Here is a 57671-nt window from a genome sequence, read left to right as displayed (position 1 = left end):
AAGCTTTCCTTGACTTTGTACTTAGCGAAGAAGGACAGTCAGTTGTGGAGGATAACGGATTTATTTCTGTTAACTAATTTGTGAATTAATGCTTCATATAGAACAGGGTAGATAAACTGCCCTGTTCTTTACCTGTTTCCACATAAGTTGATAAATCAAGTGCATATAATAAAAAGTAGCCAATATATATGCTAGCGAGACTTGGAGAAAAGCTTTAAATTATAAGAATTGTCAACACTGTGGATAACATTATGATTAATGTTCAATTGATACATCCCCTTAAAAATGTATTGGTACGTGTTATCAATGCGATATAAATTTACGATCTGTCATGGAGTGATATAAATTGAAGTTTCAAAAGGAGAGAAATAACAAAAACAATATAGAGGAAGCTATAGTTAAAGTAATATTATTTATCATGGCATTATCTTCTATTATATCTTTGGGTCTCATTACGTTCTTTGTTTTTAATGAAGGACTTCCTTTTATGATCGGTTACGGGATAACTGATTTCATTTTTGGGACAACATGGAACCCGACTGAACAAGTATATGGAATCTTTCCTATGATTGTTGGATCAGTAATAGTTACTATCTTTGCTATTCTGGTTGGAGCGCCAATTGGGATAGCTGTTGCCGTTTATTTGGTGGAAATAGCTCCCCCTCGAGTTACTAAAATAGTTAAGCCGGCAATTCTATTATTAGAAGGAATTCCATCTGTTGTTATTGGACTTTTTGGTATGGTTGTAATTATTGATGTTATACGTCGATTAGCGCGTGGACCTTTAGCTGATTATTTACCAGCAGGATATCAAACTGGATATTCCATTTTGGCTGGTGTACTTATTTTGGCAATTATGATTTTACCTACAATCATTTCCATATCAGCAGATTCCATTCGAGCAGTACCAAAGGAATATAAAGAAGCTTCACTAGCGATGGGATCTACGAAATGGCAGACCCTCTTTAAGGTGGTTGTGCCTGCAGCTAAATCAGGTATCCTCGCTGCAGTGATTCTTGGTGTCGGACGAGCTATCGGTGAAACGATGGCTATTATCATGGTAATTGGAAACAGTGTACAACTTCCGATTCCAGGTTGGGAAGCCGTTTTTGCACCTGTACGGACATTGACCGGAAATATTGCTCTAGAGATGGGGTATGCAGGTCCTGAACATCGTCAAGCTTTATTTGCGACAGGTATTATTCTGTTTCTATTTATCATCATCATCAATTCTATAACTTTACTACTACGGAGAAGGGGGACTTAAACCATGGTTGAATTTAAACCAAATCATTTAGTTAGAGTGAAGCGTGAGCAAATGTTTGCCTTTACGATGTTGAGTCTAGCTGCCGCATTAACAGTCCTCATTCTCTTAGCTATTGTCTTTTATGTTATGGCTCAAGGACTATCAGTGATCAGTATGGAATTCCTGCTGGAAGAGCCCCGTAAAATGGGGACAGAAGGTGGTATTTTTCCAGCTATAGTAGGAACAGTATATTTAGTTGGACTCATTATCCTTATTGCAGCTCCCATTGGAGTTGGAACTTCTATTTATTTAAATGAATATATGCCTGATGGCCGTTTTAAAAGCGTACTTCGATTTGCGACGGAATTATTAGCAGCTATCCCATCGATTATCCACGGGATGTTCGGATTCTTATTCTTTGTTATTGCCCTTGGAGATTATACTGGAGGCTGGTCCATTTTATCAGGTGCTCTAACAGGGGTTGTCATGATATTACCTATTATCATTCGTGCCTCGGAAGAAGCGTTGCGAAGTGTGCCAAGCAACTTAAAAGAAGGAAGTTTGGCACTTGGTACAACGAGATGGTACACGATTAAGAAAGTAGTGTTACCACTAGCATTGCCAGGTATTACAACGAGTGTCATCTTAGCAATCGGACGTGTTATCGGAGAAACGGCAGCTTTCCTTTTAACAATCGGAGGAAGCTTGCTGATGGCTGCATCTGTATTTGATGGTGCTAGAACACTTGCATTACATTTATACTTGGTAGCAATGGAAACAGGAAACGTACAAATGGCATTTGGTACGGGAGCAGTTTTAATTGTACTTATCTTAATTATCAACTTTGCTGCTGCAGCGTTATTTAAATTATTAGTAAAACGATTTTCTGCTTAATGGTTTTGCATAGGAGGGAGAAACGGATGATTGCTCCAAAAGAACAAGATGTAAAAATTGCGGTGGAAGGCTTGGACTTTTTCTATGGTCAAAAACAGGCTTTGCATAATATTACAATGGACATAAGAGAAAATGAGGTTTTTGCATTCATCGGCCCGTCTGGTTGTGGAAAAACTACATTTTTACGTGTTTTAAATAGAATGAATGATTTAATTCCCTATACAAGTGTGAAAGGGAGCGTACGCATCGACGGTCAAGATATATATGACCCTAACGTTGATGTCGTTCAATTACGAAAAGCAGTGGGTACGGTTTTCCAAAAACCAAATCCATTTCCAATAAGTATTTTTGATAATGTAGCTTATGGTCCTAAAGCGAATGGACTAAAAAACAAACAACAATTAATGGAAATTGTTGAAGATAGTCTACGACAAGCAGCTCTATGGGACGAAGTAAAGGATAGACTGAACGAAAGTGCATTAGGTCTATCTGGTGGACAGCAGCAACGACTTTGTATTGCGCGCGTAATGGCAGTAAAGCCTGAGATTATTTTAATGGACGAGCCGACATCTGCATTGGATCCGGTGGCAACATTTAAAGTGGAAGAGTTAATTACCGAGTTGAAGAAAAATTATACGGTAGTAATTGTCACGCATAACATGGAGCAAGCAGCACGTGTATCGGACAAAACAGCCTTCTTCTTAGATGGTGTCGTTATTGAAGCAGATGAAACGAATAATATATTTACGAATCCGAAACAAAAAGAAACAGAAGATTATATCTCTGGGAAGTTTGGTTAATACTCACAGGCAAAAGTTACTTGTGAATAGATGTATTCAAATGCCGAGACCCTATCAGGTGTTTTTCGGCATTTGACATGACAAACTGGAAGATTGCTACATTAAGATTTCTTTAGCATCCTTCGTCTGATACGATCTTTGCTCGCAACAACTTCCAGCATAACCTTTAATCAAAGCTGGAGAAATTCAGTAGTAAGGAGAGAGAATAGAATGAGTCCGCAATCAGATAAACAATCAATCAATGTGAAGATAAATGGAAACTCGGTCTCACAAAAGGATAATGGAAAACGTTCTGTATTCGAAACGAACGACCTTAACCTTTGGTATAGCGACACACACGCATTAAAAGGTATTGATTTGTCTTTTAATGAGAATGAAGTAACAGCTATTATCGGCCCTTCTGGATGTGGAAAATCAACATACATTAAAACCTTAAATAGAATGGTGGAACTCGTTCCAGGTGTGCGGACAACCGGTGAGATTAAATTTAAGGGGAAAAATATCCTTGATAAAGACTTTCAAGTTGAAGCTCTTCGAACACAGGTCGGTATGGTGTTCCAGAAGGCAAATCCATTCCCTAAATCAATTTATGATAATGTTGCTTATGGACCAAGAATCCATGGAATTCGTAACAAAAAGGTTTTGGATGAAATTGTGGAAAAAAGTCTTCAAGGAGCATCCTTGTGGGATGAAGTGAAAGATCGTCTAAAAGATAACGCTTTTGGTTTATCTGGAGGTCAGCAGCAGCGTCTTTGTATTGCCCGCTGTCTTGCCATTGAGCCGGATGTTATTTTGATGGATGAACCGACTTCCGCACTCGATCCGAAGTCTACATTAAGAATTGAGGAACTGGTCCAAGAATTACAGAAGGATTATTCCATCATCATGGTAACGCATAATATGCAGCAAGCTGCCCGAATCTCCAATAAAACTGCCTTCTTCTTAAATGGGGAAGTTGTTGAGTTTGAGGAAACGGACAAGCTTTTCACCAATCCTAGTGATAGCCGTACAGAAGATTACATCTCTGGTCGATTCGGCTAAGAGTGTTTATAATTATAAATAAGACTAGCCGGTGGGCTAGTCTTATTTTGCTTGTAGCGCTATACTGGTAATGTTGTTTTTTTACTGTGGAAAAGAAGGTGGCTTTTATTTGGTAAGACTATTTAGGATCATCACACATATTTTCTTTTTATATGTATTGCTTCTTGTCGGGAATTTTCTGCAGGAGGCTTTTCAGCTTTTTATACCAGGAAGTGTAATCGGTATGCTCCTTTTATTTGCTTTATTGAAGCTTGGAATTGTAAAGCTTCGGTGGATTGAAGAGGGCACCTCATTATTATTAAAACATCTCACTTTATTTTTCATTCCCGTAACCGTCGGATTTATAGAATATTTTGATGCTGTATTTAGTGTCAGAGGTGTTTTATTGCTATCCATAACAATTATCAGTACAGCACTTGTAATGGGGGGCAGCGGTGCTGTTAGTGAATATTTAGCACGGAGGAAGGAAGTGCAGCATGACTGAGATTATTTTTGGCATAATCGCTATTATCATCACCGTCGGGGTATATGCTGCAATGGTTCCGATTCATAAAAAAATAAATACTCCATTTACTCAGCCGATTATTGCTGTTTCAGTAATCATCATTATTTTACTGCTCGTTTTCAATATACCTTATGAAACGTATCAACTTGGCGGAGCGTGGATTGATTTCCTTATGGGACCAGCTGTTGTGGCACTGGCACTCCCGCTGTACAATCACTTTGAACGTCTGAAAAAACTTGCTGTACCCATTCTTTCGGGTGTTACTGCCGGCTCTTTTATCGGAGTATCAACAGGCCTCCTGTTTACAAAACTATTTGGATTTGAACGGGAACTGATTCTTTCGATTGTACCGAAATCAGTGACAACACCTGTAGCAGTCTCTATTGCTGAATCACTGGAAGGATCGATGTCACTCGCAGCAGTTTTTGTTGTTATTGCTGGTGTAAGTGGTGTTCTCATGAGTCCTTTGATATTTAAGTTGTTTAAGTTGTCGTCTCCTATCGGCCGGGGAATTGGCTTAGGTAGTGCTTCCCACGCAATGGGGACGGCTAATAGTATGGGTAGAAGTGAACTTGAAGGTTCCATCAGCACGATTGCGATGGTAATCAGTGCTGTTATCGTTTCTGTGATTGCTCCTATACTCGTTATAATCATGCTTTAAATGTTGTTATTTGGATAAGCGGTATTAGTAATTTTTTTATTTATATCGATTCTTTTATTATGTATAAACTAGCCAAAAATAGAAAAGCTAAGGTTGTAAATACCTTAGGAGGTGTCTTTATGGAGACATTACGAAGAATTGCACTTACATTAGTTATTATCGGTGCTATTAACTGGGGTCTTATTGCTTTATTCCAATTTGACCTTGTCGCAAGTATTTTTGGTGGACAGGATGCCGCATTATCCAGACTCATTTACGGGCTCGTCGGCCTTTCAGGTTTAATTTGTCTTAGCTTTTTCTTTGAACCCGATGTCGCAACAAGCTCTGATAGGGTGCGTGCCACAAACCAAACGTCCTTTGGAACGGAGTTTGCTGATGACTTTGATCCAGAATATCGTTTGGACCGTGACAAACAGGATAATAATCGAGATCAAAATCCATAAGATAATGCCCCTTCCTTTTATCAGGTTGGGGCATTTATTTTTCTTCGTTGACTAATGCATTTGTTCATGTTACGATATACATATACTGAATTAAAGATATATTAATTAATGATATATGAATTAATGGAGGGTGAGACATGAATCATTTAAAAGGAATCCACCACGTTACTGCAATTACTAGCAGTGCAGAGGAAAACTATAAATTTTTTACTTACGTATTAGGAATGCGTCTCGTGAAGAAAACGGTAAACCAAGACGATATCCAAACCTATCATTTATTTTTCGCAGATGATGAAGGGAACGCCGGAACAGACATGACGTTCTTTGACTTCCCGGGCATTCCTAAAGGTGTACATGGTACGAATGAAATTTACAAGACTTCTTTCCGTGTACCGAGTGACGAGGCCATCGAATACTGGGAAAAACGTTTTGACCGTCTCGAAGTGAAACACACTGGGATTAAAGAGCAATTCGGTAAGAAAACTCTTTCTTTCGTTGACTTCGATGATCAAAATTATCAGCTTATTTCTGATGAGAATAACAAAGGTATTGCTTCAGGGGTTCCTTGGAAAAATGGTCCGATTCCATTAGAGTATGCGATTACTGGCCTAGGACCGATTTTTATTCGGATTGCAGAATTCGATTATTTTAAAGAGATGATGGAAAAAGTTCTTCAGTTTAAAGAAATAGCTACAGAAAATGGAGCTCATTTATTTGAAGTCGGCGAAGGTGGAAATGGCGCTCAAGTTATTGTTGAGAAAAACGTAGTATTGCCACCGCATAGACAAGGATTTGGTACAGTACACCATGCAGCGTTTCGTGTGGAAGACCGTTCTGTACTTGATGAGTGGACGAATCGCATGCACAGCTTCGGCTTCCAAACATCAGGATTTGTTGACCGCTTCTTCTTCGGTTCTTTATATGCACGTGTAGCTCCGCAAATTTTATTCGAATTTGCGACAGATGGACCTGGATTTATGGGAGATGAACCTTATGAAACACTTGGAGAAAAACTATCCCTCCCACCGTTCCTAGAACCAAAACGTGAACAAATTGAAAAACTGGTCCGCCCGATTGATACGGTAAGAAGTACGGTGAATTTTGAAAAAGAATATAATTAATTAGTTTTTCATCCCCGCACTCTTTATGAGAGTGGGGGTTTTTATTGTATTTGATGAGAATAGCGTTTTCATGTCAGTTTACTCTCTGTATTGAAAGATAATCTGACAAGAGGAGGGCTCTCATGTCAGTTTACTCTCTGTATTGAAGGATAATGTGACAAGAGGAGGGCTCTCATGTCAGTTTACTCTCTGTATTGAAAGATAATCTGACAAGAGGAGGGCTCTCATGTAAGTTTACTCTCTGTATTGAAGGATAATCTGACAAGAGGAGGGCTCTCATGTAAGTTTACTCTCTGTATTGAAGGATAATCTGACAAGAGGAGAGCTCTCATGTAAGTTTATTCTCTACATTAAAGCAGTACCTTTCAATAGAAGAACTCTCTCCAACAAAAAACTCGAATAAGCATTTAAGCTCATTCGAGTTTATATCTTTTACAGGCTGTTGAGTGCCTCTTCGATCGACTGATCTCCAGTTAATAAATCGAAGGATCGACGGTGAGTATTTTCATTTTTAAGGCTGGCAATTACGGTTCTTGCTACATCTTCTCTAGGGATGGAACCATACTCTTTCAACTCTCCAGCCAAGACTTTTCCTGTGCCAGACTCGTTCAGTAAACCACCTGGGCGCAGAATCGTATAGTTTAATTTACTATTTAAAAGAAAACGATCGGCGTAATGCTTTGCTGCCATGTAATGCTTGATTTTACTATCAGCCCAGACTTCACGATTGTTAGCTTGGAATGCACTAATCATGATGAAGCGGTCCACGTTTGCTGCTTCAGCCGCTTCGATCGCTTTAACAGCACCGTCCAGGTCAACGAGAATCGTTTTATCTGCGCCGGTATGTCCACCAGAACCAGCAGTAAAGACGACTGCATCCATACCTTCCATCACGTTGCGCAAGTTTTCCACTGAACCTTCTAGGTCAGCAAGCACTGCATTTGTTCCTTGTGCTTTATTTTCTTCCAATTGTTCTTGTTTACGTACCATTGCTGTTAGGGAAAATTCCTCATCTTCTTTTGCCAATCGAATAATATGCTGTCCGATTTGGCCATTCGCACCTATTAGTAATACCTTCATGAATTAATCTCCCTTCCCAATCATTTTCTATCATTGTTTCAAATTGGATGGAAGAATTCAAGCAATTGATACAGGAGCAGTATTTACATATTCTTAACGTAAAGGATTCTGTAAATAATGATATAGTACGTGTATAATTAAAATTAATATGAATCATTGAGGAGAATAATATGAAACTAATTGCTTCTGATTTAGATGGAACATTATTAAATGAAATAGGTCAAGTAAGCGAAAATAATGCTGCAGCGATAAAAAAAGCAGTGGATCAAGGAATCCGTTTTGTAGTAGCGACTGGCAGGTCATGGGACTCTGCTTCCAAACCATTGCAGGCGGCAGGGATCACTTCTCCGGTTATTAGCTTGAATGGTGCGACGATCTATGATGAAGACGGAGAATTATTGCATGAAGTAAAGATGAATCGTGATGTCGCTAAAGAAGTTTTATCCGTATGCAGGGAAGCGGAGATGTATCTTGAGTTCTTCACGAATAAAGGAATTTACTCCGCGAGCAGGGAATATTTTGTTGAAGTATTGGTTGATATTATGAAATCGGCAAATCCGAATCTTACCGAAGAAGAAATTCGTGCCAATGCACACCTCCGTTTTCAGAATGAACCGGTTGAATTCATTGATGATTATGATTTGATTTTTGAAATGGATGATGTGGTTATCTATAAAATACTAGGTTTCAGTTTAAAGCCTGAGAAACTTGCAGGGGTACGTGCTTCGCTTGGTAAAGAGAAGGAGCTTGTCATCACATCCTCAGGAGACATTAACCTGGAATTCAACCACCCTCAAGCACAAAAAGGAGTAGCGCTAAAAAACTTGGCTGATCGTTTAAACATTCCCATGGAAGATATTGTAGCTGTAGGGGATAACTGGAATGATGTCAGTATGCTTCAGGCGGCTGGTAAAGGAATCGCAATGGGAAATGCTTCCGATGAAATCAAACAATTAGCCGATGGAGTCACGAAATCAAACATAGAAGACGGCGTGGCAGCATTAATAGAAAGTATATTAATAGAAAAAAATTAGAAAAACCAAAGAAATGCAGCAATCAAACTAACAGTAAGTTTAAAGGTAAAACGCATGTCTCCACCTCCACTACATTCTCTTACTTTCATTATAGAAGGGGAGTGTTAATGGAGGGTGAATGTAGTATAAGGTTTATGTAAAGTTTACACGTACATAAAAAATCCCGCATGATTATCGGCTGATACCGGTATCATGTGGGATTTTTGGTGTTTTTGCTTTTGTTACGGCTAGCTTCTGCGGCCAGGGACTGCCCGAACTTCATGTACTTCCGGTCGATAAGTCATCATCGGCTCCTTGCGTCGCTGTGTTTCCTTTATCTTCCTGAAATAGGGGAAGTTCGACTAAGAACGCCCCATCCTGGGGCAACATCGAACCACCCCACGTCCTGTGGGGCGCAGTTCGGCCGTCCCTAAACGGCCGCTTCAGCCTTAGTTGAATTAATGCCTCTTATTCAACCAAAGTACTCCTGATTTTGCTAAACGGGGGAGTAGGCCGGTGAAAGGCATGGTCATCATGTTGCCGAATCCATCGGATTTTCCTAAGGATCCAAGGGTTCCACGTAGTTTTATTGGACGTGGCTTTCTTGGTTCTTTGCCGCGGAAGATGGCAAGTAATATTTCAGCGATTTGCTCACCTTGCATTCCCGCCAATTGTGCACTTGGGGAATGCTCAGAAGATGCGCAATCACCAAGAACATATATGTTTTGCTTTTCGGGTACTTGGAAAAATTCATTTACTATTACTTTTTCATGCTGGTCCTTTTTGAAAGGCAATTCTCGGACTAAATAGACCGGACGTACACCAGCTGTCCAAATCGTTACATCATTTAAATAGCAAACTCCATTATTACAAACGCCATCCTTTTCGACGTATTCCACATTGGAGTGATGGATCACATCCACATCGTTAGCAATAAACCACTGCTCGACATGGTTTTGGATCTTTTCATCAAATGCTTTTAAAACAGTTGGACCACGGTCAAGTAAACGGATATTCAGATCTGGACGGCTTTCACGGATTTCAGATGCGACTTCAATTCCGCTCAGACCTGCGCCTACAACAGTTACTCTGCCATAGGCATTCAAGTTGCCGACTGCAACTCCAGTATGTCTTGCCTTTGCAAAGGTTTGTACACTTTCCGTGAATTCCTCAGCGCCTTTAACTCCATGAAAATTATCTTCACAACCAAGTCCGATGACTAAATAATCAAAGGAAATGGTGTCTTCCGGCTCTTCAAATACGATTTGGTTATTTTCTGTATCAATTTTCGTTACTTCTCTAAAAACATACTTCACTCTATTATCTTCAGGAAAATCCACCCGAACCTCAGAATCGGCAACTGTACCAGCTGCAATAGTATAAAATTCCGTTTTCAACGAACGAAATGGATTTCTGTCAATCACTGTAATTTCTAGATCATCTGGAAGATGATTTTCTAGCAATCCGGAGAGCACTTTTATGCCACCATAGCCCCCACCTAAAATCACTAGCCTTTTCATGCAATAACCCCCTAGTAGTATGATCGCATCACTTTTTACACCCATAGTATAGATTACCAAAGTTAGATTGAACTGTCATCAAATGTCATAGAATAAGAAAATCCATAATTTTGCATCTATAACAAGGGAGTGAGATTATACTTTAATGCAATTTCTGACAAGCAAAAAGCTGTTTTTACCTAACATGTTCAAAGTTAGACATCGTGTTCAAAATAAAGAAAGTTCGTACATGAACCTAACTTGTCATAAAGGTAATGAAGCAGCATGTGTGCTATACTGAAGATAAATTTCCTATATGAAAATATTGGAACAAAGGGGCGATTTAATGGAGAAAGAACCAGTAGCAATTCAGGATGAATATGCAGATGAATTTGCTTGGTGCTATGGTTGTGGCAGATTGAATGATTCTGGCCACCACTTTCGTACAAAATGGGATGGGGAAAAAACGGTTACGGAATATACACCAAAAAGTGAACATAAAGCAATTCCTGGTTTTGTTTATGGGGGTTTAATGGCGTCACTAGTTGATTGCCACGGGACAGGATCTGCATCATTGGCCCTGCATCGGAAAAATGGGCATGAACCCGGCGAAGGAGTGGAGCCGCCACGATTTGTAACGGCATCCTTACATGTTGATTTTATGAAGCCTACTCCACAGGATGTACCATTGAAGGCAATTGGTACTGTCGAGGAGATCCATCCGAAAAAGTTTAAGGTTCACACGGAAGTATATGCTGGCGAAGACTGTGTTGTAAAAGGTGAAGTAGTTGCAGTCGTCATGCCAAAGACTTTTCAAGTATAAAAAGTGGAATCTCCCTTATAGGCTAGGAAACCGAGCGTCTTTGGCTAATCATGGTATAGATGCAAAGGTGAGGAATGAATAGATTCCATTCCTGTGCGAAAAGTAAACTTATTGTTGATCAAACACGAGGTGATGCATTGATATGTTAACACTGAAATCTTTACTAGACGTGATGGGTGAACTATTTTCCGACGAAATCTCCATCGCTGTCACAGATAAAACGGAATATATCTATTATCGAAAAAGTAAACGAATTGATTTGAAAATCAATCCAGGAGATCCAATTAAAGAAGGAACAATTGCATATAAAGCAATCAACACACAACAAAAAACCTCTGAATTTATTGACCGGACGATATTTGGTGTACCTTATCACGGAATGGCTGTCCCTTATTATGAAGATGAAGAAGTCGCCGGATGTGTGATGGCGATTCATCCTGCATTTACGGAAGGAAAATCGGTTGTTACAGTGAAGACGGAAGATGGCTGGAGGCCGATTCCTTTTGATGACGTGAAGTATTTGGAAGCGAAAGATAGGAAAACCCACGTAATCTCAGACAAGCAAAACGGTACACATAAAAATACCCTTCAAGAATTTGAGTACCTTCTTCCAAGGGATACGTTTGTGCGGTGCCACCGATCTTATATTGTAAATGTGCACCATATAGAAGAAATCTTCCCTGATACACATTCTACTTTATTATTGTCTATGACAGGTGGAGATAAAATTCCTGTAAGTCAATCCTATTCAAGTTATTTTAGAAAGTTGTTAGGGTTTTAATGTAAAAAAATTCATGTTTTGTTCACAAATCAGCTTGTTTCGAGCAAATAAAACTTGAATCTATCGTAAAAATCTAAATTCTCCCTTAATACACGGTAAAATTATTATAAAGAACGCTTGAGAAGGGAGAATTTTTCATGACGGAAAAATTAAAGCGCATACATTTATCGGAACTCCATGATCGTGTAACATCGGCGGAAGAAGCGGCATCATGGATTGAAGATGGAATGTCACTAGGCTTAAGTGGTTTTACGCGGGCAGGCGATGCGAAAGCAGTACCAACAGCTTTAGTGAATAGGGCGAAAAATGGTGAAGAATTTAAAGTGAATGTATATACAGGTGCTTCCCTTGGTGCTGACATTGATAAAATCCTTGCTGAATCAGGAATTGTAGATAAAAGACTGCCATTCCAGGCAGACCCGGTCATGCGGAAAGCGATTAATACAGGGGAGCATTTGTTTATTGACCAGCACCTTTCCCATACAGCTGAACTTCTGCGTGCAGGTGTATTAGAAATTGATTACGCTATCATTGAAGGGGTTAAAATTACAGAAGAAGGACTTTTGATTCCGAGCACTTCCATCGGAAATAACTTGGCATTTGTTGAAGCGGCGGAAAACATAATCATTGAAATTAATATGGCACAGCCAGAGCAATTGGAAGGTATCCATGATTTATACAGTCCAAAACCACAAGGGGAACGGGAGCCAATTCCATTGACTAGTGTGGAGGATCGCATTGGTGAAATTGGTATTCCACTAGATTTAGATAAAGTAAAAGGAATTGTGTTTACGAACCAGTTAGACTCTCCTTCTACAATTTTATCTCCAGATGAGGAAACACAGCAAATCGCCGATCATCTACTCGACTTTTTACGTGAAGAGATCCAGGCTGGCCGTTTAACAGAAAGCTTAAGACCAATTCAAGTCGGAATTGGAACGGTAGCTAACGCTGTCCTTCACGGAATGATTGACTCCGAATTTGAAGATCTCGTTGTTTATTCGGAGGTATTGCAAGATGCGGTGTTTGACCTGATGGACGCAGGAAAGGTTAGCTTTGCATCTGCTTGCTCGATGACTTTATCTGAAGAAAAGATGAAAGAAGTCTTCGGTAACTTTGAGAAGTATCATGATAAGCTTGTGATTCGTCCACTGGAAATTTCAAACCAGCCGGAACTCATCCGCCGTCTCGGTACGCTTTCCATTAACACCGCTTTAGAGACGGATATTTATGGAAACGTTAACTCAACACATGTTACTGGAACGAAGATGATGAATGGTATTGGAGGATCGGGGGACTTTGCGCGTAATGCAAGACTTGCGATTTTCGTTACAAAATCTGTTGCGAAAGGCGGAGACATCTCCAGTATTGTTCCATTTGTCTCTCATGTAGACCACACAGAGCATGATGTAGATGTCTTGGTGACGGAACAAGGATTCGTTGATCTTCGAGGGCTTGCACCAAGAGAGCGAGTACCACTCATTATTGAAAACTGTGCTCACCCGGATTACCGGGAACAGCTTTGGGCCTATTACCAGGAAGCATTAGAGCGTGGTGGACAAACTCCCCATGTTCTTGAAAAAGCCTTCTCTTGGCATGATAACTTCATGAAGACAGGAACAATGAAACAAAAAGTGAAGCTAGAGGTAGAAAGCTAAAATCAAACTAGGGGTTCATATATAGAAAGACATATATGCTTCGGGCAGGAAGCGTATATGTCTTTTTCGTTGTGTTGGGACTTTCAGTGTTGATTACTGCTCTAATTTTTCCGAGTGCAGAGCTGCCTTCCTTATTCGGTCGTTCATCGCTGTCTTCATTGCCTGAATGTAGAGTCGCCTTCCGTATTCGGTCGCTCATCGCCGCTCTCATTGCCCGAATGCAGAGTCGCCTTCCGTATTCGGTCGCTCATCGCCGCTCTCATTGCCCGAATGCAGAGTCGCTTTCTGTATTCGGTCGCTCATCGCCGTACTCATTGCCCGAATGCAGAGTCGCTTTCTGTATTCGGTCGCTCATCGCCGTACTCATTGCCCGAATGCAGAGTCGCTTTCTGTATTCGGTCGCTCATCCCCGTTCTCACCGCCCGAATGCTGAGTCTACTTCCGTATTCGGTCGTTCATCGCCGTTCTCACCGCCCGAATGCTGAGTCTACTTCTGTATTCGGTCGTTCATCGCTATCTTCATAGCCCGAATGCTGAGTCTACTTCCTTATTCGGTCGTTCATCGCCGTTCTCACCGCCCGAGCACAGAGTCGCCTTCTGTACTCGGTCGCTCATCCCCGTTCTCACCGTTCTAATCGCCCAAACGGAGAATCAAATTTGCAATTCAAGAGTTAAAAAAGCGCTCAGGCTTGAAAAGACAGTCAGTTAAAGCCGCCTCAACCCTGCGCACAAAAAAAGAGGAAGCAAATGCTCCTCATTGTTTAATAAGCTGCAGGAAATGGGTCAATATTTTGGCTGTTAATCCCCAGATGACTTTCCCATCGTATTGATAGAACAATTCATCGATATGTCCTGCGTTCCATTTATAATTTTCTCCCCCCACTATCCGGTCGAAAGGGAAGTCTTCTTCTGGCTGCACTTGGAAGTGTACTTTATAAATCTCTGGCTCGGTTTTTAGGAGGTAGTTAAGTGGTACGGTGAATACTTCCGCCACCTCTGCCTCGTTTGGAACTATTTTTTCGGGGTGTAGCAAGGTTCCAGCAAAGGGATAAATAATTCTGCGATTGTCGTTCACAATATAATCTAGTGGGACGATATTTTCAATTGCGTTTTCATTTACTCCCAACTCTTCGGTTGTTTCACGGATTGCTGTATGTTTTGGGCTAGGATCCTCTGGGTCGATTCTTCCTCCTGGGAAGCAGATATCACCAGGTTGACTCCTCATGCTCATGGATCTCACTTCAAATAAAATATGAGTTTCATCTTGGATGGATATAAGTGGAAGAAGTACGGCAGATTGTTTATAAGAGAGCTGACCCATAATCGAGGGGGTTCTATTTTCCAATTTTGCAAGGATATTGGATGCGTTCAAGCTGTCACCTCCAAAACTTTCTATCTACTTACTATTATACATGATTTGAATTATTTATCCTTTCTTCGATTCACGCTTCATTTCCAAGCTTAGTTTTATTATGGTAAAATTAAAAAAACAACCAAGAAATAGAGGGATGTTATGAAAAAGCGATATGAAGGTAAAACGAAGGACGTTTATGAACTGGAAGATGGCAACTTTTTATTGAAATTTAAAGATGATGTGACCGGTGAAGATGGTGTATTTGATCCTGGCGCGAATACGGTCGGACTGACTATCGAAGGTGCAGGTCGAGCGGGGCTTAAAGTGACGACGCTATTTTTTGAAAAGTTGAAGGAGAGAAATATTCCGACGCATTATATCGCAAGTGACTTGGAGAACACGACAATGACCGTTGTTCCGGCGACGGTTTTTGGGGAAGGGCTTGAGGTTATTTGTCGCTACCGGGCAGTTGGTAGTTTCCTCCGTCGTTATGGTAAATACGCCGAAGAAGGACAAGCTCTCGATTCATTTGTGGAAGTTACATTAAAAGATGATGAGCGCGGAGATCCGCCAATCAGCAAGGATGCTTTAGAAATGCTTGGGATTCTCACAAGTGAGGAATATGAGACGTTGAAAAAACTGACGATTGATATTTCAGAGGTTGTCAAAGAAGAGCTTGCAAGGAAAGACATCGAACTCTATGATATTAAGCTTGAATTTGGTCGGGATAAAGCAGGGGACATCCTGCTCATCGATGAGATTTCTGGTGGAAATATGCGTGCTTATCGAAAAGGCGAGTATATTGAGCCGCTTGAACTTGAAAAAATACTTACAGCTGAATGAGGCGAGTATACCTCTTAGGCTGATTTAGCGTGCTGAATAATGGAAATCACAAATACTCAGTACAAAAATGAGATAAAAAAGTAAGCCTGGCAGCATATATATGTTACCAGGCTTTTTTTATTTAATGTTTTTCAAGTTTAACGTTTGGTTCTTCTTTAATCTCTCCAACCACAAGATCGTCGGTGATATGAACTTGGCGAGTTTTTCCATGTTTGCTGACAAACTTAAAAATGCCGTTATTAAAGTCTGTGCCAATCTCTTTATAGAAGATTCCTTCATAGAGATTATCTCTTGCTCTTGTAAAGGTGATACGGTAGGTATCTTCATCTTTCCTCAAAAATGCACGTACCCCTTTTTCAAAGTCCATATCTAAACTATCACTTTTTAACGTGCGGTCGACTGATACAATGTGGATATCGACAAAGGTTATTTCTTTAAGTATTGAATTTACTAAAGAGCCTTTCGTAATTTCTTCCCAGCGGCTTTGTGGTGTTTGGCCAATAATAATCTGGGTAATGTTACGAGTGTGGGCAACCTCTGCGATTGCTTTTGAGACTGGACGTCTTTCATTATCACGAAGGATGAATTCATCGACATTCAATTCATCGCAAAGCTCTCTCCAACGATCCACATAATTCGATCTCTCTGCATCGAAGTCATCATATGGGAGAGGATCTACAGTCATAACATACAGAGGACAATTCATGATTTGAGATAGCTTATGTCCTCTTTTGATTAAACGCTCACCATTCGGGCCATAGTATACACAGACTAATATTCTTTCATCCATACGACCTTTAACGTTTTTCATGGCGGAAAAATTCACCTCTTGTTTACTCTGCAATTTTATATTCTATATGTTGAAACTGTATCATTTTAACATGTATTCACTAGAAGGTGAAGCCCTTATTGGGAAAAACTGTATTATCTTGGTGAAGACTGTGTGAATACAGAAAAGTTGACGGATATTTTATGTTATAAGTATGTGGAAAAAGGGAATTTGGTATTAGGTCTTAAAATCATCGGGGCTTCTTAGATGCATGCCGAAATATTTTAATGTATACTAAATTAATGTAAAATCAATCCCACTTGTACATACTACTCTTAATGAAAATTTTATTATATATGTCGTTTTATATAATAAACCGTACAATTCCTACGTAATACGAAATATTTTGTTGCCTCTTATTATCATACGCGCAACTTCTTAAGTCAAGAAATGTTAATAAAATATGAAACAGTGCTTTTATTATATGAAAAGTCTATTTATTCTGCCTGTATGTTTGCTTAGTTGCAGGTGATTTTTGATTGGAGGTCTGATTTTGGGAACATTGAATTTTATTGTACTCATACCTTTTTTAACCGCATTGCTCATTCCGCTATTTTATAAAAAAGGTTCACGGCTGCATATCGGTTTATTGCCAATACTCGTTGCCGTATCATTATTTATCTATCTGCTGACATATATACCTGATATCGCAAACGGTAAGACCTTTCTCCATACCATATCCTGGATCCCTTCCTATGGAATAAATTTTACCACCTATTTAGACGGACTTAGTCTAATATTTGCATTACTGATTACAGGTATCGGAACGCTTGTCATACTTTATTCCATTTATTATTTGTCTGAAAATGAACAATTAGGTCATTTTTATACGTATTTGATGATGTTTATGGGGGCAATGCTAGGGGTTGTTCTGTCTGACAATCTGATGGTTCTTTATGTGTTTTGGGAACTGACTAGTATTTCTTCCTTCCTGTTGATCGCTTTCTGGTATCAGCGGAAACGTTCAAGGGAAGGTGCACAAAAGTCCATGCTTATTACGATGAGCGGCGGCTTTGGTATGCTCGTTGGGTTCCTTATGTTGTATGCGATCACCGGAACGATGAATGTCCGTGAAATAATTGAAATTATACCAGACCTTACAGGGCATGTGTTATTTGTACCTGCGATGTTGCTTCTTTTATTTGGAGCATTCACAAAATCAGCTCAATTCCCATTCCATATCTGGTTACCTGATGCAATGGAAGCTCCGACACCAGTCAGTGCTTATTTGCATTCGGCGACGATGGTTAAGGCGGGAATCTATTTGGTTGCCCGTTTTACACCGGTATTTGGTGGAGAAGGAGTTTGGTTCTGGATTGTTACGGGGGTAGGTATTTTTACACTATTCTGGGGTTCGTTCCAAGCGGTTCGACAAACTGATCTGAAGGCATTGCTTGCTTACTCGACTGTAAGTCAACTTGGAATGATTATGAGTATGTTCGGAATGGGTTCAGTTGCTCTGAATTTCGGATACTCAACGGAATCGGTCTTTTACACGCAAGCAACGTTTGCAGCTTTATTCCATCTCATTAACCATTCGACCTTTAAAGGTGCACTTTTCATGGCGGTAGGTATTGTTGACCACGAGGTCGGTACACGTGATATAAGAAGGCTCGGTGGTTTGGCGACGTTTATGCCAATCACATTTACGATTTCTCTGATTGGGAGTTTCTCGATGGCCGGATTACCGCCATTCAATGGTTTTTTAAGTAAGGAAATGTTTTTCCAAGCTGCTATTGATATTACAACGCTTGGCGTCTTTCATGTGGATACATTAGGTAACTTGATACCAATCGTTGCATGGATAGCAAGTATATTTACATTCGTATACAGCATGATTATTGTATTTCAAACCTTTCTTGGACCATATAAAGAAGAAAGATTGGAACGTCCGGCAAATGAAAGTCCCATTGGTATGCTGATATCACCCTTGATTTTAGCGGGACTCGTTTTGATTATTTTCTTCTTTCCAAACGTACTTGGTAACTACATCATTCGTCCGGCAATGGCGAGTGTCTTTCCAAGTCTTGCAACCCAAGTTGATTTAGGTGTTGAGATTCTACGCTGGCATGGGTTTAACAGTTTAGCATTATGGATGACAATCGGAGTCGTTCTGATTGGTATTATTCTTTATAAGTTCCCCAAAATATGGCGCTGGATTTATGTGTTATTTCCAGGCGAGTGGTCCTTCAATTCCTTGTATAATTTTGCTATTGAACAAGGTGAAAAGTCGTCAAGGCGATTCACGAATAGTTATATGACAGGCGATTTGCGGAACTATCTGATGTATATCTTTTCATTTTTTATTCTTCTGATTGCAGGGGCATTCGTTTTGACAGGTTCATATAACTTTACGATTTCTGATAACGCAATGATTTCTACTTTTGAATGGATCATTGTAATGTCATTAATGATTGCCGCAATATCGATATTATTCGCAAAATCACGTCTGACTGCCATCCTGTTGAATAGTGTGCTCGGTTACGGGGTTGCGCTTTTATTTGTTATTTTCCGCGCGCCTGATCTTGCTCTCACACAAACGGTTGTTGAGACGGTAACAACGGTTCTTTTCCTAGTCGCTTATTACTTCTTACCGGAGTGGCAAAAGGAACAGGGGACGAGGAAAGCGAATTTGACGAAACTCGTCGTTTCAATAGCTGTAGGGGCAACCTTTACTGTCGTGGCTTTGGCTGCTCAAAATAATCGTTTGTTTGAACGGATTTCGACATACTTCGAAGATTCTTATGAATTAGCGGGTGGAAGAAATATCGTTAATACCATCCTAAGTGACTTCCGTGGTTTTGATACGATGCTTGAAGTTGTCGTATTGCTGATTGCTGGGCTTGGAGTTTATTCCATCATCAAACTGAAGGCTGGAAAGCGGGGGAAAAAGATTGAAAATCAATAATGTTATATTACGAACGGTTACAAAATTAGTGGTTTTTATTATCCTTACCCTCGCTGTATATCTGTTCTTTGCTGGACACAACAGTCCGGGTGGAGGGTTTATCGCTGGTCTTGTCCTCGCATCTGCATTTGTACTTCTGTTCATTGTGTATGATATGGAGACGATTAAAAACGCGATACCACTTGATTTTAAAAAAATAGCTGCACTGGGTGCCTTTTTAGCTGTAGGGACAGGGTTTGGTGCGTTCTTGTTTGATGTACCTTTCCTTACTCAAGCATTTGATTATTTCCAAGTGCCTTTTTTTGGAGAGATTGAACTGACGACTGTGACAATTTTTGAAGCGGGAGTCACGCTCGCGGTGGTCGGTGTAGTTGTTACGATTATCTTAAGTATTAGTGAGGATGTGTAAGTCAATGGAAACGTTAATAACCATCCTATCCGGTGTATTAGTCACTGTTGGAACATATTTATTATTATCAAAAAGTATACTCCGTGTAGTCTTAGGGACGGCTATTTTCTCCCATGCGGCACATTTATTGATCATTACCATGGGTGGGTTGAAAACAGGGAACGTTCCGATACTGGGGGATGAGGATGTCAGTGCATTTGTAGATCCGCTGCCACAGGCTTTGATCTTAACGTCGATTGTTATCAGCTTCGCGGTTACTGCAGTGATACTCACGATTTCATACCGTGCATACCAGACACTCGGTACGGATAACTTGGAAGAATTGCGAGGTAGTAAATATGACTAATTTGATTGTACTGCCAATGGCGCTTCCAATTATTATTGGTATTATTTTGATTTTCTTAAGACCCTATATAAAAACACAGCGAGCCATCACGGTTATCGGTTTACTGACGACAATAGGAATCTCTGGGTATATATTGCAATCCGTATATACGGATGGGATCATGCGTCTTGACTTTGGTGGTTGGCAACCGCCATTTGGAATTCTGTTTGTAGCTGATTCCTTTTCTGCGATACTCGTGCTTGTTGCTACTATTGTTACACTCATTTGTACAATCTACGCGTTTTCCTCTATTGGCAGGGAAATGGAGAATATGTATTTCTACTCCTTTGTTAATTTCCTTCTTGCAGGAGTTAACGGTTCTTTTTTAACAGGTGACATTTTTAACCTTTATGTCAATTTTGAAATTATGTTGCTTGCATCCTATGTATTGATTGTCCTTGGCGGTAAGAAGATGCAGCTGCGCGAATCGATCAAATATGTCGTCATCAATATCATTTCCTCTTGGTTTTTCCTTGTTGGGATTGCCTATTTATATGCCCAGCTCGGAACGTTGAACATGGCGCATATTTCTCAGTTAATTAGTGAATCAGGCCAAACACCATTACTTACGATTACGAGTTTGGTATTCCTCGTTGTATTTGCCCTTAAATCCGGTTTGCTTCTATACTTTTGGCTTCCTGGATCATATAGTGCACCACCAACAGCGGTTGCGGCATTGTTTGGAGGATTGTTGACAAAGGTCGGTATTTACTCGATGATTCGTGTATTCACTCTGATTTTTTATCATGAAACTCAGATTACCCACTTGGCAATTGGAATTCTCGCAGGTGCAACGTTAATTGCAGGGAGTATTGGTGCGGTTGCTTATAAGGATATTCGCCAAATTGTCGCTTACAATGTCATTATCGCCGTTGGGTTTATCCTAGTCGGACTGGCAGTCATGACACAGGAAGCTTTTGAAGGCTCCATTTACTATCTCATGCATGATATGATTGCAAAATCACTGCTCTTTTTACTGGCGGGTACGATGATAACTGTTACCGGTGAGAAACGGTTCGATAATATGAGTGGACTGATCCGAAATTACCCTGCGTTCGGTTGGATGTTCTTTATCGTTATGCTGTCACTTGCAGGAGTTCCACCGCTTAGTGGATTTATTGGAAAAGTCCTTGTTGGTCAAGGAGCAATTGAAGCGGGTTCCTTTATTTTATTGGCCCTAGCTTTTATTTCTAGTATTTTTGTATTATATTCTCTCCTGCGTATCTTCTTGAATAGCTTTTGGGGAGAAACAATCATTAGTTTTGAAGATGAAATTCCATTGCGAAAAGGTTGGATGGTATCATTTGGCCTACTCACCATATTGATGTTTGTTCTTGGGCTTGGGGCGGAATATTTTGCGCCATATGTGGCGGACGCAGCATATACCTTAATGAATCCCCAGGTTTATATTGATGCTGTACTGAATGATTAGAAGAATGAGCTATTAGTAGCTAAAAGAGGAGCTGACAACAATGCCAGCACAATTTTTTCTTAATGTATTTATTGCTATACTCTGGACGCTGATTAGTGATGAAAATGAGCTGCAATTTACCACATTCGTTGCCGGCTATATTGTCGGGATCGGAATTGTGTTTTTGATGCACCGTTTATTTGGAGAAAAATTCTATCTCGCTCGGCCTTGGGCCCTGTTTAAGTTAATCCTTATCTTTCTGCGGGAGACTTTTTCGTCCAGTATATGGGTGTTGAAACATATTTTAAGTCCAAAGGTAAACTATAAACCGGGAATCTTTAAATATGAGACACAAATGCGTGGAGAATGGGAAATTACAGCAATATCTTTACTCCTGACGTTGACTCCAGGATCTGTTGTAATGGAAGTTACACCAGAAGAGGATTATTTATATATCCACGGTATGGACCTGGAAGAATCAAAAGAAATGCTGATCAAGTCTCTGCACACTTTTGAAAAAGCTATTATGGAGGTGACGCGCTGATGATCCAAACTTTGCTCATTACATCGTTGATTTTATTCGGGATAGCTATTGCGATTACTTTAATACGAGTTATTATCGGGCCAAGTCTACCTGATCGCGTCCTCTCCCTGGATATGATAGGGGTACAGATTGTTTCGGCATTAGCGATCATATCCATATTACTTAAAACCAAAGCTTTTCTTGAGGTTATTCTCGTGCTGGCAATCCTTGCGTTTATTAGCACCATTTCCTTCACGAAGTATATAGAGAGGGGTGTTATTATTGAACGTAAGCGTGATAATTGAGTACATTGGCGTGTTTTTGATTTTTATTGGTTCGTTGTTTGCGTTCGTTAGCGCCGTTGGACTTATCCGTTTCCCAGATGTATACACCCGTTCTCATGCCGCAACGAAAAGCTCTACGCTAGGCGTGCTTATGACGTTGACTGGAGCATTGATTTATATCGTAGTAAGCCAAGGGTATTTTAGTGTCCGTCTGGTGTTGGGTATTATCTTTGTTTTCTTGACTGCACCAGTTTCTGGGCATCTGGTAACAAGGGCTGCTTATCGGGCTAAAGTGAAGTTGGCGGATATTACGATTGAGGATGCTTTGGAGGATGTTATCCACGGGAAGAAGGAAGAATTGAAAGAGGATAATACGAATTAATCAAGTAGCTGTGAGGTTGCTTGATTTTTTTGGTTTTATAGTTGGAAAGGAAAAAGGACATAACCTTTTAGTTATAGCTAAAACACGAACAGCTTAATGGTAGTGCCTCTGACAAGCTCCGGAAATATACTGCGCATTCCGCGCGGGCGGCTGGTGAGCCTCAACGCATAGGACGTGCTAATGCAGACGTTGCCACAGGACGTGGCGCACTTAGTCTGCCTCAGACGCAAGCGTCTTGCGGGGTCTCACCGATGCCTTTCATCCCGCAGGAGTCTACGTATATTTCCGGAGCTAGTAAAGTGGCTGTTCGGATTTATCCGTTGAAAGTATTATTATGTCCCACCTTCTCCTTCATTCAAGCTATTAATCAAACAACTCTGCTACAATCTCATACGAACGTAAGCGGTCGTTGAGGTCATAGATTTGTGAGCCGATGATGATTTCATCTGCATTTGTTTCTTCTTGGAAGGCGCGGAGTCGTTTTCTGACTGTATCTTTATCTCCAACGATGGTTGTTCGTGGATCTAAGGATTGCAGTACTGCCGCTTTTTCCATTGGTGTCCATACTTCTTCCATATTATCAATCGGTGCTTGGAGCTTCCTTGCTTCACCACGTCGCAAATCAAGGAACTGCATATATTGGGAACTCGCAAGCCGTTCTGCTTCTTCCGCAGTATCTGCTGCGATCACATTTACACCCACCATCGCATACGGTTTGGCTAGTGTATCAGAAGGCTTGAAGTTATCTCGATACAATTTCAACGCTGGAACGGTATAACGAGGTGCAAAGTGACTTGCAAAGGAGAAATACAAACCTTTTTCGGCAGCAAGTCTTGCGCTGAAGTCACTGGACCCAAGCAGCCAGATTGGAATATCAAGCCCTCTGCCTGGCACAGCCTGGACTCGGGAAATGGGCTTATCAGAAAAATAATCTTGTAATTCATTCACTTGCATTGGAAACTCTTCCGGTCCGGAATTTAAAGTCCTTCTAAGGGCATAGGCTGTCGCTTGGTCTGTCCCAGGTGCTCGGCCTAATCCGAGGTCGATGCGTCCAGGGAAAAGTGATTCCAACGTTCCGAATTGTTCAGCGATCACGATCGTAGCGTGGTTAGGCAGCATAATTCCTCCTGAACCAACTCGCATATAATTGGTGTTACCCGCGATATGTGCAATCAGTACCGATGTTGCCGAGCTTCCGATACCTGGCATATTATGATGCTCTGCAAGCCAATAACGATTAAAGCCCAATTTTTCCACATGCTGGGCAAGGGACACACTTTCCTTGAAAGCCTCTTCGGCATTGGAACCTTCCCGGATTGGCGCGAGATCTAATACGGATAAGGGAATTCCATTAAAATTATTTGCACGTTCATGTAGCAAACAACTCACTCCTTCTTTATTTCTTTACTATACAGGATAAAGGTTTGTCTCTATTTTCGTCCACTATTCGAACTTACAAAGGCGATTTGCTACAGAGCAGAGATTCAAGTAAGATAAAGAAGGAAAGTTATAAGAAATGGGGAACTAATATGTCTAAAACATCCATTTATGGATTAACGTTTAAAGAATTGGAAGAATGGCTTATAGATAATGGTGAAAAACGCTTTCGTGCCAATCAAGTTTGGGATTGGGTTTATAAAAAGCGGATTCAGCATTTTACGGAGATGTCGAATGTTAATCAGTCAACCATTCAATTGCTCGAAGAAAATTTTGTCATCCACACCCTGGAAGAGGAAATCAAACAGGAATCGAAGGATGGGACAGTTAAATATTTATTCAAACTTGCAGATGGAAACGTCATTGAAACCGTATTGATGCGTTTTGATTATGGACTTTCTGTCTGTGTGACGACCCAGGTCGGCTGTAACATCGGCTGTTCTTTCTGTGCAAGCGGCCTTCTGTCAAAAAACAGAGATCTTTCAAGCGCAGAAATTGTGGAACAAATTATGCAAGTCCAAAAGAACTTGGACAGTAAAGGGAAAAATGAACGGGTTAGTCATATTGTCGTGATGGGTATTGGTGAACCATTTGATAATTTTAACAACCTGATGGATTTCTTATATATCGTCAATGATGAGAAAGGCTTGAATATTGGTGCACGTCATATTACGGTATCAACGAGTGGCCTCGCTCATAAAATTTATGAATTTGCAGATACTGGGATTCAAGTGAACTTGGCAATTTCCCTGCATGCGCCTAACAACGAACTGCGTACACAGATTATGAAGATCAATAAAGCGTTCCCAATTGAAAAGCTGATGAAGGCTGTCGACTACTATTTAGAGAAAACGAACCGTCGCATCACTTATGAGTATATCATGCTGCAAGGTGTAAACGACCATAAGAAGGAAGCGAAAGAACTTGTAAAATTACTTTATAATCACCGTCATTTGGCTTATGTGAATTTAATCCCTTATAACAAGGTGGATGAGCATATTCAGTATGAACGAAGTGAAGTAGATACGATTCATGAATTCCATCAAACTTTAAAGGCGGGCGGAATTAATAGTGGTGTCCGTTGGGAAAATGGCGCAGATATCGATGCTGCATGCGGACAGTTAAGAAGTAAACAAATTGCAAAGAAGAAAAGAACACGGGCGGTTTGAGGTCCTTATAAGAAAGGATTTTGCAGATGAGTAAATACCTGACACAGTATGAAGCCAGAAGAACTACACCTGAGAATATCGTACAACATGTCGAGTCAGGTTGGATATGTGGTTCTGATATTGGACTTTCGCTCCCTCCAGCAATTATCACTGCATTTGATAAGCATGTAAAGGAAAAAAAGCTGACAGATATTAAATATCATACATTATTAGAATGGATGCCAATTGGGGCATATAATGAAGAATATCCTGAAATTACAGGTGTTTCCTGGTTTTCCGGTGGATTTGCACGGGAAGCTGTAAATAGAGGAGCTGCCGAGGTGATGCCGGCATATTTCAGGGATATGCCATCGTTGATTGGATCGTATGACCGGTTGGATGCTATCTTCCTTTGCGTGTCTCCAATGGATGAGAATGGGAATTTCAGTACGGGGGTTTCTGCTTCCTTAAGTGAGGCACTCATTAAAAAGGCAAAACGAATTTATTTGGAAGTGAATAAAAATATGCCGCGGTCTGTAACTGGACCTGTCGTCCATATTTCACAAGTGGATGCATTATGTGAAAATCATGTGGAACTACCTGACTATCCACGACCTGAGTTGGAGGATATCAGTAAAAAAATCGCAGCCTATATAGCGGAGGAAATACCGGATGAATCCACCATTCAATTTGGTATCGGTGCCATTCCTGATGCAGTAGGTGCAGCATTGCAGGAAAAGCGGAACATAGGGATCCATACAGAAATGTTTACGGAAAGCATGATAGATCTGATTGAAGCCGGTGCGGTTACAAATGCAATGAAACCTTTACACCAAGGCAAAACAGTTGCCTCATTTGCTTTTGGGTCGAAACGGGTTTATGACTATATTCACGAGAATGAATCTGTAAAGATGTTACCGATTGATCAGGTAAATGATCCAAGCATCATTAGGCAACTGCCGAATTTCATGTCGATCAACTCTGCTGTGGAAGTGGACTTTTTTGGACAAGTTTGCGCGGAATCTCTCGGTGCGATGCACTTCTCCGGAACAGGAGGTCAAGTGGACTTTGTGCGGGGGGCCGTACTTTCTCCTGGTGGAAAGAGTTTTCTTGCCTTCCCGTCTACCGCAAAGGGCGGAACGGTAAGCAGAATCAAATCGATTCTTTCTCCGGGAGCAATTGTGACGACGAGTAAAAATGATGTCAATTATATTGTCACCGAGTACGGTATCGCAAATTTAAGGGGTAAAACCGTGAGGGAACGAACAGAAGCTTTAATTAATATTGCACATCCTAAGTTCCGTGAAGAACTGACCTTCGAAGCGAAGAAAAGAAACATACTCAACTAAAAAACAGCTGATCACTAGCTGTTTTTTAGTTGTATGATTCCTTATTCGCAAATTTTACTGAAAGTGGTTTGTTGAACATGCCGTTTTTTGAAATTACCTGGTTTTTTCCAAAGGACTTTGCTTTATTCAACAAGTCGTCGGCGTGGATATAACCTTGCTTTATATCTGTATCTCCCTCTGCAATAAAGTAATACATTCCAAAAGAAGCGGTACAGCTCACCGAGATTTCCTTGGAACGGTACTCCGATTTCACCTTCAGTTTTTGGATTTCCTCCTGAATGTTATCTACTAAAGCTTTACAGGCATTATAGTTTCGCTTCCTTAATATTATCGTAAATTCTTCTCCACCACTTCGAAACAGATAGTCCTCTTTGCTTAAAAAACTCTTTAACCGTGTAGCAAAGTGATGGATGACATGGTCTCCCACGGTATGATTATATGTATCGTTAATCCTTTTAAAATCATCGATATCACACACAACAATTCCTAGTTGCTCACCGGATTGATTAAGCTCCCTCATTACCTTGTTCATATATGTCCGATTATGGACTTTGGTCAGAAAATCGGTATAAGCCATTTGTTCAAAACGGTCACGTTCAATTTTGTGTTGAATACTTTGTGATTTTAATACAGCTGAACGGCTGAAAATATAATTTAAAACAAATAGTGCAAACATCAGTCCCCAACGGCCTTCCATAATAAAAATGAATAATAGTCCGTTTGAAATTGCCTTTTGCAGCGATTCCGACTTGCTTCTAGCTTGGATGAAATTTATCCGATCCTGCCACGTTTTTATATCGCCGACGATATGAAAGACACCGAGAAGAAGTATAGATGAAAGCGTATCGATCAGAAATACAATCAGAATGATCAGAATCCAAAATCCGAACAAGGGAATAGCTTCGAAATATGGAAGCAACCAATAGTAGAGATAAAAACCAAGTGAATGAAGAAGCGTAGGTGCCCCCACGTTATAAAAGGTATGCAAAAATTCATCTTTATCTGCTGTATCTGTTTTTTCCAGATACAGAAACACATAAAAACGGTTGATCAATTCAAAGAGAAAGAGCCCGAAAGGACCAGCAACAAGGCCGAATGACAAGCCGTAAGAAATACTGTAGTCTATATTGACCCTTCCTGTTTTGACTATGGTTTGTAAATGTGAATATAACGTGGTAAATAGCAAGTAAATGATAAGCAGTTGTGCGTAGAGTGTGATATCGATTTCAATTGGGCCGGAGAGCAATGCCACCCCAAGCGCCATGAAGAAAATAAATAGAATATAAGCGTTCAAACGTCTTTTCATGAAAGAGACCCCCAATTCCCCGTATCAATATGCTGCCCCTGTGGGGATAAATCCCTAGTTCTTCCTCATCATATCATAAAGTTCAATATTCGGACAGTAGATGAAAGGACAAAATTTCAGAACTATTGATTAAAAAAAATAAATTTCTACAAACTTTTGAGCGCATCGCGAGGTATTATAATTGAAAGATGAATAAAGGGGGAGCTGGTCGGGGATGGAGTTGGAAAGAAAACTGCTTAAGAAAATCAAAAAAGGCAACCAGCAGGCATTTCGGATACTTTATGACAGGTATGCGGGTGACGCGATACGGACCGTCTATGCAATTACACGAAATAACAACCATACCTTTGATATTGTCCAAGAGACGTTTATTAAAGTGTTTCGCCATATTGATCGTTTTGATGTGAGTAAACCATTTAAGCCATGGTTTTATCGAATATTAGTTAATGAAAGTATGCGATATATGAAGAAGGAAGCAAAGCTTGTCACTGGTTTAACGGAGGATACGTTAGATTATTTAGGGCAGCAGCATTCGTCCAGTACGTACGAAGATCTAGAAATTGCAATGGAACGATTACAACCAGAAATGCGCACGTTACTCGTGTTAAAGTATGTGAATTCTTATACGGAACAAGAAATCGCGACGCTGTTGGATGTACCAAAGTCAACAGTGAAATCAAGGCTATATCAAGCGAGAAATGAGCTTAGGGCATATCTGGGAGGGATGGCAAATGAATAATAAAGAGCTGGATAACAAAATAAAAGAGATTCTATCAAAACAACCAAATGAACGTGACATAGCTAAAATGGAAGATGACATATGGAAGTCACTCGACGATCAGTTACCCCGGAAGAAAAGAGGAAGGGTTATGAAAAAAATATCCATCGGTTTATCTGTAGCTGCAGTTTTATTCATTGGTTTTATTATTTTTTCAGCAAGCAACTCTCCAGAGAATGCTATGGTGCAAAGTGTAAGGAAAATTTTTGTGGAGGATAAAAAAGAAATCATAGAGATTGAAGGTCAAGAAGAAGAGATTGATGTCCATTACGAACCTAATCAGGAGTTGAACTATAGCATTTATATCGATGAATCGCGTTATAAAATGGTGAAAGGGGAAGCGTACGACCGAATTGAAATGAAGGAACCTGTTGGTGGGGACTTCCCTGAAGTATATATGGAGATCCGTAAAGTGGAGAACACTACAACAGAAGCTGTTGTCCAAGCAATCAAAGAAGGAATAGAGACTAGTGAAACAATGGGTATCCGCAGTGAGGAGCGGGTCAGTGAACCTATCGAAGCAGAGATGATTCAAGGGATGGGATTGGATGGTTCCGGTGATCCAGATAGTTTTGGTTGGGAAAGTACTACGCCAATTCACCGGTATTATGTAACAGATGCACAAAATGAACAAGTGTATGTCATCAAGCAAGTTTATTTTCTGGAGGCAGCGGAAGGGCATGGGGCAAGGTTCCATCACATGTTGGAAAGCTTTGAATTACTAGAGGAAGAGTAAGGTACAAGAGTCAAGCAGGGAAGTCCTTGCTTGACTCTTCTTTTTTGGAAATTTGCCAGTTTGATAGCCCATTTTCAAATAATTTTTAAAAAGAACTATCCTAAATGAAGAAAATGTGATAGAATCACTGATATACATCAATACATAAACGCTTTAACGTGATAAAGAATAATAGAGGGGGAAGTGCAATGAGAAAGATAATCGTTACATTACTGACGATCGGGCTAGTATTCCTTGCAGCTTGTGGATCCAGTGATACAGAATCAGGAAATAATGATAGTGGAGATGGTGAAGTTTATAAAATTGGGGCTACACAAATCGTTGAACATCCATCACTAGATGCTGCATATGAAGGGTTTAAACAAGCTTTAGAAGATGCAGGTCTAAATGTGGAATATGATTTCCAAAGTGCGCAAAATGATCAAAATAACGTGAAACCAATTTCAGATGGTTTTGTTGCTGATGGAGTGGATCTGATTTTTGCCAACTCCACACCGAGTGCACTTGGGGCTTTACAAGCAACAAGTGAAATCCCAATTGTGTTCACATCCGTAACCGATCCTGTCGATGCTAAATTGGTTGATTCACTGGAAGAACCAGGTGGAAACGTGACTGGGGTAGTTGACCTGCATCCGGAAGCGATCCAGTCAACGGTACAGTTTATCGCGGATTATTTCCCAGATGCATCAGTAGGTATGGTGTATAATGCAGGGGAGCAAAACTCTGTAACACAAGTGAATACGGTAAAAGAGGCAGCGGAAGCTACAGGTCTTGAAATTGAAGAACGTACAGTAGCCAATACATCAGAAGTACAACAAGCAACTGTCTCCTTAGTTGAAGATGTCGATGTATTGTATATTATTACGGATAACACGGTTGTATCTGCACTGGATAGTGTTGTAGGTGTTGCAAACGATCATGATATTCCATTAGTTGTTGGAGAGCCGGATTCCTTGGCAAAAGGTGGATTTGCAACATTTGGTATTGATTATCATACAATTGGATACCGCACAGGTGAGATGGCTGTTGAAATTTTAACAGAAGGAACATCACCGAATGACATTCCGGTGGAATATCCTCCACAACTTCAACTTTATATCAATAAAACAGCCGCAGAAGAACAAAATGTAGAATGGCATTCCGACTGGGATGAAGATGCGGAGTTTGTCGAATAACAATAAAAAGAATTTTTAAAGGCTGCCTCCTTATGTGGGGTAAAAGCCTGTTATATATGGTAAGTTGCTAGAATTAGCGACTTGCCATATCATCATTTAGTTTGAAAACAGCAGGAGGAGTACAAATATGTTCATATCAATGTTCGGTGCAGTGGAGTCAGGGGTCATATATGCCATTATGGCATTAGGTGTATACCTAACTTTCCGTGTGTTGGATTTCCCTGATCTGACTGTCGACGGAAGTTTTGTAACCGGTGCTGCTGTTGCTGCGTTATCCATCATAAATGGAGTTCCCCCAATATTAGCCACGGTTCTTGCTGGTATTGCAGGCTTCCTCGCAGGAACACTGACTGGTTTAATCCATACGAAAGGAAAAGTAAATGCCCTACTGGCTGGTATTCTCATGATGACAGCCTTATATTCTATTAATCTGAGAATTCTTGGACAGCCGACTTTATCACTTCATACGGAAAGTACCATCTTCGATCAATTAGGAAATGTGTGGGCAGGACCAATTGATGACTTTTTTAATGGTATATTAGGTATCTTTGGATTAGAACGCTTGCCAAGCACATGGGGAATTTTAATCGTCATGTTTATCGTGACATTAGTCATCAAGTTAGTAACCGACTATTTCCTGAAGACAGAAATTGGGCTTGCGATTCGAGCAATCGGAGATAATAAACGGATGATCCGCAGCTTATCTGCCAATACGGATAACTTAACCATTTTAGGTGTAGCTTTATCGAATGGTCTAGTCGCTTTATCTGGTGGTTTGATTGCACAGCTGGGCGGATTTGCGGATGTTGGAATGGGAATCGGAATGATTGTTATCGGTCTCGCCTCGGTTATTATAGGTGAGGCATTATTCGGAACAAGAACGATCGCCAGGGCCACACTAGCTGTCATTTTAGGGGCGATCATTTATCGGATGATTGTAACTCTTGCTCTACGTGTAGACTGGCTTGAAACAGGTGATATGAAATTGATTACAGCTGTGATTGTTATTATCGCGCTTATATCACCGAAGATCCTCCAAGCACAACGTGAGAAAAAGCGTCGTTTGGAAAAGCGCCGGTCATTAAAAAGCGGAGGAGGTTCTATCAATGCTTGATTTAAAAAATATATCCATCGTGTTCAATGAAGGAACAGTTGACGAGAAGAAAGCTCTGAACGATATCAACCTGAGTATGAGAAAAGGAGATTTCGTAACTGTAATCGGTAGTAATGGAGCAGGTAAATCAACGTTGATGAACGTGATTGCCGGTAATTTATTTCCGGATGTGGGGGATGTATTAATAAACAAAAAGCAAGTTGTCCACTTGCCTGAATACAAACGCTCACGCTTTGTAGGACGTGTTTTCCAAGATCCAATGGCTGGAACTGCACCATCGATGACGATTGAAGAAAACTTGGCGATGGCTTATTCAAGAAATAAAAAGCGGCGTCTTAGTTTTGGAGTCAATAAGAGTCGTCGCCAAATGTTTAAAGAGTATTTAGAGACATTGAATCTTGGCCTCGAAGACCGTTTGACAGCGAAAGTAGGGCTCTTATCCGGAGGGGAAAGGCAGGCGTTATCTCTGCTTATGACAACCTTTACGGATCCGGATATTCTTCTGTTGGATGAACATACTGCTGCTCTTGACCCATCACGAGCAGAATTGATTACCCACCTTACGAAAGAGGTTGTGGCGAAATCTGGACTTACAACATTAATGGTAACCCATAACATGCAGCAGGCCCTTGACCTCGGAAACCGGTTGATTATGATGGATAAAGGACAGATCATCTTTGAAGCAAGCGGAAAAGAGAAGGATAGGCTGAGGGTAGAGGATCTTCTCCGGGAATTCCAACGGATACGTGGAGAGCAGTTTGAGGATGATCGGGTAGTTTTAGGTTAAATCTGACTAAAAAAAGAAATGCTATCACTTTTAGATGGCATTTCTTTTTATTTTGTAAATAACCAAACTAATCCCAGGATGCCGATTAATAATAGAATAATTATACCGCTAATTTTCCAGTTTGCTCCACCGACCAAATCAGCTAGGTTATTGCCTTTCATACTGCTTGCTGGATGCTTCACTTCCTTTTGTCTTAATTCTTCCCGCATGTTCTCTGGGGATTTCTTTTCATTGTTTATGTCCATCACCTCTATTTAAATTGTATCATAAAATTATAAAATATTTTCTGATAAATTAACACAAAAAATAACCTGTCAATTTCAGTGACAGGTTATGAATGATTAAATGACACCTTGGGCAATCATAGCGTCGGCAACTTTCTTAAAGCCGGCGATATTGGCGCCTTGGATCAGATTCGTTGCATTATCGAATTCTTTTGTAGCATCCACGCAGTTTCTGTAAATGCTTTTCATAATATCTTGCAGTCGTTCGTCCACTTCTTCAAAGGTCCATTTCAACCGCATGCTGTTCTGCGCCATTTCTAACTGGGATACAGCAACTCCGCCAGCATTTGCTGCTTTAGCTGGTCCGAATAGGACGCCGTTATTTAAGAAGACTTCTGTCGCTTTAGGTGTACAAGGCATATTGGCGCCTTCAGCAACAACCTTTACACCATTTTTAACGAGCGTGATTGCATGTTCTTCATCCAATTCATTTTGGGTTGCACATGGCAGTGCAATTCCACAAGGTACACTCCAGATTCCAGCACAATCTTCGGAATATGTTGTATCTGGATGGAAATCAAGGTATTCTTTTATTCTACCTTTGCGCTTTAGCTTAATCTCTTTCACTGTATCTACGTCAATGCCTTTTTCATTGTAAATATATCCCGTCGTATCACTGCAGGCAACAACTCTTGCACCTAGCTGGGACGCTTTTTCCATGGCATAGATGGATACATTTCCGGAACCGGAGACGGCAATTGTACTGCCTTCCAATCTCATTCGGTTATCTTTCAACATTTCTTGAACAAAGTAGATCGTACCATATCCTGTAGCTTCCGTTCTGCCGAGGCTTCCACCAAAATCTGGCGCTTTTCCAGTGATGACACCAGCTTCATAAGCACCACGCAAACGTTTATATTGGCCAAACATGTAGCCAATTTCTCTTGCGCCGACTCCGAGGTCTCCTGCAGGAACATCGATGTCTGGTCCGATATATCTAGCGAGTTCCGTCATAAAGCTTTGACAGAAGCGCATAATTTCATTGTCGGATTTTCCTTTAGGATCAAAGTTCGAACCACCTTTACCACCGCCGATTGGCTGTCCAGTCAATGAGTTTTTAAAGGTTTGTTCAAACCCTAGAAATTTAACAATACTTGTGTTCACGCTAGGGTGAAAACGAAGACCACCTTTAAATGGCCCGATAGCGCTATTGAATTGTACTCGGTAACCACGGTTGACTTGAGTTTTTCCATTGTCATCCACCCACGTTACACGAAAAGTTATCACACGTTCTGGTTCAACGATTTGCTTGAGGATCCCTTTTTCGATATATTGAGGTTCTTTCTCTAGCAGGGGGTAAATCGATTGGAGGAATACAGCAACGGCTTGATGAAACTCTGGTTCATTCGGATCTTGTTTGACAACAGAGTGATAGATTTCGTCTAGATAGTCCGCTACATATTGACTTGGTTTCTTTACATTTTCACTTATGATTGTCATCTTGCTTGCCCTCCTTATAGTCGAAATAGTCTTATCCTATTTTAACTTTTATTATTTATCTAAACAATATAAAATATAGATGAAATTAATGCCAATATGAGATAATAGGGGAGGAGGCGATAAAATGGAGTTGAGACAGATTGCATATTTCATTGAAGTGGCAAAGAGGGAGCATGTTACAGATGCGGCCAATCATTTACATGTCGCACAATCCGCAGTTAGTCGGCAAATCTCCAAGTTGGAGGAAGAACTTGGAGTCGACTTATTTATTCGGGATGGAAGAAATGTACGGCTGACTCCGATTGGAGAAGTTTTTCTGAAGCATATGGAACAAGCGATGCATGTCATTCAGGATGCGGAGCAGGTCATTAAAGAATATACGGATCCCGAGACAGGGACGATTCATATCGGTTTTGTCAGTACGCTGGCTCTATATATCTTGCCAACATTGATATCCGCGTTCAGAAGGGAATACCCTCGAGTAAAATTTAAATTAGTGCAGGGGAACTATTATGAACTGAAAGAGTCCGTGATCAAAGGGAGGACGAATATGGCGTTACTAGCTCCGGTACCAGTCGATGATCGGCGGTTGAGGGGAAAGATTCTTTCTACAGAAAAGATAGTTGCATTACTGCCCAGCAATCATCCAAAAGCAAATCAAAGGACACTTCGACTTTCCGAATTACGGGATGAATTGTTTATTATGTTTCCGGAGACATATTTATTACGGAAAATCCTTGTAGATGCTTGCGAACAAATAGGTTTTACGCCAAATGTTGCATTTGAAGGGGATGACATTGATGCCATCAAAGGACTGGTTTCAGCAGGACTTGGAATCTCGCTTGTCCCAGAAAGTACGTTAGTGGAAAATATCCCAAGAAGAGCAGTGCGCATTCCACTGATTGAACCAGCCGTCACTCGTACAGTTGGAATTGTGATACCAGATGATCGGGAGCTGCTGCCAACGGAAAAGCTATTTTATGAGTTTGTCGTTGATTTCTTTAGTCGTTTAGAGCAATTTCAGAAGTAAGGTTCGGCAACTTTTCTCATCATAAAAAGTCGCCGAACAGGATATTTAATTTAAAGCTTCCATCTCGACCAGATCACCGGTCACTGCATCAATTGCTAGTGCGGAATCTATTTTACCGCAAAGGATATATTCTTCGTTTATTTTATCATAGACGTAAATCGGGCTAATTTCGATATGCTTGTAAAGTCTGTCAAAAGCTTCATCTTTCGTTATAGTTGCTTCTGGTGCACTAGACAATTCTTGAAAAGTATCAAGCAGGGCTTGATTATCAATATGGTTAATTGGTTGAAGTGTATCTGTTTCAAGTACAACTGTTAATTTACGGGTAATCACTCGTAACTCTGGTTTATTCAAACGCAGAACTGCATAAATATATTTATCCTCCCGCTGGATTGAAGTTAGCATCCATTTTCCTGACTCCTCAGGTTTGATATGTTGGAGGTATGCTTCCACCTGTCGAATGACTTGATTCTGTTCTTGGTCGGTTAGAGGCTCTGGCCCTTGAACTTTATTATTCAAAGCTTCCTCCACGGATGCATCCGTGCTTTGGTCGATTTCTTTCTTAGGAAATTCGCTCGGTTCCGCATTTTCCCACTCTAAGGCCTGATTCAATAAGACATGGGCAGGGTCTGTTTCCACTTCTTCGTACGAGAGGACTTCCTTCGTTGTATTTGTAATAAAACTGCTTGATATCGTATAGACTTTCTGCCATTTCTCTTCATCAACGATTGGAATTTCCAATAGTGTCAATTGATTTTTCACTAATTCTTTTGTCTCTGTTTCTGTTAGGGCAAACGGTTCCCAACTGACTTTTTCTGCATCAGGAAAATTCCCATGCATGGTGAAGAGACTTAATTTCCCTTCATCATTGAATTCGAGCTCAATATAACCGGACGGGTAAACTGGGATATTATCCACCGCCGCTAGAAAAATCAGATCGGGACCTTCTGTATTTTCCAGTTTGAATTGCCGGCCGAATTCAAGGCCCGTTTCATTCTCTACCCACTCAATTGCCATTTCAGGTGCATCACTAGTTGGAAGTTCAGCCTCCAAATCATTTATACCATCAACAAATATTAGGCTCTTCACCCGTTTCGTATGGAAATCAACATCGATACTGACGGTGCCGGGAGGATTGAATTCATCGGTTTCATCTGTTGATCTGGTTGGAAACCATTCCATATTGAAAATATAGGACAGTTCATTATTGTGATCTTTTTCTTTGAATAGTTGATATCGCTTTAATTGGAATTCATCCAAGCTAAACTTTCTCTTTGTGAAGTCGACTAATTCTTGTAATTTCTCATGCATATATTTCCCTCCGTATCAAATTACTCTCTTAATACTATAGCATTCCTTAAATGTGCAAGAAAATAACCCTCTCCAACTAAAAGAGAGGGAAATGTGTTTATTGAATGATTGAGCTAAAAATAATGATAAGGAAACATCAGTTTATTCCGTTGCAATCTTAACGAAAGTATTGAATAAGTCCTTTTGCTATTGCATCAGCAACTTGATTTTGATAATCGGCGGTTTGAATGATGGATAGATCATAAGCGTTTGTAATAAATCCGAGCTCAAGTAAAATTGCCGGTGCAATGGTGTTGCGAAGTACTTTATAATTTTCTTTGCCCATTCCCCGATTATTCAATGGCACGGTAGAAGTCAGGCTGGAGTGTATATCTTTTGCTAAAGCATATCCCGCGTCACTTGAATAAAACGTATTGATCCCTTGTACAGAAACAACAGGGAAAGAGTTATAGTGGACACTGATAAATGCATCTGTATAATGCGTGTTGCTTATCGAAGCACGCTCATCCAAAGATAAATAATAATCTCCGGTACGAGTTTCGATAACTGTGGCTCCATAATTACGGAGTGTTTGGGCGATGGTGCTCGTCGTATCATACACTAAGTCTTTTTCATATAATCCACGGAGCCCGATAGCACCTGGATCTCTTCCTCCGTGGCCAGCATCGAGTACAATGGTATATCCTGAAAGTGAACCAATGGAAGAGCTTTGAGCTGCTGTGTTTGTGCGGTTTTTTTGTTCTTTTGGAGACTGAATTGAATCTGTAAGCCAGGAAGCAATCCAACCAGTTTGTCCGTTCGATAAGGATATTTGGATCCATTCCCCAGAATGATCGATTGCATTAAACGTTTCTCCTTGGGATGTCCCTGCAACGACTCGATAATCCAGACCTGGGCCAGAACGGATATTTACACTTGATTCAGTGACGGTAATGCTGGCAGTCGCTGAACTCATCGATTTTTGACTGGAAGTTGTTGTTGAACCGGTAGGAATTAAGTAATGTTTGGCAACCCACGCCGGCTCCCCAGCATAGTACGTTTGTACCCACCCATACTTTTCCTGGAAGGCTGTCAGTTTGTCGCCTTGTTGCAGCAGGCCGATGATATCGGCGTCCCCATCTGCGGCCTCACGAACATGTAGAATATTTACTCCAACTTCATAGGTTTGACCACTAGCGGCAGTTGTTGTTTCAACATGGACGAACAAGGTCAAAAGTAATATTAAGATAATGCCGATTCCAAAGTTTCTCATAGATGCCTCCTTATACTTGGAAAAAATTAGATTAGTAGTTTCATCATAATATGAAAGATGATAGTAAACAAGCCTCATTTAATGAAAAAATAAAAAAAAGCGTATCTGCATAAGCAGATACGCCTAGATATTTTTTCCTGTGTGTAATAAAAGCTTGATTAAGAACGACTTCATTCGAAAGTAACTTCGAACTCCATCCGTGTCCTAGTCCGTATGTCCCTACGATACAAAGGACGTGCTAATACAGGCCTCTTTTAGACAATCGCGTTCTTAGACTGTAAGGTCGCTTTCACTTTTGGGCTTAATCCCAAACTTCACTCGCAATTATTAGACTGACACTAACGCCGATTGCTAAGGATACAACATACATTAACATCTTATGACCTCCCACCAAGTAAATACTATTATACTACTATTATAGTATATAACTTCTGAAATGGAAAAAGAATTTGCTGATTAATGGGAAGTGTATATTTTAGTTCGTTAAGTATTACGCTTTTAACCATTTCCAAATCTCGCCTGGAGTTGCATTTTTACCGTACATGAGTATGCCGACTTTAAATATCTTTCCAGCAAGCTTAATGAATAAGAGTGTACTTACGATAATGATTGCCAGTGAGAGGATGATTTCCATCCATGGCCATACGTCCAGTAAGGTCAGTCTTAGTAAGAGCACGCCAGGTGCGGTAAATGGAACATAAGTGCCAATTTGTGCCCATAGCCCAGATGGATCCCCAATGACTGGACCGATGAAGAGAAATGGTAAAAATGGCAGCATCATGACAATCCCTTGGAAGTTCCCGGATGTAGTAACATCTTCAATCGTTGCACCAATTCCAACGAAAATCGCTGCAAACATCAAGTAATTGAGTACCGCTATAAAAACAAAAAGAAGTGTTTCCGGTACGAAAAGATATTCAAAGATTGGTATATCCGTTTGAATCATAATAAATGGAATTAAAAATACCAATAACACAGCTGCTTGAATCAAACCAAGTATGAAATACCCAATAATTTTTCCTTGCATCAACTCTCCTGGAGTTAAAGAAGATAAAATGATTTCTGCGATCTTATCCTTTTTCTCTTGTGAGGCACTTTGGAAAATAGCCATTCCTGTAAATACGATTGATATAAAAATGATGCCCCCAAAGGCAGCTGGAATCATTCTAGCGAGGAAATCATCTTCAGACGCTTCTTCTGGTGCTGCAGCTTCTTCAATCGCTTCGGTTTCCGCCCCCATCTCAGCAAAATATACTCCTCGGCTGATAACTGCTGATTGCTCCTCAGTCAGCCCAAGTTGATTCATTTGATAGGCGAGGATAGGTCCTTGGAAAACAGCCAATTGATTAGTGAAGAAGGCGTCTGTATCTTCACTTGTATAGACTGGGACAATTCCCTCTAATAGTGAAGCATCGTTTAAATAGATATATGCGGTTGCTTCAGTATCCTCGATTTCAGTCATGGCATCTTCTTCCGACACGTCTGTGGCGTGTAATTCCCAACCTAGTTCACTGTTATGTACTAGACTCTCTAATTCTTCCATAATCCCAATTTGATCGTCGATGAAAATAGTCATCTCGTTAGATTCATCTTCTGAATCACCGCCAATCCAACTTCCGAAAAAGCCGAAACCGATGATGATAAGCGGGGTCAGAAAGAGTCCGATGATGAAAGATTTATTTTTCATATTTCGTTTAACTTCCCATTTTGCAACTTTCATTGAATTACGCATGTGCTTCACCTTCCTTCGTCATCAGTCTTTTGTCCGTTGCTATATCAATAAAGATCTCGTGTAGGGAAACGCGATTCATAGATAGCTCTTGGATGTTCAAATCTTCTGGGAGATGTTTCACCCATCTGGATGGATGAACATCTTTCGTTAAATATAAAACGGAAACATCGCCGTCTTGTTCAATATGTTCAACCTCTGGGATGGTTTCCAGTAAATGAATATCGTTCTGTCCTTGGATGGTACATTTGAAGTTCGCATATTCTGTTTTGACTTCGTCGAGCGTTCCGTAAATGACTTTCTCACCACGTTGAATCATAAATAGACGGTCACACATTTCTTCTACTAAGTTCATTTGATGGGAGGATAGTAGGATAGATGTACCAGCATCACGTAATCTGCGGATTTCTTCTTTGAAAATATCCTGACTGACCGGGTCAAGTCCGGAAAATGGCTCATCGAGGATCAGCAGTTCAGGTTCGTGGATGACAGCTCCGATAAATTGCACTTTTTGTCCCATCCCTTTTGACAATTCTTCGATGGAAACATTCTCTTTACCTTCTAAATCAAACTTTTTCAAATAATCGAGGATACGCTCCTTTGCCTTATCAAGCGGGTAATCCTTCAAGTCCGCCAAATAAAGTAGAATATCCATCACCTTTACATTTTTATACAAGCCACGTTCTTCAGGAAGGTAGCCGATTTTGTTTTGTGGAATACCTTTCCCTTTATGATTATGGAAAGTGATTGATCCTTCATCCGGATACAAAATCCCCATAATATTACGGATGGTCGTTGATTTTCCTGCACCGTTTGGACCGAGGATTGCCATAATTTCTCCTTTTTTCACTTCAAAGGAGATGTTTTTGAGGACTTGCTTATCTTTAAAGGATTTGTTCAATCCTTTTACCTCTAACATTGTTTGCATCTAAGTAACTCCCTTCAATAATATGTAAGTGTAATAGGTTATACGTTTATATAGGATTTAAGTTTCAGTAAAAACTTATCATATTTATAAAATAACTACTACTCTTATTTTAGTATGAAGATTGATTTTAAATTATTTCCATTCTCGAAATATTTCGGTATAATTTACTATTAGTATAAGGAGAGGAAGTTTGATTAATGGCTCAGGCTCGGGTACAGACGAAAACGAAACAGGACATCATCTGGTCGAAGGATTTTGTTTTTATTTGGCTGGCTAATTTTTTCATTTTTTTAGGCTTTCAAATGACATTACCGACCCTCCCGCTTTATGTGAAGGAGCTTGGTGGAAATGATCAGCTTGTTGGTGTGATTGTAGGTATATTCACCTTTTCTGCTCTTATTTTAAGGCCGTTCGCAGGTCATGCGCTAGAAACGAAGGGGCGTGGCTTTGTCTATATATTTGGGCTTACTATATTTGTTATATCCATGGGAGCTTATGGTTTTCTAGCGAGTCTCCTCTTTCTCGGTATAATCCGAGTGATTCAAGGAGTTGGCTGGGGCTTTTCAACAACTGCAGGAGGAACGATCGCCACTGATTTAATTCCCCCGCATCGACGTGGAGAGGGAATGGGTTATTTCGGATTATCTGGAAATATTGCGCTCGCTTTCGGTCCTTCGCTTGGATTGGGACTGATGGGAGTTCTTAGTTTTAATGAAATCTTTTTAATATGTAGTGGGCTAGGGTTCATTGCTTTGCTATTTTCTTTAGGGATCCGGTATAAGAAGGTAGAAGTTTCAAAAGAACAAACACACGTAGCCAGGTTTGACATCATTGAAAAAACGGCGATACAACCGTCGATTCTCATGTTTTTTATCACGGCGACGTTTGGTGGAATCGCAACATTTCTTCCATTGCATGCATGGGAGAGGAATGTTGATGGCATCGCAACTTATTTTCTTGTCTATGCCATCTTTTTGATGATTTCCCGTACATTTGCTGGTAAGGTTTACGATAAGAAAGGGCATCTCTATGTCTTTCTTCCAGGTACTGCTCTTATTTTATCTGCCATGCTTTTACTTGCTTGGCTTCCAAGTACGTTGATCTTATGGACGGCAGGTGCAATTTATGGGTTTGGGTTTGGTACGGTACAGCCGGCTTTGCAAGCTTGGGCAGTTGACAAGGCGGAAGCCAATCGAAAAGGGATGGCAAATGCAACGTTCTTTTCCTTTTTTGATTTAGGAATCGGAATCGCAGCCATTTTCTTTGGCTTTCTGGCAGCCACAATCAACTACGCCTCCATCTACATCGCATCGGCCATATCCATCGCATGCTCAATGATGATATATATTTACTTTTACATAAAAGAAAAGCGAGCCGCGAAAGTGTAGATTAGTTCACTCATGATAGAGTAGAGCCTTTCTCCTGGAGGTTCGCAGCCCCCATACACCTTCGCTTTTCGCGGGCGGCTGTTGAGCCTCCTCGGGCGTAACCGCCCTGCGGGGTCTCACCGATGCCTTTCCTCCCGCAGAAGTCTTCGGTGTATGGGGGCTGCTCAGAGGGAGGCTGAAGATTAGTGCATCAATCTTTTTAATGATTTGAGTGTTTATCCGTTAATACTGAATAAATATATAAGTAATTGCTATTTTTTTTATGGGTCATGAATTATTAAAGTACACACATTTTAAAGGTACATTTATTGAGATTCAGTGATTCAAATTAAAATATTCCTTGGAGCAGTCCAAATACCTCAAGGCTCCTGCAGGGGGATAGGCCAGAGTGAGACCCCGCAGGGCGCTTGCGCCTGAGGCTGAATAGGAACGCCATGTCCTGTGGCAATGTCTGCACTTGCACATCTTGTGCGTCGGAGGTTCACGGGCCGAGGGGTATTTGGATTGCGGACTTCCAGTAGAAAAAGACTTTTAAATGGTTCATTTCACTTTTATCAACTATTCCTATAAAATAGTAATAATAAGCTATTTGCACATAAAGGCGGGTTTACAATCTTGAAACAATTAAAAGACGTTAACATAAGCAGGTTATTTCCATCGGCCATATACCGAAGGGGAGTTGAATATTTCAAGAAAGACAAAGTCCACGATCTAGTCTATGACCGAAACCATCAAGTTTGGACTGCGATGGTCGACGGTAGCGAAAATTACTTTGTGGAAATCGATATGCGCGAAGCAGAAAAAGGAACGATTGATACATATTGTGACTGTGCTGCATTTGATACCTATGGTTCTTGCAAGCACATTGTAGCAACCTTATTAAGCATTCAAACGAAAGAGAATAATAAAGAACCTGTACTTGCCTACGATTACGTAAAAACAGATAGGTTCATCGAGCAACTGAGTGCACTTCAGCAATTGGAACCTAAAAAGCCTGGCCATATTTTCGAACAGGAACCGGTACAGGTGGAGTATCATTTACATCACCATTATACCGGCAATCTATCAGTGGAATTGAAATTTGGAGTTAAACGTCCCTATGTTGTAAAAGAATTGTTTAAACTAATCGATGCCGTGCTTACCGGAAACGAATATTATTTTACAAAGAATTTTACATATCGACCTGAAGAGCATTATATATTGGGTCAGGACGAAGAGATTTTCCGGATGTTACATGCAATCCAAAAAAACGAGAACATCTACCACTCGACGATTTATGCAATGACAAGCGGCACGGATGATCGTTACATCATTATTCCACCGCTGGCAGCTAGAGAACTACTGGAAAAACTCGTGGAACGGAAGACCTCCATTCGAATATCCAACAGAACTTACTCCAACATATCCATTGGAGAAGGGTCGCTACCTTTTGAATTCATGCTGGAGAAGAGCAAAGAAGATGTTTTGCTCCGGCTTGCAGAAGGGAACGATGTGTCGATTCTAAAAGAGTACAATATGGTATTCAGTGATGGAGTGTTTTATTTTGCGACTCCTGAAGAAACGAATATTATTGATAAATTATTTCAGTTTAATGTTAATGATTTGTCGCTCGCCATCTCGAAACAGCAAGCGGACCGGTTCTTTTCTGAAGTCATTCCATCACTGAAAATCGTAGGAGATGTGAAAGTAGCGGAGAACATTATTGAAGAAGTGATCCAAGTACCACTTCAAGCAAAGCTCTATCTCGAGCTTGAGGATGAATTGATCACAGGAAAACTGGAGTACCATTATGGTAAGCATGTTGTTGATCCTTTTAATGGCAGGGATCAGAGTGATCTCATCATCATTCGCGAAGTTGAAAAAGAAATGGAAATCATGCGGCTGATTGAGCATGCGAATTTTAGGTACAATGGAAAAGAACTTTATTTGGAAACAGCTGAGGAAGAAGAGCTGTATGAGTTTTTATATGATATCTTGCCATTATTAGCGGATAAAGTGGAGCTTTTCCTTACTTCAGATTTAAAATATATGATTGTTGAACATGAGCCGACTGCAACAACGAATGTCAATGTAGACACGAGTTCCAATCTATTGGAAATCAGTTTTGATATTGATGGTGTAAATGAGCAAGAAGTGGAGTCCATACTTCAGGCGGTGATTGAGAAGAAACGCTTTTATCGTTTGGATAGCGGGGCATTAATGTCATTGGAAAACGATGCATTTTCCTCGATCCATCAGTTCTTTGACAGTTTGGACATTCGAAAACAGGATGTAGAGGGAGGTAACGTGCAAATGCCGCTATACAGAAGCACGCAAATTGATGAGCTTATTGATACGAAGAAAAGTTATGATCCGGCGTTCCGGTCTTTAATCCATCATTTACGTACACCGGATGAACAGATTGATGAGTTGCCGGAAAACTTGAATGCGACACTCCGTAATTATCAGGTCACTGGTTATCAATGGTTCAAATCATTAAGCCGTTATCACTTAGGCGGAATATTAGCAGATGATATGGGGCTTGGAAAGACGATTCAAACGATTGCTTACATCGCTTCTGAGCCAAGTGATAAGTTACATCTGGTCGTTGCACCGTCTTCTGTTGTTTACAATTGGAAAAATGAATTTATGAAATTCACACCGGATTTGAAGGTTGCCATCTTAACGGGAACCCCCGCTGAACGGCTTGAAAAAGTAAAGAATCTACAAGATGTGGATGTGTGGATCACTTCTTATTCGACGCTTCGGCAAGATATAGAGTTATATCGTAATCTTGAATTCCAGACGATGATTCTGGATGAAGCGCAATATATAAAGAACTATGCAACAAAAACATCTCAAGCAATCAGACAAGTGAATGCATCTCGTCGCTTTGCTTTAAGCGGAACACCAATTGAAAATTCAATTGAAGAACTATGGGCGATTTTCCAAGTGATCTTGCCTGGATTAATGCCATCTTTACGCAAATTCAAGCAATTGACGAATGAAAAAATCTCCAGTCTCACACGACCATTTATTTTGCGGAGATTGAAACAAGATGTGTTGAAAGAATTACCGGAGAAAATAGAATCGGTAAGCTTGTCGGAATTGACTACGGAACAAAAGGAGCTTTATCTCGGTTATTTGCAGCAAGTACAGCAGGACGCTTCCCAGTCGTTGAAAGAGAGTGGCTTCAATAAAAATCGAATGAAGATTTTAGCAGGTTTAACACGGTTACGTCAGATATGTTGCCACCCATCTTTATTTATCGAAAACTACCAAGGTGACTCTGGAAAGTTGCAACAATTGATGGACACCGTAAGGACTGCTTTGGAAAATGGCAAGCGCATGCTGATCTTTTCACAATTTACGAGCATGCATGAAATCATCATGAAGGAACTTGAAAAAGAGGGAATTGATTTCTTTTACTTAAGTGGAAAAACAGAGTCCGAAGAGCGGGTCATGATGAGTGAACGCTTCAATCAGGGAGAAAAAGATATTTTCCTCATCTCATTGAAAGCTGGCGGAACAGGTTTGAATTTGACCGGAGCAGATACGGTGATTCTATATGATCTGTGGTGGAATCCGGCAGTGGAAGATCAAGCGACAGGACGTGCGCATCGTTTTGGACAAAAAAATATCGTTCAAGTTATCCGATTGATTGCGGAAGGAACGATTGAAGAAAAGATATATGAATTGCAACAGAAAAAACGCGAGCTGATCAGCCAAGTCATCCAACCAGGCGAACAAATGCTGAGCAGTCTCAGTGAGGATGATATCCGAGAACTGTTGAGCTTGTAAGGAAAGAGTCGAACAGGAGATGCCTGTTCGACTCTTTTTCATGTTGGACGGAATTATTGATTCAGTGTAAATAGTTTTCTTGGCCTTCCTTTTTTGTATGGACGTTCTTCACCGGCAATTTTAATCACATTACCGCTTAATAATTTATTCACCGTCCGCTCTGCACTTCTTTTTGTGACTTTATAGAATAAGGCAACGTCATGTGTGGAAAAGGGTTCATTATTACGGTCGGTAATGAAATCAATGAAATTATATGAAAGCTCATTATTTAATCTAGCATCATGAATCAGTGCCTGATACAAGCTAGACGTGTCAATCTCCTTTTTCACACCGATTGGACCGATCATTTCTTGTCTTTCATTGACGATGTAGCAAATGCTATGGTCGCTTCGTTTGCAGCTATCCAGAGCAATTTCGGCATTTTTCGCAGATTCATTAGCACTCAGTCCTAAACCGAATCCAAGGTGGATCGGCAATTTAATATTACTTTTCATTTCCTGTAACAACGGGAAGGACCTGTAATGCTCCTTTAAATGTTTAAGCAGCTTTTCCGAACCATAGATGACAAAATGGTTTTCCGAGGTTTTAACAAAAGATGCATCATTCTTGGCAGTGAATTTAGTGAGAATCCGCCTTACCTTGTTTAAGATGTCCAAACTATGCCCGATTATTTCGGTATTAGCATCAATTCCCTTAACAGAAACATATCCGGTGACCATCTGCCGGTTTTCGGACTCACTTAATCGTACGAGAGAGATTGCCTGGTCAATCAATTGTTTTAGTTGCAGTTCGGGAATTTCCATCGTATGTGCAGGGATTCCTTTTGCTGTTAACTTAGCAGTAATTTCCTCTGAACTTGGTAAGATATAGTCCACTTTATCTTCTGTCCATAGAGTTATATAGTAGGATACTAATCGATTGATATCAGGCTTGGTCCATTCGTCGTGAAGGAAACTGTGGATATCATCATCTAGTCCAAGTTCTTGGGTGACCTCGTCCAAAAAGGTTTCGTTAAATGCATCAAGCGCGACTCGACTTGGAGGATGATCCATTTTTGTTTCCAGCCGATACAGATTTGCGGCCATCATGTAAGGGTCCATTTCCACTCGGAGTGCTGGGAGCCGCTTTTTTTCGATCGTGTCTTTAACGTATAAATAAGATAGGTATTCTGTAAATACATAGATGTCACAATTAAAAACCGTGTCCAGTAGATTGGTAGTTTCTTCAGCTTCAGAATAGATGAATGGTAACATTTCCACTTCTTCAACATCTGATATAATTTCTTGAATACGACGGATCGTGTTTTGCGTACCGAAGACTGCCATTTTTATCATAATCTTCCCCCTCCAATCAAACGACAAATTATATTTCTATCATCGTAGCTGAATTTTCGTAATATTGTCAAGAAATATATTGAAAACGGATACATTTGCATAAAAAACGTAAAAGAAAATAATTTTAGTTGATTTTTTACAAAAAAGTCGGTAAAGTGTATCTTAAGAAAAATCTGCGCTTCTATCTGTACCTTCATTGTTGTTTATCAGCCAGCCGAATAAGAGGAAAGTCCTACATACTGGAATCCAATATCACTAAATTTCTATCTATTGTAATTCTTCAATTAATTGAGTACTGCCAAATTATAGTTATTGACAAAGTTAAGCAATTTGTTAGAATCTTACGTATAAACGAAAGGGGAGTTCAAATGAAAAAGAGTAAATTATTTCTATTTTCCATTCTCTTGACGGCTATGGCTTTATTCCTAGCAGCATGTGGTGGAAATGATGGAGCAGATGGGGATTCAAATGAAGGTGGGGACTCACCATCAGCGATTAGTATGTTGACAGGTGGAACAAGTGGTACATATTATCCACTAGGCGGAGAAATGGCAAAGATTATTTCAGATGAAACAGGTATTCAAACTGACGCATTATCATCCAATGCTTCTGCTGATAATGTCATATCTTTACAAAATGAAGAAGCAGAGCTTGCATTCGTACAAACAGATGTGGTAGCGTTTGCAGAGCAAGGGATCAACGCATTTGATGGAAATCCAGTTGACAATGTTTTGGCTATTGGTTCCCTCTATCCGGAAACGATTCAAATTGTAACAACACAAGATTCTGGAATTGAATCTGTCGAAGATTTAGCTGGTAAAACAGTATCAGTAGGTGCTCCAGGATCAGGTACGTATGTTAACGCTGAACAACTATTGGAAGTCCATGGTATGACAATGGATGATATTGACGCACAACACTTGGACTTTGGTGAGTCTACAGGTGGTATCCAAGATGGAAATATCGATGCGGCATTTATTACTGCTGGTACACCAACTGGTGCAGTAGAAGGATTGGGAGCTACAGCAGATATTAAAATCGTAGCGATCGAGCAAGATAAAATCGATGCTTTAATTGAAGAATATCCTTACTATGCACAAGACACTATTGCAGCTGGAACTTATGCTGGGCAAGAACAAGACATTGCCACTGTAGCTGTTGGAGCGATGCTTGCAGTTACGGAAAGTTTATCTGAAGATACGGTATATGAAATTACAAAAGCTATTTATGATAATGCAGAATCTATCACACACGCTAAAGGTGAATTCATTTCTCCTGAAGCAGGTGTAGAAGGAATCGGTATCGATTTCCACCCAGGAGCAGAAAAGTACTTTAAAGAAGCTGGAGTACTGGAATAAGTAATAAATAGAATAACCATATTCAGCCGGCAGTCAAGACGGTAGATTGTTTTGAGAGCCGGCTGTTTTATGGTTTTATATTTACATAGCCCTATTTGATGCATTTGACAGATACCACATGTGCGGTGATTTATCCATGAAATTTAAAACAATTATTTTCGTTTCTATCCCACTTCTGCTCATTACTCTATTGTTTATCCCTTTTAAGAGTGCGTTGGTCTTTTATAAAGAAAATACTGATGAACTTGCAGCCTATTTACCAATAGATGCAGGTGACCAGTTTGACATTATATTTACTCATTCCATTCATTTGACAGATGTTGTTGAGAAATACCATGTTACAGAAAACTTAACGATTATACAGGATGAGATCATTTTCGAATCCTTTGGTATTGGCATGCCTTCTACTGTAGAGGAGGGGCAGACATTTGAATACAAAGATGGAAGATATCATTTAGGCAACTTAAATAATGTATTTGAATCCATGAAAATACGAAACGGAAAGACAGTTTCTAAGCATCGTTTGCGATGGAAGAATCATATGGAAGAAAAAATGGTTTGGTTCAACGATTACTTTGAACCGGGGGCTTGGTATACGGTGAAAGTAGACAAGTTGCCCCTATGGAGTTATCTGAAAGGAGTGAAGATTGATGAGCGATCAAAATAAAAACAACAAAAATAAATTAACAGATACTGAGAATACGAATTCGAACGAGCAAGAATTATCTTTGGAAGAACAACAGAAGTTAATGGAAAAATATGATATCGAATCGAATACGAGAAAGCTGACCGGAATCCTTGGCTGGGTTGTCTTTATTGTGTTAGTTGCATTTTCTTTATTCCACCTTTATACAGGGATCTTTGGTGCATACACAGCATATATCCAACGTACGATTCACTTAGGTTTTGCTTTGTCACTTATTTTCATGCTGTTTCCAGCGAAACGAGGAATGAAGAAGACGAGTGTGGCTTGGTATGATTGGATATTAGTAGTATTATCCATCGTTGTGTGTGCCTACTGGCCATTATTCTATGATACGTTAGTGGTGAAAGTCGGAGGTATTGATAACACGCAACTGCTGATTGGTGGAATAGCGGTTTTACTAGTTTTAGAAGCTGCTAGACGTGCTGTGGGATTACCAATAGTTATTATAGCGGTAGTATTCCTCTTGTATGCGTTGTTTGGTCCATACATGCCAGGTATGTTGATGCACCGTGGCTTGTCTCTACAACAGTTGGTCAATTCGATGTTCTTTACAACAGAAGGAATACTAGGAACACCATTACAAGTGTCTTCTACTTATATTTTCCTATTCCTATTATTTGGTGCTTTTCTAGTTCAAACAGGTGTAGGTAACTATTTTAATGATCTAGCATTAGCTATTGCTGGTCGCCGTGTTGGAGGACCTGCGAAGGTGGCTATTTTCGGAAGTGCGTTAAACGGTACGATATCCGGAAGCTCTGTAGCAAATACGGTAACTACTGGTTCCTATACAATCCCGATGATGAAACGGTTGGGATATAAACCGAACTTTGCCGGAGCGGTTGAAGCGGCTTCATCAACTGGTGGACAAATTATGCCACCTATTATGGGGGCAGCTGCTTTTCTAATGATTGAATTTGCAGGAGTTCCGTATTGGGACATTGCAAAAGCTGCTGTGATCCCAGCGCTTCTGTACTTTACCGGTATTTGGGTAATGACTCACTTTGAGGCAAAACGTCTCGGGTTGCTTGGTCTTCCAAAAGAGGAATTGCCAGATAAGAAAAAAGTCTTTAAAAAGATTTATTTACTATTACCAATTCTAGCTATTGTTTACTTCTTATTTGCTGGAGTGAGTATAGAACGTACAGCAATTTATGGTATTCTTTCAGCGATTGTCGTCAGTCTGTTCAGTAAAGAAACGAACATGTTCTTAGATGAAAATGGTAAATTTACTCTTGGTAAGTTCTTTTCTGCGTTGACAGATGGTGCGCGGACTGCATTAGGTGTAGCTGCCGCAACAGCTTCTGCTGGTATTATCGTTGGTGTTGTAACGAAGACAGGTTTAGGTCTGAAGTTAGGTAACGGTCTAGTTGGTTTAGCGGCTGCCATTACATCCAATGAGATGGGATTAATCTTGTTAACTCTAGTATTTACTATGATCACATCCCTTATCATTGGAATGGGTTCACCGACTACAGCTAACTATATTATTACGTCAACGATTGCATTACCTGCAATTATGGCTTTAAGTGATCAATATGAGCTAGGAATTCACGTGCTCGCTGCTCATATGTTCGTATTCTTCTACGGAATTCTGGCGGATGTGACTCCTCCTGTTGCGCTGGCAGCATTTGCGGCAACCGGTATCTCCGGGGGAGAGCCGATACGTACTGGGGTTAATGCATCCAAACTTGCTATAGCAGCCTTTATCATTCCGTATATGTTCATATTTGAGCCACAGTTATTAATGATCGATGTCACGTTCTTTGGTTTGACATGGATCATCATCACTGCCATTACAGGAATGATTGCGATTGGTGCTGGACTCATTGGTTTCTGGTACCGTAAGTTGCACTGGGCGGAACGATTAGTTGCTTTTGCCGCAGGTATTCTGTTAATGTACCCAGAAGGAAACACAGATTTAATTGGAGCGGTTATTTTTGTTGTCATGCTCGCTACTCAATTTATGAGCAGAAATAAGGGCAACGACAAAAAAGAGCCAGCCGGAGCTTAATAGTAAAGGCTATGCATTAATATGATAGGAGAGGTCCTGTAAAACAAGGACCTCTCTTTTTGCTTATCTCATTCTTTCGGGTATGATAAAGATTAGATAAAATGATAAAGGCTGGTTTGATAATGAGAAAGCAACATGATTTTACGGAAGGAAACATATTAAAACATTTAATCTCCTTTTCTTGGCCGATACTGCTCGCGAATTTATTGCAAACTTCCTATCAGTTTATTGACAGTTTGTGGGTTGGGAATTTATTAGGAGCTACGGCATTAGGTTCGATTGGAATTTCCAGCACCATTTTGTTTACCGTGCTTGCTTTTATCATTGGATTGAATAATGCAGCACTAACCATTCTTTCTCAACAACAGGGAAAAGGAAATGAAGATGGACTTATTCGCTATTTGAATGCATTCGTCGTCTTGATGACATTGATTGCGGTTGGGTTAGGTGCCGTTGGTTTTTTCTTCGCAGAACAGTTGCTTCATCTTTTAGGTACTCCTGCTTCGATGGTTCAGGGTGCTAAAGTGTATTTGCAGATTAATTTCCTTGGGATTCTATTCTTATTCGGATACAATTTCATGAGTACGGTCATGCGTGCACTTGGGGACAGTAACACGCCGTTAAAATTTGTGACTGTTGCCGTTGTCGCTAATATTGTACTTGATCCTTTATTTATCTCTGTGTTTAATTGGGGGATTCATGGAGCTGGGTATGCAACGGTAGTTTCACAAGGTCTGGCTTTCATCTATGGTTTTATTCATTTGAAACGACATAAGCTTGCCCCTTTTACTAGACCTACCATTCCTTCTTGGCAGGAAGTTCGACTGATTTTCAACCTTGGAATACCCTCAGGTCTGCAAATGGCTGTTATATCAGCCGGATCTGCAGCGATCATGAGTGTTGTCACTTCATTTGGCGGCGCAGTCGTTGCTGGATTTACCGCAGCTCAACGTCTCGATAGTCTTATTATGCTTCCTGCCCATGCTCTAAGTACTGCAGTGACGAGTATGGCAGGACAAAACATTGGGATTAAGAACTGGAAGCGAGTGAATCAGATAGCCAAGTATGGTGTGTTATTCAACTTCGCAATCATGGTAGGCATTGGAATCCTCATCATCCTGTTTGGAGAATATGCCATCAAGCTATTTATCCGTGATGAAGCATCCGTAGAGTTTGGTCGGACGTATTTAGCGATTATTGCACTCTGTTATCCATTTTTAGGAATTAACTTTATTCTGAATGGGATTGTTAGGGCAGCTGGTGCGATGTACCAGGTCCTTATTCTGAATATCATTTCATTTTGGATCCTGCGTTATCCATTAACTTGGTTGTTTTCTGAACTATTCGGCGAGCAAGGAATTGCAATGGGGATGGGCGTCAGCTTCTTAATTAGCAGTGTCATTGCTTTTCTCTATTTCCGTTACGGTAAATTTCGTGAAAAAGATCTATTCAAATAGAAAGATAATTAGCATAATGGTAGAATAAAGTTAGATTTAAAAAGGAGGAATAGTCATGGTTAAAGCAATTAACACAGAAAATGCTCCAGCAGCAATTGGTCCATACTCTCAAGCGATTCAAGCAGGTGAATTTCTTTTTGTTTCTGGACAAATTCCGGTAGATCCTGAAACAGGGGAAATTGTAGAGGGAATAGAAAAACAAACAGAACAAGTCATGGAAAACTTGAAGGCTGTCCTTAAAGAAGCCGGGACTGATTTTTCACAGGCAGTGAAATTTACAATCTATTTAAATTCCATGGAAGATTTTGCGACTGTAAATGAAATCTATGGAAATTATTTAATTGAACCTTATCCTGCAAGAGCAACGATAGAGGTAAGCCGTTTACCAAAAGATGTATTGGTGGAAATCGATTGTATTGCACATGTAGAGTAATCTGAGGAGGTTGATGTATGGATAACTTCATTTTCAGTAATCCTACGAAGCTGTTATTCGGAAAAGGTCAAATTGATTTATTGCCAAAGGAAGTCTCCCGCTATGGCAAGAAAATATTGCTCGTTTATGGTGGAGGCAGTATTAAACGAAACGGAATCTATGACCAAGTCATGGAAAAATTAGCTGAAATTGATGCAGATGTATTCGAACTTCCAGGGGTAGAACCAAATCCAAGATTATCTACGGTCCAAAAAGGGATTGAGATTTGTAAACGTGAAGGTATCGACTTCCTCCTTGCAGTCGGGGGAGGGAGTACTATTGACTGTACGAAAGCTATAGCTATTGGAGCTAAGACGGATATAGATGTTTGGGATATCATTATGAAAAAAGAATCAGCTTCCGATGCGCTTCCTCTTGGTACCATTTTAACATTGGCAGCAACCGGTTCAGAAATGAATGCCGGGTCTGTCATTACAAATTGGGAAATAAAGGAAAAACATGGTTGGGGTTCTCCACTCGTCTATCCGAAGTTTTCTATCTTAGATCCGACGTATACATTCTCAGTACCGAAAGACCAGACGATATATGGGATTGTTGATATCATGTCCCATGTATTTGAGCATTATTTCCATTTGACTTCAAATACACCAATGCAGGACCGTTTCTGTGAATCCATTTTACAGACAGTAATAGAAACAGCACCTAAACTTTTGGAGGAGCCGGAGAATTACGAGTATCGTGAAGTAATGATGCTAAGCGGCACGTATGCTTTAAATGGAATGGTTAGTGTAGGTTTAAGAGGCGATTGGGCTACGCATAACTTGGAACATGCCGTTTCCGCAGTGCATGATATCCCGCATGGTGGAGGGCTTGCTATCTTATTCCCAAATTGGATGAAACATGTGCTCGATGAAGAAAACGTTGATCGCTTCAAACAGTTGGCGATTCGAGTATTTAATGTGGATCCGACTGGTAAAGCTGATAAAGAAGTAGCTTTAGCAGGAATTGAAGAGCTGCGTGCGTTTTGGAACCGGATAGGCGCTCCAAGCAGATTGTCAGATTATGATATTGGTGAAGATAGCCTCGAATTGATGGCAGATAAAGCAGTAGCAGTACGAGAGCAATATGGTGTATTCAAGAAGTTGGACAGAGAAGACTCTTTGGCTATATTACAAGCCAGCTTATAGATATAAGGTTTCGACAAAATAATAAGTATTTCCCGGGAAATGTTGAAAAAAGGAAGAACTCGCTCATGAGTATTGAGCAAGTTCTTCCTTTATTGCTACCCGAATCTTATCCAAACATTCTTCCGGTGTTTTTCCAAAGACCCGTTTATTGTTTACTAGTGCATAGGGACGGACCGCACAGAGTCCACAAAAGTTTAGGCATGTATTCATGATGACGGCTACTTCAGGGAATTCCGATTCTAAAATCTCTTCCACATCAACCATCGTTATCGTATTTCCGTCACAAATTTCGACGACGACAATGCCCATATCTATCACACTTTCTATGTTGAAATGTTTATCTTCTGTTCACAGGCTGTGAAACTACTGTATTCGCTATATGATCATGATGTTGTTAGTATAATCCTATATATGAGGAAAAAGCAATTTTTCAGCATAGGAAAAGCTTGAGAAGTAGTGGCTTCCCAAGCTTTATTTTATTGCTTTAATATCGAAAAGAGCTTTGACTCTTTACCTTCATATTCACTTGTATACCAAGTATAGAGCATAATGACTCCACTTATCAGGAGTAATGCACTAGTGATATAGAAAACTGCGGAAAATCCGAATGACGCAGCAATCAATCCGCCAAGTGCCGGTCCAATTACGTTCCCTAGAAAGCGTAGGCTCGTATTATAGCCGAGCACTTCACCTTGCATCGATAGGGGAGCGGCTTTCCGGATATATGCAACCCTTAATGGTACAATTCCTCCAATCGCTACACCAAGCAAGAAACGTAATACAACAAGCTGCCAGATGTTTGTTACAAATGCTCCTGGCAAGTAGATGAGTCCTGCTGCGAATAGCAAGACGATCAAAATTTTGATATATCCTATTTTGTCACCAAGTTTCCCGAGTCTTCGTGAGAATAATAATGTTCCGAGACCCGCCGCTGAAAATGCCATTCCTGCGAAAAATGCGATGTTTACTGGACCATGAATCTCCTCCACGAACAAGGACAAGATTGGCTGGATACTGAAGTGTGCAATTTGAATCAACATCGATAGAAGAATGACGACAAATAGGACTGGATTACCTACGATATGCTGAATGACTTCTTTACTTGTATAAGATTTAGAGTCACGGTCATCTTTTGATACCTTTAACTGTACTTCTTTAATGAAGAATACGAGTATCGCTGATAAGAAAAGTGTTACGGATACCCATTTAAATGTGCTTGCATAACCAAAGGAGTCTGCTAGAGCTCCACCAAGCATTGGCCCCATTAATGCGCCTGTAATACTTCCGGTTTGAAGCGTTCCAAGCACTTTGCCCGCTGATTTCTCCGGTGTCTGCACAGAGATTAATGCTTGAGACATGGGGATGAAACCTGTCACAATCCCCATCAGGAATCTCAATAAAAAAAGTTGCCAAACGGTTGTGGCAAACCCCATTAATAAAACAGATATTCCTATTCCAAATGCGGACATAATTAAAATATTTTTCCTGCCATATCGATCACCAATTTTCCCCCAGATCGGTGAGAATATAAAGGCAGAGATAAAAGTTACTGCGAATATAATACCAGACCATGTTTGCACATATGCGTCAGAAAAGTTACCCATAGAATCGATATACAAAGAAATGAATGGAATTACCATTGTCATACTTCCGCTGACAAAAAAGTTGGCAAACCACATGATGACTAAGTTTCGATTGATGGTTTCTTGATAACTAATTTGTAATACCCTTCTTTCCCACGAATATTTCGTTACTCTAAATATAACGTATCCCGAAGTATTTTTAAAGGAATCTGCTCATGTATACAGACGGGTCAAATTCGAACTTAAAGTGTTCTTTTTTCAATGAAAAAGGTATAATAATTGCAAGTCCCTCTCAAATTATATAAAAGGGATAATTGAAGTTAGATGTTCTTGACTTCTTTAAAGGGGTGTTGAATCATGAAAAAGATGACCAAAACGATGCTGACATTATTGTTTGTAGCAATTTTCTCTATTGGATTAGCTGCACCTGTAGCTGCTGTTTCAGAAAGTATCCTCATTTACGGAGAACAACTTTCGGAATCGCAAAGGCAGGACGTCCGTGAAGCGCTAGGCCTTGGTGAGAATGAAGCGGTTGAGGAACATGATGTCACTGGTCAAGACTATGCGAACTATATTAATGGAAATCCTAATGCGAATATGTACTCTTCAGCGTTAATCAAATTAGAAAATAATGGTGAAGGTCTTGTTGTTAATATATTGACGCCTGAAAACATCACCAAGGTAACAAGTGAGATGTATGAGAATGCTTTACTTACTGCAGGAGCGGAAAACGTGACGGTCGATGTCGTTTCTCCAATTGCTGTAACTGGTCATTCTGCACTAACGGGTATTTATAAGGCATATGATGTGGAAGGTGTTGAGCTCGACAAGGAACGGATGGAGCTTGCGAATGATGAGCTTGTCGTTGCTACTGATCTAGCTGAAAGGGAAGGCGTCAGTGAAGAAAATGTTTCCCAATTGCTTACGGAGATAAAACAAATGATTGCTGAACAAAATCCGGTAACACGTGAAGAAGTGGAACAAATCGTCAGTGAACAATTGAACAAGCTGGAAATCAATCTTAGCGAGCAGGATCGTCAAATGCTTATTGATTTATTCGACCGGATGCGAGAACTCGATATCGATTTTAGTGGTGTTCGTGATCAATTGAAGAATATTGCGGATAGTGTAACGCAAAAGGCAGAAGAACTTGGCCTTGATCAAGGATTTTGGGAGAAGGTCGCTAACTTTTTCGCAGATTTATTTGAAGGTATAGGAAATTTATTTAGAGGATTGTTCAATTAGTTCTTAGATTGATGGAGTCTTTTCCAATGGAAAAGGCTCTATTTTTATGGAAAAGAGCTTGCATAGACATGGCGGAAGATGTAGTATCGCCGTAATATTGTCATACTAAATTGCGGTTTAGCGTCATTTATTGCATTTTCATTACAGAAGGCGGTAAATGTAGATGAACTGTAATTGATGTCATCCACTCTTAATTCCCCTGTAACTGTTTTCTCCTTTTTCCTGTGTTAGTATAATCACAGTCAGCAAAAAGACCTGCGGTGATATGTCAAGAGGTAAATAAATAATTGTTCAGTTATCAAGGTGCATTATCCTTAAAAAAGGCAACACTAAACTAACCCAGTAAAGTTATGCGAATTTACTGGAAATTATTGGAAGGATTTAGAAGCTAATCATGCTTCATGTATGTACGCTCCTTTCCGGCGTGTAAATTTGGTTTTTACGTAGTAGCGCATCCACCAAACGCACTAGTTTTCTTGCAGTTAAGACGAG

General features: G+C 40.3%; 53 protein-coding genes (1 of these 53 running past the window's edge). 38 read left to right on the top strand and 15 right to left on the bottom strand.

The window, feature by feature from the left end; all coding sequences use genetic code 11:
* From M3210_RS10765 to M3210_RS10725, 9 genes are all read left to right on the top strand, one after another.
* Positions 1 to 77 carry the 3' portion of a phosphate ABC transporter substrate-binding protein gene (locus M3210_RS10765; RefSeq protein WP_251514224.1) on the top strand. Its footprint begins 817 nt before the window's first position, so 77 of the gene's 894 nt are visible here — the last part of the coding sequence; its start codon lies off the left edge, out of view; it ends in the stop codon at positions 75 to 77.
* 269 nt (positions 78 to 346) lie between these two features.
* A complete protein-coding gene (pstC, locus tag M3210_RS10760) occupies positions 347 to 1267 on the top strand; it encodes a phosphate ABC transporter permease subunit PstC (RefSeq protein WP_251514223.1) in 921 nt (306 codons plus the stop codon).
* 3 nt (positions 1268 to 1270) lie between these two features.
* On the top strand, positions 1271 to 2140 hold the full coding sequence (gene pstA / locus M3210_RS10755) for a phosphate ABC transporter permease PstA (RefSeq protein ID WP_251514222.1): 870 nt from the start codon (positions 1271 to 1273) through the stop codon (positions 2138 to 2140).
* Between the two features lie 26 nt (positions 2141 to 2166).
* On the top strand, positions 2167 to 2940 hold the full coding sequence (pstB, locus tag M3210_RS10750; protein WP_251514221.1) for a phosphate ABC transporter ATP-binding protein PstB: 774 nt from the start codon (positions 2167 to 2169) through the stop codon (positions 2938 to 2940).
* 210 nt (positions 2941 to 3150) lie between these two features.
* Positions 3151 to 3981, top strand: a complete 831-nt coding sequence (gene pstB, locus M3210_RS10745; protein ID WP_251514220.1) for a phosphate ABC transporter ATP-binding protein PstB — start codon at positions 3151 to 3153, stop codon at positions 3979 to 3981.
* Between the two features lie 109 nt (positions 3982 to 4090).
* Positions 4091 to 4465, top strand: a complete 375-nt coding sequence (locus M3210_RS10740) for a CidA/LrgA family protein (protein ID WP_251514219.1) — start codon at positions 4091 to 4093, stop codon at positions 4463 to 4465.
* Positions 4458 to 5147, top strand: coding sequence for an LrgB family protein (locus M3210_RS10735; RefSeq protein ID WP_251514218.1), 690 nt, complete (start codon positions 4458 to 4460; stop codon positions 5145 to 5147). The genes M3210_RS10740 and M3210_RS10735 overlap by 8 nt, the downstream gene beginning before the upstream one ends.
* Positions 5148 to 5266: 119 nt before the next feature.
* Positions 5267 to 5590: a DUF378 domain-containing protein gene (locus M3210_RS10730; RefSeq protein ID WP_251514217.1), complete on the top strand. Its 324-nt coding sequence runs from the start codon at positions 5267 to 5269 to the stop codon at positions 5588 to 5590.
* Between the two features lie 137 nt (positions 5591 to 5727).
* Complete coding sequence (locus M3210_RS10725) at positions 5728 to 6711, top strand: ring-cleaving dioxygenase (RefSeq protein ID WP_251514216.1); 984 nt, start codon at positions 5728 to 5730, stop codon at positions 6709 to 6711.
* A gap of 432 nt (positions 6712 to 7143) precedes the next feature.
* Here the strand turns inward: M3210_RS10725 and M3210_RS10720 are convergent, their stop codons facing one another.
* Positions 7144 to 7791, bottom strand: a complete 648-nt coding sequence (locus M3210_RS10720) for an SDR family oxidoreductase (protein ID WP_251514215.1) — start codon at positions 7789 to 7791, stop codon at positions 7144 to 7146.
* Between the two features lie 170 nt (positions 7792 to 7961).
* Here M3210_RS10720 and M3210_RS10715 point away from each other — a divergent pair, with 170 nt between their 5' ends.
* Positions 7962 to 8825: a Cof-type HAD-IIB family hydrolase gene (locus M3210_RS10715; protein ID WP_251514213.1), complete on the top strand. Its 864-nt coding sequence runs from the start codon at positions 7962 to 7964 to the stop codon at positions 8823 to 8825.
* Positions 8826 to 9262: 437 nt separating this feature from the next.
* On the opposite strand, the gene M3210_RS10710 is transcribed toward M3210_RS10715, so the two are convergent.
* Complete coding sequence (locus tag M3210_RS10710) at positions 9263 to 10324, bottom strand: NAD(P)/FAD-dependent oxidoreductase (RefSeq protein WP_251514212.1); 1062 nt, start codon at positions 10322 to 10324, stop codon at positions 9263 to 9265.
* A 325-nt stretch (positions 10325 to 10649) separates the two neighbouring features.
* Here M3210_RS10710 and M3210_RS10705 point away from each other — a divergent pair, with 325 nt between their 5' ends.
* The 3 genes from M3210_RS10705 to scpC all read left to right on the top strand — a co-directional run bounded on the left by M3210_RS10705 (position 10650) and on the right by scpC (position 13565).
* Positions 10650 to 11126, top strand: a complete 477-nt coding sequence (locus tag M3210_RS10705; RefSeq protein ID WP_251514211.1) for a PaaI family thioesterase — start codon at positions 10650 to 10652, stop codon at positions 11124 to 11126.
* 142 nt (positions 11127 to 11268) lie between these two features.
* A complete protein-coding gene (locus M3210_RS10700; RefSeq protein WP_285853714.1) occupies positions 11269 to 11907 on the top strand; it encodes a LytTR family DNA-binding domain-containing protein in 639 nt (212 codons plus the stop codon).
* Between the two features lie 137 nt (positions 11908 to 12044).
* A complete protein-coding gene (gene scpC, locus M3210_RS10695) occupies positions 12045 to 13565 on the top strand; it encodes a succinyl-CoA:acetate CoA-transferase ScpC (RefSeq protein ID WP_251514210.1) in 1521 nt (506 codons plus the stop codon).
* A 754-nt stretch (positions 13566 to 14319) separates the two neighbouring features.
* Here the strand turns inward: scpC and M3210_RS10690 are convergent.
* The gene (locus tag M3210_RS10690; RefSeq protein ID WP_251514209.1) at positions 14320 to 14937 is read right to left on the bottom strand and encodes an NUDIX hydrolase; all 618 of its coding nucleotides are present in this window, start codon (positions 14935 to 14937) and stop codon (positions 14320 to 14322) included.
* 141 nt (positions 14938 to 15078) lie between these two features.
* Here M3210_RS10690 and M3210_RS10685 point away from each other — a divergent pair, with 141 nt between their 5' ends.
* Positions 15079 to 15762 (top strand): phosphoribosylaminoimidazolesuccinocarboxamide synthase, encoded by a 684-nt coding sequence (locus tag M3210_RS10685; RefSeq protein WP_251514208.1) that lies wholly within the window; start codon positions 15079 to 15081, stop codon positions 15760 to 15762.
* 121 nt (positions 15763 to 15883) lie between these two features.
* On the opposite strand, the gene M3210_RS10680 is transcribed toward M3210_RS10685, so the two are convergent.
* Positions 15884 to 16573 carry an adenine nucleotide alpha hydrolase family protein gene (locus M3210_RS10680; protein ID WP_251514207.1) on the bottom strand — a complete coding sequence of 230 codons (690 nt, stop codon included), beginning with the start codon at positions 16571 to 16573 and terminating at the stop codon, positions 15884 to 15886.
* A gap of 511 nt (positions 16574 to 17084) precedes the next feature.
* Between M3210_RS10680 and M3210_RS10675 the strand changes: the two genes are divergently transcribed.
* The 7 genes from M3210_RS10675 to M3210_RS10645 are packed head-to-tail and all read left to right on the top strand — an operon-like array spanning position 17085 to position 22893.
* Complete coding sequence (locus M3210_RS10675) at positions 17085 to 19499, top strand: Na+/H+ antiporter subunit A (RefSeq protein ID WP_251514206.1); 2415 nt, start codon at positions 17085 to 17087, stop codon at positions 19497 to 19499.
* A complete protein-coding gene (locus M3210_RS10670) occupies positions 19486 to 19908 on the top strand; it encodes a Na(+)/H(+) antiporter subunit B (RefSeq protein ID WP_251514205.1) in 423 nt (140 codons plus the stop codon). Before M3210_RS10675 ends, M3210_RS10670 begins: the two co-directional genes overlap by 14 nt.
* Positions 19909 to 19912: 4 nt before the next feature.
* A complete protein-coding gene (locus M3210_RS10665) occupies positions 19913 to 20254 on the top strand; it encodes a Na(+)/H(+) antiporter subunit C (RefSeq protein WP_251514204.1) in 342 nt (113 codons plus the stop codon).
* Positions 20247 to 21725 carry a Na+/H+ antiporter subunit D gene (locus M3210_RS10660; protein ID WP_251514203.1) on the top strand — a complete coding sequence of 493 codons (1479 nt, stop codon included), beginning with the start codon at positions 20247 to 20249 and terminating at the stop codon, positions 21723 to 21725. The genes M3210_RS10665 and M3210_RS10660 overlap by 8 nt, the downstream gene beginning before the upstream one ends.
* 40 nt (positions 21726 to 21765) lie before the next feature.
* Complete coding sequence (locus tag M3210_RS10655; protein WP_251514202.1) at positions 21766 to 22248, top strand: Na+/H+ antiporter subunit E; 483 nt, start codon at positions 21766 to 21768, stop codon at positions 22246 to 22248.
* A complete protein-coding gene (locus M3210_RS10650) occupies positions 22248 to 22532 on the top strand; it encodes a Na(+)/H(+) antiporter subunit F1 (RefSeq protein ID WP_251514201.1) in 285 nt (94 codons plus the stop codon). The genes M3210_RS10655 and M3210_RS10650 overlap by 1 nt, the downstream gene beginning before the upstream one ends.
* Positions 22510 to 22893 carry a Na+/H+ antiporter subunit G gene (locus M3210_RS10645; RefSeq protein ID WP_251514200.1) on the top strand — a complete coding sequence of 128 codons (384 nt, stop codon included), beginning with the start codon at positions 22510 to 22512 and terminating at the stop codon, positions 22891 to 22893. The genes M3210_RS10650 and M3210_RS10645 overlap by 23 nt, the downstream gene beginning before the upstream one ends.
* 363 nt (positions 22894 to 23256) lie before the next feature.
* On the opposite strand, the gene M3210_RS10640 is transcribed toward M3210_RS10645, so the two are convergent.
* Positions 23257 to 24273: an LLM class flavin-dependent oxidoreductase gene (locus tag M3210_RS10640; protein ID WP_251514199.1), complete on the bottom strand. Its 1017-nt coding sequence runs from the start codon at positions 24271 to 24273 to the stop codon at positions 23257 to 23259.
* 149 nt (positions 24274 to 24422) lie between these two features.
* On the opposite strand from M3210_RS10640, the gene rlmN reads away from it, so the two are divergent.
* Positions 24423 to 25499, top strand: coding sequence for a dual-specificity RNA methyltransferase RlmN (gene rlmN / locus M3210_RS10635; protein WP_251514198.1), 1077 nt, complete (start codon positions 24423 to 24425; stop codon positions 25497 to 25499).
* 26 nt (positions 25500 to 25525) lie between these two features.
* On the top strand, positions 25526 to 26827 hold the full coding sequence (locus M3210_RS10630; RefSeq protein ID WP_251514196.1) for an acetyl-CoA hydrolase/transferase family protein: 1302 nt from the start codon (positions 25526 to 25528) through the stop codon (positions 26825 to 26827).
* Between the two features lie 25 nt (positions 26828 to 26852).
* On the opposite strand, the gene M3210_RS10625 is transcribed toward M3210_RS10630, so the two are convergent.
* Positions 26853 to 28133: a GGDEF domain-containing protein gene (locus M3210_RS10625; protein ID WP_251514194.1), complete on the bottom strand. Its 1281-nt coding sequence runs from the start codon at positions 28131 to 28133 to the stop codon at positions 26853 to 26855.
* 214 nt (positions 28134 to 28347) lie between these two features.
* Here M3210_RS10625 and M3210_RS10620 point away from each other — a divergent pair, with 214 nt between their 5' ends.
* The 5 genes from M3210_RS10620 to M3210_RS10600 all read left to right on the top strand — a co-directional run bounded on the left by M3210_RS10620 (position 28348) and on the right by M3210_RS10600 (position 32723).
* The gene (locus M3210_RS10620; RefSeq protein WP_251514192.1) at positions 28348 to 28872 is read left to right on the top strand and encodes an RNA polymerase sigma factor; all 525 of its coding nucleotides are present in this window, start codon (positions 28348 to 28350) and stop codon (positions 28870 to 28872) included.
* Positions 28865 to 29647 (top strand): hypothetical protein, encoded by a 783-nt coding sequence (locus M3210_RS10615; protein ID WP_251514189.1) that lies wholly within the window; start codon positions 28865 to 28867, stop codon positions 29645 to 29647. Before M3210_RS10620 ends, M3210_RS10615 begins: the two co-directional genes overlap by 8 nt.
* Before the next feature lie 188 nt (positions 29648 to 29835).
* Positions 29836 to 30822 (top strand): ABC transporter substrate-binding protein, encoded by a 987-nt coding sequence (locus tag M3210_RS10610; protein WP_251514187.1) that lies wholly within the window; start codon positions 29836 to 29838, stop codon positions 30820 to 30822.
* Positions 30823 to 30949: 127 nt separating this feature from the next.
* The gene (locus M3210_RS10605) at positions 30950 to 31936 is read left to right on the top strand and encodes an ABC transporter permease (protein WP_251514185.1); all 987 of its coding nucleotides are present in this window, start codon (positions 30950 to 30952) and stop codon (positions 31934 to 31936) included.
* The gene (locus tag M3210_RS10600) at positions 31929 to 32723 is read left to right on the top strand and encodes an ABC transporter ATP-binding protein (RefSeq protein ID WP_251514183.1); all 795 of its coding nucleotides are present in this window, start codon (positions 31929 to 31931) and stop codon (positions 32721 to 32723) included. The genes M3210_RS10605 and M3210_RS10600 overlap by 8 nt, the downstream gene beginning before the upstream one ends.
* A 47-nt stretch (positions 32724 to 32770) precedes the next feature.
* On the opposite strand, the gene M3210_RS10595 is transcribed toward M3210_RS10600, so the two are convergent.
* Positions 32771 to 32968, bottom strand: a complete 198-nt coding sequence (locus M3210_RS10595) for a DUF6366 family protein (protein WP_285853711.1) — start codon at positions 32966 to 32968, stop codon at positions 32771 to 32773.
* A 96-nt stretch (positions 32969 to 33064) separates the two neighbouring features.
* A complete protein-coding gene (gdhA, locus tag M3210_RS10590; RefSeq protein ID WP_251514181.1) occupies positions 33065 to 34447 on the bottom strand; it encodes an NADP-specific glutamate dehydrogenase in 1383 nt (460 codons plus the stop codon).
* Between the two features lie 124 nt (positions 34448 to 34571).
* On the opposite strand from gdhA, the gene gltC reads away from it, so the two are divergent.
* Positions 34572 to 35477, top strand: coding sequence for a glutamate biosynthesis transcriptional regulator GltC (gltC, locus tag M3210_RS10585; RefSeq protein WP_251514180.1), 906 nt, complete (start codon positions 34572 to 34574; stop codon positions 35475 to 35477).
* 45 nt (positions 35478 to 35522) lie between these two features.
* Here the strand turns inward: gltC and M3210_RS10580 are convergent, their stop codons facing one another.
* The 4 genes from M3210_RS10580 to M3210_RS10565 form a co-directional block, all read right to left on the bottom strand.
* Entirely contained in the window at positions 35523 to 36788 is a 1266-nt protein-coding gene (locus tag M3210_RS10580; RefSeq protein WP_251514179.1) for a hypothetical protein, read from the bottom strand.
* Between the two features lie 157 nt (positions 36789 to 36945).
* The gene (locus M3210_RS10575) at positions 36946 to 38040 is read right to left on the bottom strand and encodes an N-acetylmuramoyl-L-alanine amidase family protein (protein ID WP_251514178.1); all 1095 of its coding nucleotides are present in this window, start codon (positions 38038 to 38040) and stop codon (positions 36946 to 36948) included.
* A 490-nt stretch (positions 38041 to 38530) separates the two neighbouring features.
* Positions 38531 to 39772, bottom strand: a complete 1242-nt coding sequence (locus M3210_RS10570) for an ABC transporter permease (protein WP_251514177.1) — start codon at positions 39770 to 39772, stop codon at positions 38531 to 38533.
* The gene (locus M3210_RS10565) at positions 39765 to 40697 is read right to left on the bottom strand and encodes an ABC transporter ATP-binding protein (protein WP_251514176.1); all 933 of its coding nucleotides are present in this window, start codon (positions 40695 to 40697) and stop codon (positions 39765 to 39767) included. The genes M3210_RS10570 and M3210_RS10565 overlap by 8 nt, the downstream gene beginning before the upstream one ends.
* 197 nt (positions 40698 to 40894) lie before the next feature.
* Here M3210_RS10565 and M3210_RS10560 point away from each other — a divergent pair, with 197 nt between their 5' ends.
* Both M3210_RS10560 and M3210_RS10555 read left to right on the top strand, forming a co-directional pair.
* Positions 40895 to 42085 (top strand): MFS transporter, encoded by a 1191-nt coding sequence (locus M3210_RS10560; RefSeq protein ID WP_251514173.1) that lies wholly within the window; start codon positions 40895 to 40897, stop codon positions 42083 to 42085.
* 615 nt (positions 42086 to 42700) lie between these two features.
* Positions 42701 to 45865 carry a DEAD/DEAH box helicase gene (locus M3210_RS10555; RefSeq protein ID WP_251514171.1) on the top strand — a complete coding sequence of 1055 codons (3165 nt, stop codon included), beginning with the start codon at positions 42701 to 42703 and terminating at the stop codon, positions 45863 to 45865.
* 53 nt (positions 45866 to 45918) lie between these two features.
* On the opposite strand, the gene M3210_RS10550 is transcribed toward M3210_RS10555, so the two are convergent.
* Positions 45919 to 47199 (bottom strand): hypothetical protein, encoded by a 1281-nt coding sequence (locus M3210_RS10550; RefSeq protein WP_251514169.1) that lies wholly within the window; start codon positions 47197 to 47199, stop codon positions 45919 to 45921.
* 368 nt (positions 47200 to 47567) lie between these two features.
* Here M3210_RS10550 and M3210_RS10545 point away from each other — a divergent pair, with 368 nt between their 5' ends.
* From M3210_RS10545 to M3210_RS10520, 6 genes are all read left to right on the top strand, one after another.
* The gene (locus M3210_RS10545; protein ID WP_251514166.1) at positions 47568 to 48557 is read left to right on the top strand and encodes a TAXI family TRAP transporter solute-binding subunit; all 990 of its coding nucleotides are present in this window, start codon (positions 47568 to 47570) and stop codon (positions 48555 to 48557) included.
* A 136-nt stretch (positions 48558 to 48693) separates the two neighbouring features.
* The gene (locus M3210_RS10540) at positions 48694 to 49224 is read left to right on the top strand and encodes a DUF1850 domain-containing protein (RefSeq protein WP_251514164.1); all 531 of its coding nucleotides are present in this window, start codon (positions 48694 to 48696) and stop codon (positions 49222 to 49224) included.
* The gene (locus M3210_RS10535; protein WP_251514161.1) at positions 49208 to 51274 is read left to right on the top strand and encodes a TRAP transporter permease; all 2067 of its coding nucleotides are present in this window, start codon (positions 49208 to 49210) and stop codon (positions 51272 to 51274) included. The genes M3210_RS10540 and M3210_RS10535 overlap by 17 nt, the downstream gene beginning before the upstream one ends.
* Positions 51275 to 51396: 122 nt before the next feature.
* The gene (locus M3210_RS10530) at positions 51397 to 52731 is read left to right on the top strand and encodes an MATE family efflux transporter (RefSeq protein WP_251514159.1); all 1335 of its coding nucleotides are present in this window, start codon (positions 51397 to 51399) and stop codon (positions 52729 to 52731) included.
* 55 nt (positions 52732 to 52786) lie between these two features.
* Complete coding sequence (locus M3210_RS10525; RefSeq protein WP_251514157.1) at positions 52787 to 53164, top strand: RidA family protein; 378 nt, start codon at positions 52787 to 52789, stop codon at positions 53162 to 53164.
* 17 nt (positions 53165 to 53181) lie between these two features.
* Complete coding sequence (locus M3210_RS10520) at positions 53182 to 54351, top strand: iron-containing alcohol dehydrogenase (RefSeq protein WP_251514155.1); 1170 nt, start codon at positions 53182 to 53184, stop codon at positions 54349 to 54351.
* 63 nt (positions 54352 to 54414) lie between these two features.
* Here the strand turns inward: M3210_RS10520 and M3210_RS10515 are convergent, their stop codons facing one another.
* Complete coding sequence (locus M3210_RS10515; protein ID WP_251514153.1) at positions 54415 to 54660, bottom strand: YuzB family protein; 246 nt, start codon at positions 54658 to 54660, stop codon at positions 54415 to 54417.
* Positions 54661 to 54827: 167 nt separating this feature from the next.
* A complete protein-coding gene (locus M3210_RS10510; RefSeq protein ID WP_251514150.1) occupies positions 54828 to 56030 on the bottom strand; it encodes an MFS transporter in 1203 nt (400 codons plus the stop codon).
* A 261-nt stretch (positions 56031 to 56291) separates the two neighbouring features.
* On the opposite strand from M3210_RS10510, the gene M3210_RS10505 reads away from it, so the two are divergent.
* Complete coding sequence (locus M3210_RS10505) at positions 56292 to 57179, top strand: DUF1002 domain-containing protein (RefSeq protein ID WP_251514148.1); 888 nt, start codon at positions 56292 to 56294, stop codon at positions 57177 to 57179.
* Positions 57180 to 57671 lie beyond the last annotated feature (492 nt).

This window comes from Oceanobacillus luteolus, assembly GCF_023715655.1.
GTDB classification, from domain to species: Bacteria; Bacillota; Bacilli; order Bacillales; family Amphibacillaceae; genus Oceanobacillus; species Oceanobacillus luteolus.
This window is presented reverse-complemented; position numbering and strand designations above follow the sequence as displayed.

Coding starts and splice junctions, on each gene's coding strand:
- M3210_RS10680 (WP_251514207.1), bottom strand. CDS start 16,573: ATGAAAAACGTTAAAGGTCGTATGGATGAAAGAATATTAGTCTGTGTA.
- M3210_RS10560 (WP_251514173.1), top strand. CDS start 40,895: ATGGCTCAGGCTCGGGTACAGACGAAAACGAAACAGGACATCATCTGG.
- M3210_RS10725 (WP_251514216.1), top strand. CDS start 5,728: ATGAATCATTTAAAAGGAATCCACCACGTTACTGCAATTACTAGCAGT.
- M3210_RS10595 (WP_285853711.1), bottom strand. CDS start 32,968: ATGGACATAAACAATGAAAAGAAATCCCCAGAGAACATGCGGGAAGAA.
- M3210_RS10580 (WP_251514179.1), bottom strand. CDS start 36,788: ATGCATGAGAAATTACAAGAATTAGTCGACTTCACAAAGAGAAAGTTT.
- pstA (WP_251514222.1), top strand. CDS start 1,271: ATGGTTGAATTTAAACCAAATCATTTAGTTAGAGTGAAGCGTGAGCAA.
- M3210_RS10565 (WP_251514176.1), bottom strand. CDS start 40,697: ATGCAAACAATGTTAGAGGTAAAAGGATTGAACAAATCCTTTAAAGAT.
- M3210_RS10545 (WP_251514166.1), top strand. CDS start 47,568: ATGAAAAAGAGTAAATTATTTCTATTTTCCATTCTCTTGACGGCTATG.
- M3210_RS10735 (WP_251514218.1), top strand. CDS start 4,458: ATGACTGAGATTATTTTTGGCATAATCGCTATTATCATCACCGTCGGG.
- M3210_RS10610 (WP_251514187.1), top strand. CDS start 29,836: ATGAGAAAGATAATCGTTACATTACTGACGATCGGGCTAGTATTCCTT.
- M3210_RS10625 (WP_251514194.1), bottom strand. CDS start 28,133: ATGAAAAGACGTTTGAACGCTTATATTCTATTTATTTTCTTCATGGCG.
- M3210_RS10660 (WP_251514203.1), top strand. CDS start 20,247: ATGACTAATTTGATTGTACTGCCAATGGCGCTTCCAATTATTATTGGT.
- M3210_RS10605 (WP_251514185.1), top strand. CDS start 30,950: ATGTTCATATCAATGTTCGGTGCAGTGGAGTCAGGGGTCATATATGCC.
- M3210_RS10655 (WP_251514202.1), top strand. CDS start 21,766: ATGCCAGCACAATTTTTTCTTAATGTATTTATTGCTATACTCTGGACG.
- M3210_RS10520 (WP_251514155.1), top strand. CDS start 53,182: ATGGATAACTTCATTTTCAGTAATCCTACGAAGCTGTTATTCGGAAAA.
- M3210_RS10710 (WP_251514212.1), bottom strand. CDS start 10,324: ATGAAAAGGCTAGTGATTTTAGGTGGGGGCTATGGTGGCATAAAAGTG.
- M3210_RS10540 (WP_251514164.1), top strand. CDS start 48,694: ATGAAATTTAAAACAATTATTTTCGTTTCTATCCCACTTCTGCTCATT.
- gltC (WP_251514180.1), top strand. CDS start 34,572: ATGGAGTTGAGACAGATTGCATATTTCATTGAAGTGGCAAAGAGGGAG.
- M3210_RS10570 (WP_251514177.1), bottom strand. CDS start 39,772: ATGCGTAATTCAATGAAAGTTGCAAAATGGGAAGTTAAACGAAATATG.
- M3210_RS10665 (WP_251514204.1), top strand. CDS start 19,913: ATGGAAACGTTAATAACCATCCTATCCGGTGTATTAGTCACTGTTGGA.
- pstB (WP_251514221.1), top strand. CDS start 2,167: ATGATTGCTCCAAAAGAACAAGATGTAAAAATTGCGGTGGAAGGCTTG.
- M3210_RS10515 (WP_251514153.1), bottom strand. CDS start 54,660: ATGGGCATTGTCGTCGTCGAAATTTGTGACGGAAATACGATAACGATG.
- M3210_RS10510 (WP_251514150.1), bottom strand. CDS start 56,030: ATGTGGTTTGCCAACTTTTTTGTCAGCGGAAGTATGACAATGGTAATT.
- gdhA (WP_251514181.1), bottom strand. CDS start 34,447: ATGACAATCATAAGTGAAAATGTAAAGAAACCAAGTCAATATGTAGCG.
- M3210_RS10550 (WP_251514169.1), bottom strand. CDS start 47,199: ATGATAAAAATGGCAGTCTTCGGTACGCAAAACACGATCCGTCGTATT.
- M3210_RS10720 (WP_251514215.1), bottom strand. CDS start 7,791: ATGAAGGTATTACTAATAGGTGCGAATGGCCAAATCGGACAGCATATT.
- M3210_RS10650 (WP_251514201.1), top strand. CDS start 22,248: ATGATCCAAACTTTGCTCATTACATCGTTGATTTTATTCGGGATAGCT.
- M3210_RS10575 (WP_251514178.1), bottom strand. CDS start 38,040: ATGAGAAACTTTGGAATCGGCATTATCTTAATATTACTTTTGACCTTG.
- M3210_RS10620 (WP_251514192.1), top strand. CDS start 28,348: ATGGAGTTGGAAAGAAAACTGCTTAAGAAAATCAAAAAAGGCAACCAG.
- M3210_RS10700 (WP_285853714.1), top strand. CDS start 11,269: ATGTTAACACTGAAATCTTTACTAGACGTGATGGGTGAACTATTTTCC.
- rlmN (WP_251514198.1), top strand. CDS start 24,423: ATGTCTAAAACATCCATTTATGGATTAACGTTTAAAGAATTGGAAGAA.
- pstB (WP_251514220.1), top strand. CDS start 3,151: ATGAGTCCGCAATCAGATAAACAATCAATCAATGTGAAGATAAATGGA.
- M3210_RS10730 (WP_251514217.1), top strand. CDS start 5,267: ATGGAGACATTACGAAGAATTGCACTTACATTAGTTATTATCGGTGCT.
- M3210_RS10535 (WP_251514161.1), top strand. CDS start 49,208: ATGAGCGATCAAAATAAAAACAACAAAAATAAATTAACAGATACTGAG.
- M3210_RS10525 (WP_251514157.1), top strand. CDS start 52,787: ATGGTTAAAGCAATTAACACAGAAAATGCTCCAGCAGCAATTGGTCCA.
- M3210_RS10705 (WP_251514211.1), top strand. CDS start 10,650: ATGGAGAAAGAACCAGTAGCAATTCAGGATGAATATGCAGATGAATTT.
- M3210_RS10600 (WP_251514183.1), top strand. CDS start 31,929: ATGCTTGATTTAAAAAATATATCCATCGTGTTCAATGAAGGAACAGTT.
- M3210_RS10685 (WP_251514208.1), top strand. CDS start 15,079: ATGAAAAAGCGATATGAAGGTAAAACGAAGGACGTTTATGAACTGGAA.
- M3210_RS10615 (WP_251514189.1), top strand. CDS start 28,865: ATGAATAATAAAGAGCTGGATAACAAAATAAAAGAGATTCTATCAAAA.
- M3210_RS10505 (WP_251514148.1), top strand. CDS start 56,292: ATGAAAAAGATGACCAAAACGATGCTGACATTATTGTTTGTAGCAATT.
- M3210_RS10630 (WP_251514196.1), top strand. CDS start 25,526: ATGAGTAAATACCTGACACAGTATGAAGCCAGAAGAACTACACCTGAG.
- M3210_RS10530 (WP_251514159.1), top strand. CDS start 51,397: ATGAGAAAGCAACATGATTTTACGGAAGGAAACATATTAAAACATTTA.
- M3210_RS10715 (WP_251514213.1), top strand. CDS start 7,962: ATGAAACTAATTGCTTCTGATTTAGATGGAACATTATTAAATGAAATA.
- scpC (WP_251514210.1), top strand. CDS start 12,045: ATGACGGAAAAATTAAAGCGCATACATTTATCGGAACTCCATGATCGT.